General features: G+C 66.6%; 55 protein-coding genes and 1 tRNA gene (2 of these 56 only partly in view). 30 read left to right on the forward strand and 26 right to left on the reverse strand.

All coding sequences use genetic code 11. The annotated features are described in order from the left end of the window. From VGV41_RS13415 to VGV41_RS13430, 4 genes are all read left to right on the forward strand, one after another. Nucleotides 1-233 carry the 3' portion of an alpha/beta hydrolase gene (locus tag VGV41_RS13415; RefSeq protein WP_326864341.1) on the forward strand. The gene continues 448 nt to the left of window position 1, outside the view, so 233 of the gene's 681 nt are visible here — the last part of the coding sequence; its start codon lies off the left edge, out of view; the stop codon is at nt 231-233. A 162-nt stretch (nt 234-395) separates the two neighbouring features. Continuing rightward, on the forward strand, nt 396-953 hold the full coding sequence (locus VGV41_RS13420) for an HNH endonuclease (protein ID WP_326864342.1): 558 nt from the start codon (nt 396-398) through the stop codon (nt 951-953). 21 nt (nt 954-974) lie between these two features. Beyond that, a complete protein-coding gene (locus VGV41_RS13425) occupies nt 975-1,136 on the forward strand; it encodes a hypothetical protein (RefSeq protein ID WP_326864343.1) in 162 nt (53 codons plus the stop codon). A gap of 15 nt (nt 1,137-1,151) precedes the next feature. Beyond that, nucleotides 1,152-2,117 carry a quinone oxidoreductase family protein gene (locus VGV41_RS13430; protein WP_326864344.1) on the forward strand — a complete coding sequence of 322 codons (966 nt, stop codon included), beginning with the start codon at nt 1,152-1,154 and terminating at the stop codon, nt 2,115-2,117. A 30-nt stretch (nt 2,118-2,147) separates the two neighbouring features. On the opposite strand, the gene VGV41_RS13435 is transcribed toward VGV41_RS13430, so the two are convergent. The 5 genes from VGV41_RS13435 to VGV41_RS13455 all read right to left on the reverse strand — a co-directional run bounded on the left by VGV41_RS13435 (nt 2,148) and on the right by VGV41_RS13455 (nt 5,736). Beyond that, a complete protein-coding gene (locus VGV41_RS13435; RefSeq protein ID WP_326864345.1) occupies nt 2,148-2,693 on the reverse strand; it encodes a cytochrome b in 546 nt (181 codons plus the stop codon). Between the two features lie 239 nt (nt 2,694-2,932). Then, on the reverse strand, nt 2,933-3,493 hold the full coding sequence (locus VGV41_RS13440) for a disulfide bond formation protein B (protein WP_326864346.1): 561 nt from the start codon (nt 3,491-3,493) through the stop codon (nt 2,933-2,935). 93 nt (nt 3,494-3,586) lie between these two features. Further along, the gene (locus tag VGV41_RS13445; protein ID WP_326864347.1) at nt 3,587-4,753 is read right to left on the reverse strand and encodes a nucleotidyltransferase family protein; all 1,167 of its coding nucleotides are present in this window, start codon (nt 4,751-4,753) and stop codon (nt 3,587-3,589) included. A gap of 11 nt (nt 4,754-4,764) precedes the next feature. Further along, nucleotides 4,765-5,502, reverse strand: a complete 738-nt coding sequence (locus tag VGV41_RS13450) for a class I SAM-dependent methyltransferase (RefSeq protein ID WP_326864348.1) — start codon at nt 5,500-5,502, stop codon at nt 4,765-4,767. Nucleotides 5,503-5,649: 147 nt separating this feature from the next. Next, nucleotides 5,650-5,736: transfer RNA gene (locus VGV41_RS13455), tRNA-Leu, on the reverse strand. Nucleotides 5,737-5,922: 186 nt separating this feature from the next. On the opposite strand from VGV41_RS13455, the gene VGV41_RS13460 reads away from it, so the two are divergent. Further along, nucleotides 5,923-6,129, forward strand: a complete 207-nt coding sequence (locus VGV41_RS13460; RefSeq protein WP_326864349.1) for a DUF6494 family protein — start codon at nt 5,923-5,925, stop codon at nt 6,127-6,129. A gap of 107 nt (nt 6,130-6,236) precedes the next feature. Then, nucleotides 6,237-6,500, forward strand: coding sequence for a hypothetical protein (locus VGV41_RS13465; RefSeq protein ID WP_326864350.1), 264 nt, complete (start codon nt 6,237-6,239; stop codon nt 6,498-6,500). Between the two features lie 77 nt (nt 6,501-6,577). Here VGV41_RS13465 and VGV41_RS13470 read toward each other — a convergent pair whose 3' ends face one another. The 7 genes from VGV41_RS13470 to VGV41_RS13500 form a co-directional block, all read right to left on the reverse strand. After that, nucleotides 6,578-7,927: an NAD(P)H-dependent oxidoreductase gene (locus tag VGV41_RS13470; protein WP_326864351.1), complete on the reverse strand. Its 1,350-nt coding sequence runs from the start codon at nt 7,925-7,927 to the stop codon at nt 6,578-6,580. Nucleotides 7,928-8,009: 82 nt separating this feature from the next. Then, nucleotides 8,010-8,555, reverse strand: a complete 546-nt coding sequence (locus VGV41_RS13475) for a hypothetical protein (protein ID WP_326864352.1) — start codon at nt 8,553-8,555, stop codon at nt 8,010-8,012. A 106-nt stretch (nt 8,556-8,661) separates the two neighbouring features. Next, nucleotides 8,662-9,243: a YqaA family protein gene (locus VGV41_RS13480; RefSeq protein WP_326864756.1), complete on the reverse strand. Its 582-nt coding sequence runs from the start codon at nt 9,241-9,243 to the stop codon at nt 8,662-8,664. A 55-nt stretch (nt 9,244-9,298) separates the two neighbouring features. Beyond that, nucleotides 9,299-9,679, reverse strand: a complete 381-nt coding sequence (hisE, locus tag VGV41_RS13485) for a phosphoribosyl-ATP diphosphatase (RefSeq protein WP_326864353.1) — start codon at nt 9,677-9,679, stop codon at nt 9,299-9,301. Nucleotides 9,680-9,745: 66 nt separating this feature from the next. Then, the gene (locus VGV41_RS13490) at nt 9,746-10,045 is read right to left on the reverse strand and encodes a hypothetical protein (RefSeq protein WP_326864354.1); all 300 of its coding nucleotides are present in this window, start codon (nt 10,043-10,045) and stop codon (nt 9,746-9,748) included. 104 nt (nt 10,046-10,149) lie between these two features. Beyond that, entirely contained in the window at nt 10,150-11,073 is a 924-nt protein-coding gene (locus tag VGV41_RS13495; protein ID WP_326864355.1) for a LysR family transcriptional regulator, read from the reverse strand. A gap of 162 nt (nt 11,074-11,235) precedes the next feature. Further along, entirely contained in the window at nt 11,236-12,402 is a 1,167-nt protein-coding gene (locus tag VGV41_RS13500; protein ID WP_326864356.1) for an acetyl-CoA acetyltransferase, read from the reverse strand. 185 nt (nt 12,403-12,587) lie between these two features. Between VGV41_RS13500 and VGV41_RS13505 the strand changes: the two genes are divergently transcribed. From VGV41_RS13505 to VGV41_RS13535, 7 genes are all read left to right on the forward strand, one after another. Beyond that, complete coding sequence (locus tag VGV41_RS13505) at nt 12,588-13,868, forward strand: D-alanyl-D-alanine carboxypeptidase family protein (RefSeq protein ID WP_326864357.1); 1,281 nt, start codon at nt 12,588-12,590, stop codon at nt 13,866-13,868. Next, nucleotides 13,865-15,037, forward strand: coding sequence for a GTP-binding protein (locus tag VGV41_RS13510; protein WP_326864358.1), 1,173 nt, complete (start codon nt 13,865-13,867; stop codon nt 15,035-15,037). The genes VGV41_RS13505 and VGV41_RS13510 overlap by 4 nt, the downstream gene beginning before the upstream one ends. Before the next feature lie 94 nt (nt 15,038-15,131). Continuing rightward, nucleotides 15,132-16,826 carry a long-chain-fatty-acid--CoA ligase gene (locus VGV41_RS13515; protein ID WP_326864359.1) on the forward strand — a complete coding sequence of 565 codons (1,695 nt, stop codon included), beginning with the start codon at nt 15,132-15,134 and terminating at the stop codon, nt 16,824-16,826. Then, on the forward strand, nt 16,823-17,380 hold the full coding sequence (locus VGV41_RS13520) for a DUF924 family protein (RefSeq protein ID WP_326864360.1): 558 nt from the start codon (nt 16,823-16,825) through the stop codon (nt 17,378-17,380). The genes VGV41_RS13515 and VGV41_RS13520 overlap by 4 nt, the downstream gene beginning before the upstream one ends. Before the next feature lie 9 nt (nt 17,381-17,389). Next, complete coding sequence (locus VGV41_RS13525; protein ID WP_326864361.1) at nt 17,390-18,268, forward strand: dihydrodipicolinate synthase family protein; 879 nt, start codon at nt 17,390-17,392, stop codon at nt 18,266-18,268. An 803-nt stretch (nt 18,269-19,071) separates the two neighbouring features. After that, entirely contained in the window at nt 19,072-20,304 is a 1,233-nt protein-coding gene (locus VGV41_RS13530) for a hypothetical protein (RefSeq protein ID WP_326864362.1), read from the forward strand. Between the two features lie 290 nt (nt 20,305-20,594). Beyond that, nucleotides 20,595-22,043 carry a lipopolysaccharide biosynthesis protein gene (locus VGV41_RS13535; RefSeq protein ID WP_326864363.1) on the forward strand — a complete coding sequence of 483 codons (1,449 nt, stop codon included), beginning with the start codon at nt 20,595-20,597 and terminating at the stop codon, nt 22,041-22,043. A gap of 4 nt (nt 22,044-22,047) precedes the next feature. Here the strand turns inward: VGV41_RS13535 and VGV41_RS13540 are convergent, their stop codons facing one another. Together VGV41_RS13540 and VGV41_RS13545 are read right to left on the reverse strand one after the other, a co-directional pair. Continuing rightward, nucleotides 22,048-22,479 (reverse strand): PAS domain S-box protein, encoded by a 432-nt coding sequence (locus VGV41_RS13540; protein ID WP_326864364.1) that lies wholly within the window; start codon nt 22,477-22,479, stop codon nt 22,048-22,050. 4 nt (nt 22,480-22,483) lie between these two features. Further along, nucleotides 22,484-22,951: an Rrf2 family transcriptional regulator gene (locus VGV41_RS13545; RefSeq protein WP_326864365.1), complete on the reverse strand. Its 468-nt coding sequence runs from the start codon at nt 22,949-22,951 to the stop codon at nt 22,484-22,486. A gap of 105 nt (nt 22,952-23,056) precedes the next feature. Here VGV41_RS13545 and VGV41_RS13550 point away from each other — a divergent pair, with 105 nt between their 5' ends. Together VGV41_RS13550 and VGV41_RS13555 are read left to right on the forward strand one after the other, a co-directional pair. Further along, a complete protein-coding gene (locus VGV41_RS13550) occupies nt 23,057-23,233 on the forward strand; it encodes a hypothetical protein (protein ID WP_326864366.1) in 177 nt (58 codons plus the stop codon). A gap of 11 nt (nt 23,234-23,244) precedes the next feature. Beyond that, on the forward strand, nt 23,245-23,646 hold the full coding sequence (locus tag VGV41_RS13555; protein ID WP_326864367.1) for a group III truncated hemoglobin: 402 nt from the start codon (nt 23,245-23,247) through the stop codon (nt 23,644-23,646). Nucleotides 23,647-23,650: 4 nt separating this feature from the next. Here the strand turns inward: VGV41_RS13555 and VGV41_RS13560 are convergent, their stop codons facing one another. Beyond that, entirely contained in the window at nt 23,651-24,178 is a 528-nt protein-coding gene (locus VGV41_RS13560) for a CAP domain-containing protein (RefSeq protein ID WP_326864368.1), read from the reverse strand. 218 nt (nt 24,179-24,396) lie between these two features. Between VGV41_RS13560 and VGV41_RS13565 the strand changes: the two genes are divergently transcribed. Together VGV41_RS13565 and VGV41_RS13570 are read left to right on the forward strand one after the other, a co-directional pair. Further along, on the forward strand, nt 24,397-24,798 hold the full coding sequence (locus VGV41_RS13565; RefSeq protein WP_326864369.1) for a cupin domain-containing protein: 402 nt from the start codon (nt 24,397-24,399) through the stop codon (nt 24,796-24,798). 65 nt (nt 24,799-24,863) lie between these two features. Beyond that, nucleotides 24,864-25,856, forward strand: a complete 993-nt coding sequence (locus VGV41_RS13570; RefSeq protein WP_326864370.1) for a tripartite tricarboxylate transporter substrate binding protein — start codon at nt 24,864-24,866, stop codon at nt 25,854-25,856. A 52-nt stretch (nt 25,857-25,908) separates the two neighbouring features. Here VGV41_RS13570 and VGV41_RS13575 read toward each other — a convergent pair whose 3' ends face one another. Beyond that, nucleotides 25,909-28,242: a xanthine dehydrogenase family protein molybdopterin-binding subunit gene (locus VGV41_RS13575; protein WP_326864371.1), complete on the reverse strand. Its 2,334-nt coding sequence runs from the start codon at nt 28,240-28,242 to the stop codon at nt 25,909-25,911. A 152-nt stretch (nt 28,243-28,394) separates the two neighbouring features. Between VGV41_RS13575 and VGV41_RS13580 the strand changes: the two genes are divergently transcribed. Then, on the forward strand, nt 28,395-29,864 hold the full coding sequence (locus VGV41_RS13580) for a PAS-domain containing protein (protein WP_326864372.1): 1,470 nt from the start codon (nt 28,395-28,397) through the stop codon (nt 29,862-29,864). Here the strand turns inward: VGV41_RS13580 and VGV41_RS13585 are convergent. Then, nucleotides 29,861-30,862 carry an inorganic phosphate transporter gene (locus VGV41_RS13585; RefSeq protein WP_326864373.1) on the reverse strand — a complete coding sequence of 334 codons (1,002 nt, stop codon included), beginning with the start codon at nt 30,860-30,862 and terminating at the stop codon, nt 29,861-29,863. The two genes, VGV41_RS13580 and VGV41_RS13585, sit on opposite strands and share 4 nt — an antisense overlap. A 42-nt stretch (nt 30,863-30,904) precedes the next feature. Beyond that, nucleotides 30,905-31,549, reverse strand: coding sequence for a DUF47 domain-containing protein (locus tag VGV41_RS13590; protein WP_326864374.1), 645 nt, complete (start codon nt 31,547-31,549; stop codon nt 30,905-30,907). A gap of 240 nt (nt 31,550-31,789) precedes the next feature. Between VGV41_RS13590 and VGV41_RS13595 the strand changes: the two genes are divergently transcribed. After that, nucleotides 31,790-32,902, forward strand: coding sequence for an LLM class flavin-dependent oxidoreductase (locus VGV41_RS13595; RefSeq protein WP_326864375.1), 1,113 nt, complete (start codon nt 31,790-31,792; stop codon nt 32,900-32,902). Between the two features lie 98 nt (nt 32,903-33,000). On the opposite strand, the gene VGV41_RS13600 is transcribed toward VGV41_RS13595, so the two are convergent. The 4 genes from VGV41_RS13600 to VGV41_RS13615 all read right to left on the reverse strand — a co-directional run bounded on the left by VGV41_RS13600 (nt 33,001) and on the right by VGV41_RS13615 (nt 36,394). Further along, nucleotides 33,001-34,560: a bifunctional 3-(3-hydroxy-phenyl)propionate/3-hydroxycinnamic acid hydroxylase gene (locus VGV41_RS13600; RefSeq protein ID WP_414705112.1), complete on the reverse strand. Its 1,560-nt coding sequence runs from the start codon at nt 34,558-34,560 to the stop codon at nt 33,001-33,003. A 42-nt stretch (nt 34,561-34,602) separates the two neighbouring features. Next, nucleotides 34,603-35,616, reverse strand: a complete 1,014-nt coding sequence (locus VGV41_RS13605; protein WP_326864377.1) for a L,D-transpeptidase — start codon at nt 35,614-35,616, stop codon at nt 34,603-34,605. A 178-nt stretch (nt 35,617-35,794) separates the two neighbouring features. Further along, a complete protein-coding gene (locus tag VGV41_RS13610; RefSeq protein ID WP_326864378.1) occupies nt 35,795-35,944 on the reverse strand; it encodes a hypothetical protein in 150 nt (49 codons plus the stop codon). 72 nt (nt 35,945-36,016) lie between these two features. Then, nucleotides 36,017-36,394 (reverse strand): carboxymuconolactone decarboxylase family protein, encoded by a 378-nt coding sequence (locus VGV41_RS13615; RefSeq protein WP_326864379.1) that lies wholly within the window; start codon nt 36,392-36,394, stop codon nt 36,017-36,019. 77 nt (nt 36,395-36,471) lie between these two features. On the opposite strand from VGV41_RS13615, the gene VGV41_RS13620 reads away from it, so the two are divergent. The 8 genes from VGV41_RS13620 to VGV41_RS13655 all read left to right on the forward strand — a co-directional run bounded on the left by VGV41_RS13620 (nt 36,472) and on the right by VGV41_RS13655 (nt 48,745). After that, entirely contained in the window at nt 36,472-37,710 is a 1,239-nt protein-coding gene (locus VGV41_RS13620; RefSeq protein WP_326864380.1) for a flavin-dependent oxidoreductase, read from the forward strand. 246 nt (nt 37,711-37,956) lie between these two features. Next, a complete protein-coding gene (locus VGV41_RS13625) occupies nt 37,957-38,502 on the forward strand; it encodes an RNA polymerase sigma factor (RefSeq protein WP_326864381.1) in 546 nt (181 codons plus the stop codon). Nucleotide 38,503: 1 nt separating this feature from the next. Then, nucleotides 38,504-38,962, forward strand: a complete 459-nt coding sequence (locus VGV41_RS13630; RefSeq protein ID WP_326864382.1) for a hypothetical protein — start codon at nt 38,504-38,506, stop codon at nt 38,960-38,962. Then, the gene (locus tag VGV41_RS13635) at nt 38,959-39,441 is read left to right on the forward strand and encodes a periplasmic heavy metal sensor (RefSeq protein ID WP_326864383.1); all 483 of its coding nucleotides are present in this window, start codon (nt 38,959-38,961) and stop codon (nt 39,439-39,441) included. Before VGV41_RS13630 ends, VGV41_RS13635 begins: the two co-directional genes overlap by 4 nt. 109 nt (nt 39,442-39,550) lie before the next feature. Next, nucleotides 39,551-40,996 (forward strand): efflux transporter outer membrane subunit, encoded by a 1,446-nt coding sequence (locus VGV41_RS13640; RefSeq protein ID WP_326864384.1) that lies wholly within the window; start codon nt 39,551-39,553, stop codon nt 40,994-40,996. Then, the gene (locus tag VGV41_RS13645) at nt 40,966-42,240 is read left to right on the forward strand and encodes an efflux RND transporter periplasmic adaptor subunit (RefSeq protein ID WP_326864385.1); all 1,275 of its coding nucleotides are present in this window, start codon (nt 40,966-40,968) and stop codon (nt 42,238-42,240) included. Before VGV41_RS13640 ends, VGV41_RS13645 begins: the two co-directional genes overlap by 31 nt. Next, on the forward strand, nt 42,237-45,425 hold the full coding sequence (locus VGV41_RS13650; protein ID WP_326864386.1) for an efflux RND transporter permease subunit: 3,189 nt from the start codon (nt 42,237-42,239) through the stop codon (nt 45,423-45,425). The genes VGV41_RS13645 and VGV41_RS13650 overlap by 4 nt, the downstream gene beginning before the upstream one ends. Before the next feature lie 197 nt (nt 45,426-45,622). Further along, entirely contained in the window at nt 45,623-48,745 is a 3,123-nt protein-coding gene (locus VGV41_RS13655; RefSeq protein ID WP_326864387.1) for an efflux RND transporter permease subunit, read from the forward strand. On the opposite strand, the gene VGV41_RS13660 is transcribed toward VGV41_RS13655, so the two are convergent. Then, nucleotides 48,705-50,096: an MATE family efflux transporter gene (locus VGV41_RS13660; protein WP_326864388.1), complete on the reverse strand. Its 1,392-nt coding sequence runs from the start codon at nt 50,094-50,096 to the stop codon at nt 48,705-48,707. The genes VGV41_RS13655 and VGV41_RS13660 overlap by 41 nt on opposite strands. A gap of 132 nt (nt 50,097-50,228) precedes the next feature. On the opposite strand from VGV41_RS13660, the gene VGV41_RS13665 reads away from it, so the two are divergent. From VGV41_RS13665 to VGV41_RS13675, 3 genes are all read left to right on the forward strand, one after another. Next, nucleotides 50,229-50,666, forward strand: a complete 438-nt coding sequence (locus VGV41_RS13665) for a MarR family winged helix-turn-helix transcriptional regulator (protein WP_326864389.1) — start codon at nt 50,229-50,231, stop codon at nt 50,664-50,666. Between the two features lie 111 nt (nt 50,667-50,777). Beyond that, nucleotides 50,778-52,079 carry a Xaa-Pro peptidase family protein gene (locus tag VGV41_RS13670; RefSeq protein WP_326864390.1) on the forward strand — a complete coding sequence of 434 codons (1,302 nt, stop codon included), beginning with the start codon at nt 50,778-50,780 and terminating at the stop codon, nt 52,077-52,079. A gap of 147 nt (nt 52,080-52,226) precedes the next feature. After that, complete coding sequence (locus VGV41_RS13675) at nt 52,227-52,664, forward strand: DUF983 domain-containing protein (protein WP_326864391.1); 438 nt, start codon at nt 52,227-52,229, stop codon at nt 52,662-52,664. Here VGV41_RS13675 and VGV41_RS13680 read toward each other — a convergent pair. The 3 genes from VGV41_RS13680 to VGV41_RS13690 form a co-directional block, all read right to left on the reverse strand. Continuing rightward, entirely contained in the window at nt 52,661-54,331 is a 1,671-nt protein-coding gene (locus VGV41_RS13680) for a methyl-accepting chemotaxis protein (RefSeq protein ID WP_326864392.1), read from the reverse strand. The genes VGV41_RS13675 and VGV41_RS13680 overlap by 4 nt on opposite strands. Nucleotides 54,332-54,462: 131 nt before the next feature. After that, nucleotides 54,463-55,320: a slipin family protein gene (locus tag VGV41_RS13685; protein WP_326864393.1), complete on the reverse strand. Its 858-nt coding sequence runs from the start codon at nt 55,318-55,320 to the stop codon at nt 54,463-54,465. A 49-nt stretch (nt 55,321-55,369) separates the two neighbouring features. After that, nucleotides 55,370-55,621, reverse strand: the 3' portion of a protein-coding gene (locus tag VGV41_RS13690; RefSeq protein WP_326864394.1) for a glutathione S-transferase family protein. Its footprint extends 513 nt past the window's final position; only the last 252 of its 765 coding nucleotides appear in the window; its start codon lies off the right edge, out of view — the gene reads right to left on this strand; its stop codon occupies nt 55,370-55,372.

Here is a 55,621-nt window from a genome sequence, read left to right on the forward strand (position 1 = left end):
ACGCCTTCGCCGCCGAAATTCGCAGTCGTCCGCCCGTTCTGCTCGTGCACGGAGACCAGGATGAACTCATCCCGGTGCAGGCACTGATGCATGCGGCGCAGGGGCTGGCGGCGCTCGAAGTCGCGGTCGAATGGCATATCTCGCCGGGCGTCGGCCACGGTATCGACCAGGAAGGCCTGCGCCAGGGCGGCGAGTTTCTCGCGCGTCGCTTCAGCGGACGCGCGGCCGCATAAAGTGCCGATCTCGGGCAGGCCCGAGATCGGTGCGCGGCGATTGGCCGGCCGCTGAGGGCACTTGCGCTCGTCCCCACATCTACTTCACAATCCCGTCACGCTGCCCTATTAGTAGGGTGTTCGCTGCGTGGCGGCAGCCTTGAAGGAGGCCGGAGAGCTCGCTTGAACGTGCACGTTTCGCCCAGTGGTTTTCCATCCCTGGTGCTCAACGCAGACTTCAGACCGTTGAGCTATTACCCGCTTTCGCTCTGGTCCTGGCAGGACACGATCAAGGCGGTGTTTCTCGAACGCGTGAACATTGTCGCCAATTACGATCACGCGGTGCGCAGCCCCTCCTTCGAGATGAAGCTGCCGAGCGTCGTCTCGCTCAAGACCTTCGTCAAACCGTCGACCCACCCGGCCTTCACGCGGTTCAATGTCTTCCTGCGCGACCGCTTCTCGTGCATGTACTGCGGCACGCGCGATGATTTGACCTTCGATCACCTCATCCCGCGCTCGCGCGGTGGCCTGACGACCTGGGACAACGTCGTCGCCGCCTGCAGCCCGTGCAATTTGCGCAAGGGCAATCTGACGATGGACGAGGCCAAGATGTGGCCGTCGCACATGCCGTTCCAGCCGACGGTGCACCATTTGCACAGGAACGGGCGGCTGTTCCCGCCGAATTACCTGCACGACAGCTGGCTCGACTACCTGTACTGGGACACCGAGCTCGAGCCGTAAGCGTACGCCTCGAAATAAAAAATGTGGCGCATGCAACCAGCATCGCGCCGCGAGGGCTTCTCGTCCGCCCTTGTTCCTGATCTGCCGACGGTGGAAGAACAGGGCATTCCCGAGCAGCGGTCCTTCGTCAAGAAGGGCATCTTTGACGGCGCTGGCCACGCCGATAGATTGGCGCGCCCTTAAAGACAGGAGACGACAATGAAGGCGGCTGTGGCGACCGAGAACGGGCTCGAGATCCGGGATATCCCGCAGCCAAAGCCCAAGCCATTCGAGCTCCTGGTGAAGGTCAAGGCGGCCGGTCTCAACCGCGCCGATCTCGCCGCGGCGCGCGGCAAAGGCGGCCACGGCGCCGCAGGCGCGACCGTCGGCCTCGACTGGGCCGGGGAAGTCGTCGAAGCGGGTGCCGAAACCAAGGGCGGCTTCAAGCCGGGCGATCGCGTCATGTGCGCCGGCGCCGGCGGCTACGCCGAGTATGCCGTGTGCGACTGGGGCCGCGTCGTTCACATCCCCGATGACATGTCTTTCGAACACGCCGCGACCTTACCGGTCGCGCTGGGCACGATGCATGACGCTTTGGTGACCAATGGCCGGCTGAAAGCCGGTGAGAGCGTTCTTATCCAGGGCGCGAGTTCCGGCGTCGGCCTGATGGCGTTGCAGATCGCCAAACTGCTCGGCGCCAGGCTTGTCGTCGGGACATCGACCAACGCCGAACGTCGCGCGCGTCTGAAGGAGTTCGGCGCCGATTTGGCCGTCGATACGACGGAGCCCAATTGGCCGGACCTCGTGCTTAAGGCGACGGCTGGCCAGGGCGTAGACCTGATCGTCGACCAGGTCTCCGGCAGTCTCATGAACGGCAACATGCGGGCGGCGGCCATTCGCGGCCGCATTGTCAACGTCGGCAGACTCGGCGGCGGCAAGGCCGAGTTCGATTTCGATCTGCATGCACAACGTCGCATCACTTACATCGGCGTCACGCATCGCACGCGCTCGGTCGACGAGCTCCGCGAAGAAACACGCGCGATGTGGGCCGATCTCGCTGACGCGGTGAAGAGCAAGAAGCTGAGCCTGCCCGTCGAGAAGACCTATCCCCTCGACCAGGCGAAGGCGGCGCAGGAGCACATGCGCGCCAACCAGCACTTCGGCAAGATCCTGCTGGTGCCGTAACGCGCCGCCGCCCTCACGGGCAGGCTTTGCTCACACGCCCGGCAGCATCCGCTGCAGCACGCGATCGCGGCGAAAGAAATAATGGTAGAGCGCCGCCAGCACGTGGAGGCCGACCAGACCGAGCAGCGCGTAAGTCGCCAGCAGCGAGTGAAGATCGCCGGTCCAGTTCCAGCCCGGCGCACGTGTGGCGATGATCTTCGGCATCTCGAACAGGCCGAAGAACGACACCGGCATGCCGCGCCAGTCGGCGTTGATCCAGCCGAGGATCGGCAGCACGAACAGCAAGAGGTAGAGCAGCCAGTGGAGGATGCGCGCCGACGTCGCCTGCCACGGCGGGATGCCGTCCTCCGGCGGAGGCTCGCCATGCGAAGCGCGGTAGGCAAGCCGGATCACGGCGACGAACAGGATCAGCACGCCGAACGAGAAATGCAGGCCGATCAGCGTCGTCACCGGCGTATTTCGTTTGATATCCGGCATCGTCCAGGCGAAGACGAACTGCACGATCAGCAGCGCCAGGATCAGCCAGTGCAAGGTGCGCGCCGTCGCAGTGTAGCCGGCACCAACTCTTTCAGGCATGGGAATGTCTCCAGCGACATCTCAATCGGGGAACTATGGGGAACTATACAGCGGGCACTTGCGGCGCAACCGGGACATACCCATATTGGTTCCAGCGATGATGTCGAGCCTAACGAGCTCCAGCATTGCACCGGGCAGGGTTGAAGAGCCGTGCCGAACGGTAGACGACCACGGGATCAGCAGGCGACGCCGGATGAACGCGCGCCATTGGTCTTCGTGGTCGTTGTCGTTTTTGAGGATCACTCCGCCGGACGCGCTAGCGCGGCGCGGAAGCCGACCGCTCCGGCGATCGCCAGCGCGAGCGACACCAGCACATCATAGCCGGCCAGTGAGATGCCGAGGAAGCGCCACGCCGCCTCGTCACAACGGACGATGTGAATGTCCTGCAGGCTCCTGAGCAGGCTCGTGGTCGAACCGATGCTGTTCACCGGACCGCTGCAATCGATCGGCCCTGGCCAGAACTTCCACTCCACACCGGCATGGAACGCCGACAGCCCGGTATTCCACAGCATCACCAGCACGATCACGGCGAAGCCGAGCATCAGCACCTTGCGCGAGGCGCCGTAGAAGCCGCCGAGCGTCAGCAGCGCCGCGAGCGGCACAGCGATATAATAGGCCTTGCGCTGGTCGAGGCAGAGCGGGCACGGCGGATAGCGCAGCACGTACTCGAAGAAGAAAAAGCCGCAGATTGTCAGCAGCCCGATGAGCGCGACGAAGGCGGCGGCGCTGGCGACGCAGTTGGCTTTTGGATTGAAGGACATATTGCGAAAGGCGGGGTCTGGAACGGGAAGCGGCGGCATAAGAGATTTCGCAGAGGCCGTCCAGCCGAGGCGGGTCACGTTCGCGCGAGACGGCCAACAGGCCGCGCGATCGTCAATGGTGCTTAAGTACCATCAGCGCCGCCGCATTACCCAGGACGGCAGGCGGACCAGCGGATAGACGAAGCGCAGCGCCGGTGGCAGCGGCCAGCGGAGCACGTCCGCCGGCGCCGTAACGGCGATCCCGCATTGCGCAAGCAGGAAACGCGTGCCGCGGCCGAGCAGGAAGCGCCAGCGCAGTTCGGCAGCCTGCCGCGCCGCGTCGAGCACCGGCTCGACCGCCGGGTTGGCGCCAATCATGTTGCCGAGACTGATCGCAACCAGCCGCCGCACGCCGCGATCGCGCACCAGCACATCGTGCAGGACAGCCGGCAGCCTCAATCCCAAAATGCGCTCGCACAGGAGCAGGGCCTGTCCGGCGCAGCGACCCGCGCCGTGCGCTTGCGCGTGCGCATAGAGGGCGCCGAGCCCGGCATCGTCCATGGCCCCAAGCAGCGCATTGAGGTCGGCCAGCCACTTCAGGCGAAACCAGAAATGATCGGCGCCGTGCACGCAGAGATAGGCGAACAGATCGGCATCGTTGAGCGTGCGCACCGTACCGCCGGCGACGGGCACGGATTGACCGTCTGCGAACGCGTCGATGCCGGCCAGAAGGTGCGGGTTTTCGGACAGGCGCCAGTGCAGTTCGACTCGCGTGCCGCGCCGGGCGTCGAAAAGCTCCATCTGGTAACCGCGCGCGATGTAGGCATGCCGCTGGGCATCGGTAAGTTCGCGCGCCGGATCGACCAGAGCATAACCATCGTCTTCGAGGATTCGCAGCGCCGCGAAGGCGTGCGCCGGCGGCACCACGAGATCGATGTCGCGCCCGTGCTTGAAAGCGGTGCTGCCATAGGCGCGTTGTGCCAGCGACGCGCCCTTGAGGACGACGGCCGCAATGCCCGCCGCGTCGAAGTGGCGCTGCAGGCGCAGCGTCTCCGCTGCGAGGGCGAGGTTCTGCCGCGCAATCGCCCCACCCTTACGTTCGAGGATCGCCTGCACGTCTTCGGGGCAAGGCACGCCCGCCGCATGCAGCGCATGGTGCATGAGCCCGACGACGCGATGCCGCGCGGCGATGCGCAGGACAAGGCGCCAGTCGAGCGCGCCGGCTGCGCGCCGCTGCACATCGGCGGCGACCTCCGCCGTCGGCGGCCAGCGGCAGCAGGCTGCGACCAGAGCAAATTCGTCGGGAAAGGAAGCCTGCATGCGCCCGATCCTCACACGCGCTTGCGGAAGACCGCGTCCGGACACTCGATACCAGGCATCAGCCGGTTATCCGGTCCGAAGATCGGCGTTTTGCTGCCTCCGAACGGCACGGCGAGCAGCGTCTCGAATCGGGCGCCGATCGGCGTGTCGCGCAGGCGGAAATTGCTGTGGCGGAGCACGAGCAGGCCGCCCGGCTTGAGGCAGCGGTGAAAATCGGCGAAGGCGCGGGCGACGTCGTCGAAGCGCAGGAGATGATCGCAGCGTTCGACGCCCGGCTCGCCGAGGCTGCCGTGGCGCAGCACGGCCATGCAGAAGATCGCGTCGTAGTGCGTCGCCGGCTCGTCTGCGGTCGATGCGCCGAGCGCAAAGGACAGCCCGGCGTCGGGCGTCGCGGCCAACCGCGCTCGCGCCGCCTCGATATTACCCGGGTTGATGTCGATGCCCTTGATGCGCGCCCGCGAAAAGTAACGCCGCAACGAGAACACTTCCTCGCCCGTCGCGCAGCCGAACGAGAGAATGTTGGCCGGCCGGTCGGCCCCAAGCTCAGACTGAACATATTTGAAAATGCCGGGATAGCGATCCGCCTGCGTGTCGTTGAACGGCTGGAAGGCGTGGCGCTTCCGCCACCAGACCAGCCGCATCATGTGGCGATAGGGCGGATCGCGCAGCAGCCGCCATGCGAGACGCGCGGCGCGCAGCGGCCGCGGCGCCGGCGTGGTCGGACCTTCGCTGCGATCGGAGACGGTCATCGCGCGTCCCACGAGATGCGACGTTCACCGCCGGCGGCGGCATCATCGACACACGTATAAATTGCCATTCTGGTCGGAGGTATGACGGCTGGCAAGCGGCGGGACTGTCGGCGCCGTCGCGCGCAACTACAGAGCTGCGTTTGGGAATGGTGCCCCTGGCCGGACTCGAACCAGCACGATGTTGCCACCACCTGATTTTGAGTCAGGCGCGTCTACCAATTCCGCCACAGGGGCATCGTCGCGATGGCGCATGGCGGCGGTCGTGACGCTGTTGCGTCGGGACCCATGCGCGGCGCGGATCATAGCCACGGAACGCCCGGGGTCAACGGCAACCGGCACCCTGACGGGCCAATTCGCAGCGCTTTCGGGGGCGCCCGCGCCGGCCTATGATCCCCGCTACCCCCACACAAGGAGCCCGCGATGAACGAAGAAGCCCTGAACATGTCGCTGCGCAAATTCCTCAAGGTCGTGGGCGTGACCTCACAGCAGGAAATCGAGAAGGCGATCCGCGCCGCCGAGGCCGCCGGCAAGCTCAAGGGCAAGCCCACCCTGAAGGCACAGATGGTGCTGACCATCGCCGAGGCCGGGCTCACCCACAAGATCGACGGCACGATCGAGCTCGAATAGCGTTCCCCGCGTCCGATGCGGCAACTAACCGCGCCCCAACGGCTTGCGGCGGCGAAACGTTGTGGCGGCTCCGCCAGTTGTCTCCGATTACGACACAGGAGAGCAGCATGTTTCTGAAATCGACGATTTGCGCGGCCGCCGCCGCCGGCCTTCTCGCCATCGCGGCACCGGGCGCGGCCCAAGCCGCCATGCCGGTGAACGCCGGCATCAATACCGCAGGCAGCGGTGGCATGGTCGAGACCGTGCGCTGGCACCACCACCGCCGTTGGCAGCGTCATCATCGCCGTCAGGTCTGCTGGGTGAGCCGCCGCGTGCACTGGCGTCATGGCCACCGAGTGGTCACGCGGGTGCGGCACTGCGCCTGGCGCTGATCGCCGGCGACTATTTTTTGAAGGACGGGCGAGCGGCAGCGACGGCGCTGCCGCCCTTCGCATGTCCCGCGCGCCGATCAGACGTTCGGCCGGGCGAACGCCGCCTCCATCTCCCGCCGCACCTTCACCGCGACATCGTTCGCGTCGACCTCGACGTCGGCCCACGCCAGCGCGCCGCCTTCGGCGATATCGCGTTTGAGCCTGACATTGTGCGCGAGGCCGAGTGGCAACAGCCCGCGCGCAAGCGAGACTTCAGACGGCGTTTGCTTGCCCCAGACGCAGAAGCCGCCCTCGCCGTCGAGGATCTCGCCGGCCTTCAGTGCGCGCTTCGCCGTCGCCACCACGTCGGAGCGGAAGCCGGTGGGTGCGCCGGTCGGCTCACCGCGCAGCGCACACGACGCAACGGAGATGCCGAGCTCGAGCCCGATCATGTGGATCGGCCGGTACAGCGCGGCGTATTTGCCGCTTTTGTCCGGCAGCATGGCGTATTCCTTGAAGCACCGTCGCGCATACTCCGTCTCGCCCTCGATCACCACGTAGGTGCCGAGCGCAAGATGGTGCGGCACGTCGCGGCCGTCGCGATAGACGGACGAGGTCACTTCGGTGACGCCCTCTTTCTCCAGCGTGCCGCCCTCGGCTTTCGGCTTGCAGATGTCGGCGAGCTCGAAACGTGTCGCCGGCGGAAAATGCAATCCGTCCGACTGCGGCACCAGGCCGGTGGCGTTGCAGACCGCAGTCATCTCGATGCCGGATTTGGTGCCGTCGACGAAGGAATTGAACATCTTCGGATTGATCGACTTGCGGTCGCTGATGTTCAGGTACTTGTCGAGGATGTCCCAGACATTGTCGGGATTGGACCGGTGATAATGCGGCTCGTAGCGCGTGCCCTTCCCCGCGCAGATCACCTTGAACCCGGCAGCGCGCGCCCAGTCGACATGCTCGCAGATGAGCGCCGGCTGGTCGCCCCAGGCGAGCGAATAAACGACGCCGGCGGCTTTCGCCTTGCGCGCCAGCAACGGACCCGCGACCGCGTCGGCTTCGACGTTGACCATGACGATGTGCTTGCCGGTTTCGATCGCCTTCAGGCAGTGCGCGATGCCGGCGCCTGGAATGCCGGTCGCCTCGACGATCACCTCGATGCGCGGATCGGCAATCATCGCCATCGTGTCGTCGGTGATAAAAGTCGCGCGCTTGCCATACGCGTCGGCCAGCGAAGACGCGGCATATTGCGCGGCGGGCCAGCCGGCGGTGGCGAGCTGGCTCTTCGCGCGCGCCGTATCGAGATCGGCGACGGCGACGACATGCAGACCGCGGGTCAGGCGCGCCTGCGACAGGAACATGGTGCCGAACTTGCCGGCGCCGATCAGGCCGACGGTCACCGGCCGGCCCGCGGCCTCGCGTTCGAGAAGCTTGGCGGACAGGTTCACCGGCGTCGTCTCCCGCAATCCTTATCGGTGGAGACGGAAACATGGCGCGGGCGTCGGTACAAGCCGACGGCGCGCATTCGGGTCACTGGCAGAGCGCACTGGAGACGAAGGTTTCGGTCTTGCACTCGGCTCCGTTCGAGCGGCCGGCCAGATAAACCTTGGCCGGACAGGTCTCGGCCGTGGTCATGTCGACGCTCTTGCCGGTCTTGAAGCCCTTCGCCTTGCAGATGGCATTGGCGGCGGCGACGCAATCGGGCGCGCCGTTGGGCGCGATCTTGCAGACCTCGTGACCGCCGACGACGCTGGCCGGCGAGAGTTTGCTGGCGACGCCTTCGGCGGCGTCCTTGGCCGTGTCCGCCGTGCTGCGGGCCGCGATGCCGGCCTCATGTCCGAAATCCTGGACGCCCTTGCCGACGTGACCGAACATGGCCTTGGCGCCATCGACCTGCCGGTCGAGCCATTTGCCGGCCGACTCGAGGAACCCCGGCTCGTGCTGTTGGGCTTCCGATGGCTGCTGAGTTGCCGGCGGGCCGCCTTGCGCCATTGCCGTCAGCGGCAACAACGTCAGAAGGCCGGCGCAGACGAGCGCCGGCAGGCGATGATGTCGACAGGCAACTCGCAACCCCATGGCCGTCAGGCTGGCGTTTACGCCAGCGCCCCAAGCATCCACGGCATTCGCGCCGGCGGTTACCGGTTACGCACCACGGATGGCGAAATTGAGGAACCGCGATTCGTCAGATCAAGTATAGCGCCGCGACGATGCCGATGACGACCACCGCGGCCCCGAGCGTCACCCACAGACCGAGCCGCTTTTCGATGAAATGACGGGCCTGCTCGCCATAGCGATGCAACAGGAAAGCGAGCACGAAAAACCGGGTGCCGCGGGCGATAATCGAAAAAACGATGAACAGGCCGAGATTATAGTTGGCGAAGCCGGAGGTGATCGTGACGATCTTGTAGGGGATCGGGGTGAGCCCCTTGAGCAGGATGATCCAGGCGCCCCATTGCGCGTAGGCGGTGCGGAAGGCCTCGACCTTGTTGCCGTAGCCGTAGAGATGGATCAGCCACGCTCCGACGGAATCGTAAAGCAGGGCGCCGATGGCGTAGCCAAGGAGGCCGCCGCTGACCGAGGCGACGGTGCACCAGAGCGCCATCACGTAGGCCCGCTGCGGCCGCGCCAGCGACATCGGGATCAGCATCACGTCCGGCGGCACGGGGAAGAACGAGCTTTCGGCGAAGGCGATCGCCCCCAACATCCACATGGCGTGCGGCTTGTGCGCCGCGCCGATGCACCAGTCATACAGGCGACGCAGCAGGGAGCGCGGGGCGGCAGCCTCGAACGTCATTGGCGGCAGTCTCGGTGAGAGAAACTCAGGGGCGCTTGCGAGCGCGCCCGCTGTCGATCGCCACGACCTTACGCGGCGGGACTGGTTGTACCAGTCTTTTGGGCAGTTTTTCGGCGATGCCGAACATGAGTTCCCGCCGGCGCATTTCCGCCCAGACGTCGTCGGGGCGGACGCCCGCATGGGCCCACAGAACCACCAGATTGTAGAGGAGATCGGCGCTTTCCCGGACCACCGCTTCCGGCTGGCCGTGCAAGGCGTCGATGACCACTTCGACGGCCTCTTCGGCCAGCTTTTTGGCCATCTTGGCGCGGCCGGCCCGCATCAGCTTGGCCGTCCGCGACTTCGCGGGATCGGCACTTTGCGCGGCGATGACCGCATCGTACAGCCGGGCGACCGAATCATTCATGAGCGGCACAATATCCTATTTGTCGGTAATTCCGGTTAACGTGGCCGCCCGGCAGGGAAATTCCGCTCAGTACGGATAATACGGGCCATAGCCGTACGGCGGCGGCGGATAGCCGTAATTCCCGTAATAGCCATAGCCGCGGTGCCAATCGTCGCGCGCCGCGTCCGCCGCCGCGATACCGGCGATGGTGCCGGCCACCATTCCGAACATGCGCAGGGCGGCGCGGCTGTTGCCGGAGTGGCGATAATGGTGGTGGCGGTAGTGGTGGTGCGACCGGGCGCTGAGCGACAGCGTGCCGGCCGTCGCCGGCGACACCAGCGGCAGGGCCACGGCAAGCGCCGTCAGACCCACCAGGAATGCGCGCATGAGGTTTCTCCATCGTTCTGACGCAGGCCTGAGCAGCCTGCATCACGGGTTCGATGGGAGAACGCGGGTGTGGGGAACTTTGTTTCGCCCCTGCGGCGTCTTGGTCAGGCCGCGGAAATGGCCTTTCGACCGCCGCCGACGATCGAATAGAGACGCCCCTGCACCTCGTGCGGACCGTGGATCACCGTGGCAATCTCGTCGGCGAGTTGCTCGTAAATCTCGCGTGCGCCGCCTTCGCGGGTGCAGATGACGCTGTACAGCGGATCCGGCTTGGGCAGGGGAGTGTCTTCCCAAATCATCATGCCCACGGCATTGGCGCGGCGGCGCGTGAACACCATGTAGCCAAGCCCCGCCGCCACCGCATTGTTGAGGCTGTGCATACTGGGTCCGAGGAAGACCTGCTCGTGATCGAGACCGGCCGTTCGGAGCGTCCGCACCGCATGCTGATGATAGAGGCACTGGTCGCCGTAGGACACGAGCGGAACAGGGCGCGCGCCGTCGAGGCGACCGGAGCTTTGCCCCCGCACCCAGACCATCTCCTGCTCCTGACAATCACGTGCATCGTGCGGCCGCGTCGGCGACAGCGAAACGAGGAGATCGATCTCTTCCGAATGCAGTTGCCGCACCAGCGGCTCGTAGTAGTCGGAACGGACCACGAAGCGGACGTCGGGCCGGCGGGCGCGCAGCCGCGCCAGCGGGTCGACCAGGACGGAGGCGACAAAATCGCTGGGCGTGCCGATCCGAACGATCAACTCGGGATGCGCGGCGCCGTTGCCGAGTTCCACGATCTCGTCATTGAGCGAGAGCAGCCGGCGGGCGCGCGCGACGACGCGCTCGCCATGCGAGGTCAGCATCATGCTCTGGCCGCTGCGGTCGAAGAGATCGGCGCCGATCAACTGCTGCAGGCGCTTGATCTGGGCGCTGACGGCCGGCTGCGTCACGCCCAGCGAATTCGCCGCCTTGGTAAAGCTGTGCAGGTCAACGACAGCGACGAGCGTCCGCAGCAGATCCGTTGGAATATTCGGCATTAATCAATCGCCCCCAACAATTTGCATACAAATGACTTCGCGAGCATCATAACAGCAGGTTCTGATGTGATCAATTTTAAACATTGCGCAAATTCAAAATCTTAAATTGTGCATCCTGCGGACGTAATTGCATGTCCGCCGCCAGATAGCCCGCGAATGGGGCTATTTGATCCGCTCGAGAATGCTGACGTAGTTAGCCACCGACGTTCCACCCATATTGAAAATTCCCCCGAGGGTGGCGTTGCGCACTTGCAGTTCGCCCGCCTCTCCCATCAGCTGCATTGCGGTGAGGGCGTGCATCGATACGCCGGTCGCGCCAATGGGATGACCCTTGGCCTTCAGGCCGCCGGAGGGGTTGACCGGCAGCTTGCCGTCCTTCTGCGTCCAGCCTTCCTTGATCGCGACCGCGCCCTGGCCTTCTTTGGTCAGGCCCATGGCCTCGTATTCGATCAGTTCGGCGATAGTGAAGCAGTCGTGCGTCTCGACGAACGAAAGATTGCCGATCGTCAAGCCAGCCGTCGCCAGCGCCCGCTGCCAGGCGACGGCGCAGCCCTCGAATTTGAGAATGTCGCGCCTGGACATCGGCAGGAAATCCTGCACGTGCTCGGCCGCGCGGAAGGCTATCGCCTTCTTCAGACGCAGCGCCGTCTCGACATCGGCCAGCACGACCGCGGCGGCGCCGTCGGAGACGAGCGAGCAATCGGTGCGCTTGAGAGGACCGGCGACGAAGGGGTTCTTCTCGCTTTCCGTACGGCAGAAATCGAAGCCGAGGTCCTTGCGCATCTGGGCATAGGGATTGCCGACGCCGTTCTTGTGGTTCTTGGCGGCGATCATCGCCAGCGCATCCGACTGGTCGCCCCACTTCTGGAAATAGAGCCCGGCGATCTTGCCGAAGATGCCGGCGAAGCCACCCTCGATGTCGGCCTCCTCGCGCACATAGGACGCCTTCAGGAGATTGCGTCCGACCTCGGGGCCGGGCGTCGTTGTCATCTGTTCCACACCGACGGCGAGTACGATGCGCGCCGACCCGGCCTTGATCGCGGTCAATCCCTGATGCACCGCGGCCGATCCGGTGGCGCAGGCGTTCTCGACCCGGACCGCGCGCTTGAAACGCAGGTCGGGGGACGCCTGCAGCACGAGGGAGGCGGTAAAATCCTGCGGTGAGAAGCCGGCGTTGAAATGCCCGAGCACGATCTCGTCGACGTCGGCGGCGGCGATGCCGGCATCCGCAAGGGCGTCGGTTGCGACGCGCACGATGAGGCTTTCGACGGTTTCGTCAGCCAGCCTACCGAACCGGGTATGCGCCCATCCGACGATTGCCGCGGTCATACCTGCTGCTCCTTGCCGAACTTTGGCCGAATTAACGCGGGATGGTCGCCGCTCACTATATATGCAATCAGGGAATGACCCGCTTTGCCTCGCGTCCCAAGGTCATCTACCCTAGCACCATCGCCTGTGAAACTCACCCGTTTCGGATGCTTGCGGTCCGGGCCGCACCGCCAAGGATGAGCCCTTTGTTGTTCCGACGCTTCCGCTTACCGCTCCTCGCCTGCGCCGCGTTCGCGCTTGCTGCTTTCGTCGCGATACCCCGCGCGCACGCCGAGGCGAAACTGCTGATCGACGCGGCGAGCGGCAAGGTGCTCTACGCCGACAACGCCGCCTATCCCTGGTATCCGGCCTCGCTCACCAAACTGATGACCCTCTACACGACCTTGAGCGAGATCAAGGCCGGGCACGTCACGTTCAACACGCTGCTCACGGTGTCACCGGAAGCGGCCGCGCAGCAGCCGACCAAGATGGGCTTCAAGGTCGGCACCACCGTCACCATCGATAACGCCATCAAGATGCTGATGGTGAAGTCGGCGAACGACATGGCGGTCGCTATCGCGCAGGGCGTCGGCGGCTCGATCGAGCACTTTGCCGACCTGATGAACGCCAATGCAACAAAGCTCGGCATGACCGAGTCGCACTTCGTCAATCCGAACGGCCTGCCGGCGGAGAACCACTACACCTCGGCGCGCGATCTTGGCATCCTCGCGCGGGCGCTGATCACCGAATTCCCCCAGTACGACTACTATTGGCATATCCATTCGATCCGCTACGGCAATCGCGTCATCCACAATTACAACAAGCTGCTCGACCGCTATCCCGGCGCCGACGGCATGAAGACCGGATTCATCTGCGCCTCCGGCTACAATCTGGTGGCGACCGCGACGCGCAACGGTCACCGGCTGATCGCGATCATCCTCGGCTCATGGTCCGGTGCAGCGCGCACGCAGCAGGCCGCCGAATTGCTCGAGCGCGGCTTCAACAGCGCGCAGTTGTCCTGGCTGACGCCATCGCTCGGAACCGTCAACGAACTGGCGCCGATCGACGCGCAACCTGCGAACCTTCATGACGAGATGTGCGGCGGCCATCGCCGCAAGCCGCCGTCGGAAGACAATGACGAGGCCGACGAGGCGCCGGCGACCGGCGATGCCGCCAACGGCAATGGCCAGGCCTTCATGCTGTCGAACCTGAAGCCGTCGACCAAGTTCGTGCTCGGCCCGCCGGTCGATACCGAGCCGCCGGTCGTCGTCTTCACCGGCCCGGCCGATCATCCCGATGCCGCGCCGGTCGCGACCGCCGCCGCGAAGAAGAAGCATCGCGTCAAGCACGCCAAGACGGCGAAGGCGGAAACCCAGTCCGCCGAGAGCGCCAAGGCGCACGAGAAGCCGAAGGCGAAGCCCGCCCATCCCGGCAAGGTCGCGGCGAAGAAGAAGGCCAAGGCGAAGAGCGCCCCGACGCCGCAATGACCGCCGGGGACGACGCGCGCGCATCCCGGCGCACGCCGCCGGAGCCAATCCCGCTCACCGTGCTCACCGGCTTCCTCGGCGCCGGCAAGACGACCCTGCTCAACCGCCTGCTCAAGGACCCGGCGCTCGCCGACACCGCGGTCGTCATCAACGAATTCGGCGAAGTGTCGCTCGATCACCTGCTGGTCGACTATATCGGCGACAACATGGTGCTGCTGCAGTCGGGCTGCCTGTGCTGCACCATGCGCGGCGATCTCGTCGATGCGCTGGAGAAGCTGCTGCGCGATCTCGACAACGGCCGCGTCACGTTCAAGCGCGTGCTGCTGGAGACCACCGGGCTCGCCGATCCGGCGCCGGTGCTGCACACGATGATGTCGCACCCTTACCTCCTGCTGCGCTACCGGCTCAACGGCGTGGTCACGGTGGTCGACGCGGTCAACGGCCAGGCGACGCTCGACGCGCACGAGGAGGCGGTGAAGCAGGCCGCCGTCGCCGACCGCATCGTGCTGACGAAGACCGATATCGCCACCGCTGCCCAACGCGACGGCATTCTCGCCCGCCTGCACACCCTCAATCCCGCCGCGCCTGTGCTCGACGCCGCAAACGGTGAGGCCACGGCGGATCGCCTGCTCAATGCCGGCCTCTACGATCCGGAGCGCAAGATCCCGGACGTGAAGCGCTGGCTGGCAGCGGAAGCCTATGCCGATGCGCACGGCCACGCGCACCAGCATGGTCATGCGCATGAGCACGGCCACCATCACGACCACGATCACGCATCGCTCGACCGCAACCGGCACGACGACCGCATCCGCTCCTTCGTCATCGCCACCGATCAGCCCGTGCCCGCCGGCACGCTGGAGATGTTTCTCGAGCTGCTGCGCGCCTCGCACGGCAGCAAGCTGCTGCGGCTGAAAGGCATCGTGAAGCTCGCGGAGACGCCCGAGACGCCTGTGGTCGTGCACGGCGTGCAGCACGTCTTCCATCCGACGGCCCGGCTCGAACGCTGGCCGGACGAGGATCACCGCACCCGGCTGGTGTTCATCACCCGCGATTTGTCCGAACAGACCGTGCGCGAACTGTTCGACGCCTTCATGGGCCACGTGGCGCCCGACCGGCCCGACCGCGCCGCGCTTGCCGACAACCCGCTGGTGCCGTTCGGCGGCCGGTAGCCTTTTTCCCCGGCCTTGCATGAAGGCGTCATCCGACTCATGCTCCGTCGCTCAGGCGACGCCGATTCAAGGCGTGCCGCGATGGGGAACCGTGATGGATCGGATCTGGCTGCGGCACTATCCGCCGGGCGTTCCCGCCGACATCGATGCGTCCCGCTATACCTCACTGGTGGCGATGTTCGAGGAGAACTTCGCGCGTTTCGCGGCGCGCGAGGCCTGCGTTTGCATGGGCAGGGCGCTCACCTACGCCGCGATCGACGAGGCGGCGCGCGGCTTCGCCGCCTTCCTGCAGGCGCGCGGCATCAAACGCGGCGCGCGGGTCGCGCTGATGATGCCGAACGTGCTGCAGTATCCGGTCGCGATCGCCGGCGCGCTGCGCGCCGGCTGCACGGTGGTGAATGTCAATCCGCTGTACAAGCCGCGCGAGCTCGAATTCCAGCTCAAGGATTCGGGCGCCGAGGCGATCGTCGTGCTCGAGAACTTCGCCTCCGTGCTGCAGGAGGCGCTGCCGCAGACGCCGGTGAAGCATGTCGTCATCGCCAGCATGGGCGACATGCTCGGCACGATGAAAGGCGCGCTGGTCAACGGCGTGGTTCGGCACGTCAAGAAGATGGTGCCGCGCTATGACATCCCGGGCAGCATCCGCTTCAACGATGCGCTCGCCGCCGGCCGACGCGCCGGCTTCACGCGCGTCGAGGTCGGGCCCGACGACATCGCCTTCCTGCAATACACCGGCGGCACCACCGGCGTCGCCAAGGGCGCGGTCCTCCTGCACCGCAACCTCGTCGCCAACGTGCAGCAGATCGACGCGTGGCAGACGCCGCTGCTGGCCCTGCCGCCGCAGGTCGAGCGCATGGTGATCGTCACCGCGCTGCCGCTCTATCACATCTTCGCATTGACTGCGTGTTTCCTGTTCGCCGTCAGCAATGGCGGCTTGTGCATCCTCATTCCCAACCCGCGCGATATCGGCGGCCTGATCAAGGAGCTCGCGCGCTACAAGGTGAACTCGTTCCCGGCGGTGAACACGCTGTACAACGCGTTGCTGCATCATCCGGACTTCAAGACGCTCGACTGGAGCGAATTGAAATGCGCGGTCGCCGGCGGCATGGCCGTGCAGAAGACGGTCGCCGAAGCGTGGATGAAAGCCACCGGCAAGCCGATCATCGAAGGCTACGGGCTGTCGGAGACCTCGCCGGTGCTCACCGTCAATCGCGGCGACATTCACGAGTGGAGCGGCACCATCGGCTTGCCGCTGCCCTCGACCGAAATCTCGATCCGCGACGATCATGGCCACGAGGTGGCGCTCGGCGAAGAAGGCGAAATCTGCGCCCGCGGGCCGCAGGTGATGCCCGGCTACTGGCAGCGCCCGGACGAGACGGCGAAGGTGATGACCGCCGACGGCTTCTTCCGCACCGGCGACGTCGGCGTCATGGACGAGACCGGCCGCGTGCGCATCGTCGACCGCAAGAAGGACATGATCAGCGTGTCCGGCTTCAAGGTATTCCCCAACGAGGTCGAGGACGTCGCCATGAGCCAGGGCGGACTGATGGAATGCGCGGTCGTCGGCGTGCCCGACCCGCACTCGGGCGAGACGCCGAAACTGTTCGCGGTCAAGAAAGACCCGACCCTGACCAGCGCCGCGCTGCACGATTTCATGAAGGCGCGCCTCGCCAGCTACAAGGTGCCGCGCCATATCGAATTCCGCAGCGAGTTGCCGAAGACCAATGTCGGCAAGATCCTGCGCCGCGCGCTGCGCGACGAAACCGACACGCCGGCGGAGCCGACATGAGTGACGCGACCCCACGCGCGAGTGCGGCCGAGGTGATCCGTTTCTGGGCCGAGGCGGGGCCCGATCGCTGGTTCAAGAAGGACGACGCTTTCGACGCCGAAATTCGCCGCCGTTTCCTGGCCACGCACGAGAAAGCCGCGGCCGGTCAGCTCACCGATTGGGAAAAGAGCACCGAAGGCGCACTGGCGCTGCTGATCCTGCTCGATCAGTTTCCGCGCAACATGTTCCGCGGCTCGGCCCGCGCCTTCGCCACCGATCCCCAGGCGCGCGCGGTCACCGCGGCGGCGCTGCTGCGCGGCTTCGACGGGCAGGTGCCGGCGAACTTGCGCACGTTCTTCTATCTGCCGTTCGAGCATTCCGAGGACATGGCCGACCAGGACCGCGGCATCGCGCTCTATACAGCCGCCGGCGACGCGGACGGCCTGAAATGGGCGAAGATTCATCACGACATCATCCGCCGCTTCGGCCGTTTCCCGCATCGCAATGCCGTGCTCGGGCGCGCGACGACGGCCGAGGAGCAGGCCTTCCTCGACGAGGGTGGGTTCTCCGGATAAAAGGGCGGCATGACCGCCCGCACCGACTTCCACGGCGTCTTCCCGTATCTCGTTTCCCCGATCGACGCGGGCGGACGCATCAAGACCGACGTGCTCGGAAAGCTCGCGTCCGACCTGATCGAGGCCGGCGTGCACGGCCTGACGCCGCTCGGCTCGACCGGCGAGTTCGCCTATCTCAATGCCACGCAGCGCGAGACCGTGGTGCGCGCCACCATCGAGGCCGCGGCGAAACGCGTGCCGGTGATCGCCGGCGTCGCCTCGACCGCGACCGCCGATGCGGTGCGGCAGGCGCAGAACTACCAGAAGCTCGGCGCCGACGGCATTCTCGCCATCTGCGAGGCTTACTTCCCGCTCAAGGATGCGCAGATCGAACACTATTTCCACGCGATCGCCGACGCGGTCGACATCCCGGTCGTGCTCTACACCAATCCCAATTTCCAGCGCAGCGATCTCACGCTCGACGTGATCGCACGGCTCGCCGAGCATCCGCGCGTCCGCTACATCAAGGACGCTTCGAGCAATACCGGCCGCCTGCTGTCGATCATGCATCGCGCGCCGTCGATGAAAGTATTTTCGGCGTCGGCGCATATCCCGGCGGCGGTGATGCTGATCGGTGGCGTCGGCTGGATGGCGGGACCCGCCTGCGTCGTGCCGAAGCAGAGCGTGAAGCTCTACGAGCTGTGTCGCGCCGGGAATTGGCCCGAGGCGATGGTGCTGCAGCGCGACTTGTGGCGGATCAACGAGGCCTTCGCCCGCTTCAATCTGGCCGCCTGCATCAAGGCCGGCCTGCAGGTCCAGGGCTATGCCGTCGGCGACCCGGTTCCACCGCAGGCGGCGCTCACCGCCGCCGAGCGCGAAACGGTGGCGCGCATCCTCGCCGGGCTCTGACAGACGCGCGCGGCGGGCTTGCCCGCTTCGCGCCAGACATGACTCATCGCCCGTATTCTTTGGTCGGCCCCGGGTGAGCCGCAGTGCGCAGTCCATGTCCGCCGCTCCCGAGAAGTACCGAGGGCGCGCGGGACGCTCTTGGGCCCTGAGGACCCACGGACCTCGACGCCTCGCAGCATCGAGGCATGCTGAAGTCCGTTAAACCGCAAGTCCGCCAAGTCCCAAGGCGTCCCGCGCGCGGTGTTTGAAGGCTTGCTCCGCATGGTCCCCGGTGGTGGTCCGTTCGTCGGTTCGGCTCATCACCCATCGACTCTCCACCGTTGGGGGTCTGGCTGTCCGCCGTCGGCGCCCGACGGGCCTTCGGCGGATATGCCATCGGGGACCCCAGCGACGCGAGGCTCTCGCGCCAGGATCCGTGCGGCTTGGGCCGCCGGGTGGGTTGATTGCGCCGCATCTCCGACGCCCCATTCCCCGGCCACCGCATCCCGCCCCGCGTCTGGAGACGCTTGATCAGACGCCCCTCGGTAACGGGGCGGGATGGCAGGCATATAAGTCTATTAACATAGGAATGTCAACAGTCCTATATCACGAATTGTTTCAAACAATGGCAAGCCCCGTCCGTCGTTGCAAATTGCCGGGACGCACAAGGCGCCGGGTCCGCTTGTGACCCAAGCCGGACTTCGGCCAATCTCCGGGATGGACCGCTATAGTTGGACAGCCTCCAAGGACAGCGAGCGGCCTTATAAATCATGCTACACAATCATGCATTTGGCGGGACATGGACGAGACGAGCGGAGGACGATTTGTCTCACAAAAAGGACCGTGAAATTCTCGTCGCAGCTATCGAACGCGCAGACGACGCTTTCAAGAAAATCCATCCGACGCCGTCGCTCTTGAGCTCGACCCCGAAGGGCATTCTCGACGACCTGGCCTTGGCCATTGACCGCTGCGAAGTCTATCAAGCTGTAGCAGGCCACATCCTGTTCAACGGCTCCTCCGCGCCGATCATAACGTCGTCGCTCTTGGCGCCGAGAGTTTTTGACAAGCGAAATCATTGGGACGGGACGAAGTGGGTTGAGGATTTACCGTTTGCAGCCGACTGGCTCATCCAACTCCTGACCACGCAAAAGGCGGAAGCGCACCTTCGGGTCGCGATCTGGGGCTTCTCCGTCAAAGAAGAGGTCAAGATATCGGATGAGATGCGCGTGCTACCGTTTAACGCGCTGCCGGACACGTTCAATAGGAGCCGGATTCTGGACCGAGCCAAAGATCACTCGGGACGAGACCTGTGGCTATCTCCGACGCATTACGGCGTCCCGGGAGCCGCGTTCGAACTGGCGATCCCCGACGTGTCGTTCATAGGCGAATACGGCTATTGCTTCGGACAGGTCTACGACCGGCAGATGATCGCTAAGGAATTTTGGAGCTTCATCCAGGCAGCGACTACCGGCCACCCATTGGCGCTGTGCACCTGGGTCGATTACGAGAACCGCGAGCTTGAGTTCTCGGAGTGGGAAAAGTGGCCGGAGTGGATACTTCCCGAGATCATGCCACGCATCCACGCGGCGGTGCCAGTCGACGCCCAGAGGATCAAGCAAGACTGGGAAGCATACAGCAAGCTTCCTAGCGACACGCGGTCGGGCCTCGCGCGCTCCATTGACCGGTTCGTGCTCAGCAAGTGCCGCCATCAATTTGTAGACCGGGTGCTCGATCTTGCACTCGCGTTCGAAATCGCCGTAGGCGGCGGCAGGGGCGATAATGCTCCCGCGAGCTGGAAGGTCGCGGTTCGGTCCAGTCAAATAATCGGCGGCGCTCTCGGGGTTCGGCAGGCGCTTCGCGGGAAGCTAAATCATATGTACACCCTCAGGAGCAGGGCTACGCATGGCGGCAGCATGGATTCGAAAGACCGCGCCGATCTCGAAGCAACTGTAAACGAATGCTCACAAATCTACGTCGCGCTGATCCAAAGTTTTCTGGCTTTGGGCGCAAAGCCGGACTGGCAGAAATTCGAGCTTGAGCCACGGACGGCCTACTGACGGTCCCCTCTGCTTGCATTTCGGCGCAGCGTATTTCGCGTACCGCGGCAGCGCTTTGCCGGACCGACACGGCGGCCCGGCCGAGCCCTTAGCGACAGTGCGCCAGTCCAGCTTCTGGCCCTTCGCTGACCTCACCTGACCTCATCGCAATAGGCCTTCGCCTCAATGCACCGGGCGCTTCCGGGCTTGCACGCGACGCAGGCGGGCTCCTCAGGATGACAGGAGAGGTGCCCGCCCCTCGACCCGACGGGACAAGCCAATCTTAACGATTCCTTGCTAGGGCCTTGCGGATGGCCCTGCCGTCGTCCGCACACCGGCTGTCGCCGGCGCCGGAAGAGACCGCCCAATCCGGCAGCGACCGTGCGCCCGGCACCCCGCGCGCGCGCCTGTTCGCGCGCGTCAAAGGCATCCTCACCGACCGCAGCGAAAACCGGCTGGCGCAACTCGTCGCCGGCAAGGTGTTCCTCGTCCGCGCCTTCTCGGCCCTGCTTGCGCTCGGCACACAGGTGCTGCTCGCGCGCTGGATGGGCAGCCGCCAGTACGGCCTCTTCATCTATGTCTGGACCTGGGTGCTGATGATCGGCGCCCTCTCCGACGTCGGCCTGTCGTCGGCGGCGCGCCGCTTCATTCCGGAATACACCGAGCTGAAATCGCCGGAGTTGTTGCGCGGCTTCCTCTCCGGCTCGCGCAAGCTGGCCTTCGCCATCGCCACCGCCATCGGCGCGCTCGGCGCCATCGTCATCTCGCTCATTCAGCCGCATCTCGACCCTTCCGAGGTCGTGCCGCTGTATCTCGCCTGCGCCACCATTCCCGTCTATGGCCTGGTGCAGACGCAGGCCGGCATCGCGCAGAGCTACGACTGGCCGAACCTGGCGCTGATGCCGTTCTATATCTGGCGGCAGCTCGGCATGGTCGCACTGATGGGCGCCGCCTGGTATTTCGGCGCGCCGACGAGCGCCGTCACCGCCATGCTCGCCGCCGTCGCCACCACCTGGCTCGTCACGCTGGCGCAGTCGCAGGTGCTCGACCGGCGCCTCAAGGTGAAGGTCGAGGACGGCCTCAAGCGTCACGACGTCAAGACCTGGCTTGCGACATCGCTGCCGATCTTCGTCGTCGAGAGCTTCTATCTGCTGCTCACTTATGTCGACATCCTCGCGCTCGAGCACCTGCGCTCGCCCGACGAAGTCGCGGTCTACTATGCCGGTGCGCGGCTGCTGGCGATGGTCGCGTTCGTCTATTTCGCCATTGCCGGCGCGACCACGCACAAGTTCACCAAGTATCACGTCGCCGGTGATGCGGAGAAACTGAAGTCGTTTTTCGCGGAGACGGCGCGCTGGACATTCTGGCCGTCGCTCGCCGCCTGCGCCGTCATCCTCGCCTTCGGCAAGCCGTTGCTGTCGCTGTTCGGCAGCAATTTCGAGAGCGGCTATGGGGTGATGTTCATCCTCGCCATCGGCATGCTGGCGCGCGCCGCGGTCGGCCCGGCGGAACGGCTCCTGAACATGCTCGGCGACCGCAAGCAGTGCGCCGGCGTCTACGCCCTCGCCTTCGCGGTCAATCTGGTCCTGTGCTTCCTGCTGATCCCGCACATCGGCATCGAAGGCGCCGCCGCGGCGACCTCGGCGGCGCTGGTGATCGAATCCGCGCTGCTCTATCGCATGGCCAAGAAGCGGCTCGGTCACCACCTCTTCCTGATGCAGAGCGGCAAGAAGCCGGAACAACTGCACTCCGGCGGCTGAAAAACTATCCGCCCTGCGATGACGCCGCGCGCGCCTGCTTGCGCAGCGCCCTCAATTCCTCGAAGCGCGCCGTCACGTCGCGCATGACGGCGGCGACGCCGCTGATCCGGCCGGCCGTATCGTGCAACGGGCTGATGGTGAATTCGACCGATATCTGCGTGCCGTCCTTGCGCAGCGCCGGCACCGACAACGTGTCGCCGCCGCTGTAGCGGCTCGTGCCGGTCTCCATCGTGTGCCGCCATCCGTCCCAGTGCCGCGCGCGCAGCCGCTCCGGAATGATCAGATCGAGCGACCGCCCGACCGCCTCGTCGGCGACAAAGCCGAAGATGCGCGCGGCGCCCGCGTTCCAGAAACGGATGACACCATCGCGGTCGCAGCCGACGATGGCGTCGGCTTCTCCATCGAGCAGCGCCCGTGCGATGTCGGAGGCTTGCATCGGCTTACGCCCTTGCATGCGCCGGGCGACGCGGCGGTGGTCCGAGATCGAGCAGATCGCGCAGCGCATGCCGCGGCTTCACCAGGTCGCCGAGCGAGTATTCGTCGAGGACGTCCATAAAGGCCGCGGTGGCGCGGCCGAGCGCGCGCCTGAGCAGGCACGACGGGCGGATGGCGCAGGCGGCGTCGACCGGGCTCATGCACGGCACCAGCGCCATGTCCTGCTCCGTGTGCCGCACCACGTCGCCGAGATTGATGTCGGCGGCCGGCCGCGCCAGCCGCAAGCCGCCGGAGCGGCCGCGCACGGTCTCGAGATAACCGGCGATGCCGAGCTGATGCGCCACCTTCATCAGGTGATTGCGCGAAATGTCATAGCGCTCCGCCACCTCGGCGATGGTGGCGAGCCCGTCCTCCTTGAGGGCGACATACATCAGCAGGCGCAGCGCATAATCGGTGTAGACGGTGAGGCGCATGGCCGCAGGCTCCGCTCGAGAGGATGAATAAGATGTATTCTGGATATTGCTTTTTGGCAACCGGCCTATAAGATATACATCGTATCCATCTTTATGGAGGACCGCATGAACGGGTCCATCTCCGTCGGAACCGCGCTTGCCCGCGCGTTCCTGTTCCCCGGCGATCTCGCCTGCACGGCGATGGGGCTCGACAGCGACGACAAGCGCGAACTGGTGCGCATGCTGGTCAACTCGCTGGTGTGGATCGTGCTCGGCATGCTGGCGGTGGTGGTGCTGACGTGACCGGCGCGCCGATGACGACTGCCGCGCTGCCGACCGAAGAGCAGATCGGCCGGCTGGTCGATGCCTTCTACATGAAGGTGCGCGCGGACGCCGCGCTCGGCCCGGTATTCGACCGCGCGGTCGCCGACTGGGGGCCGCATCTGGAGACGATGCGCAAGTTCTGGTCGTCGGTGATGCTGACGAGCGGCCGCTACAAGGGCAACCCGGTCGCCGTGCACACCCGCGTCGAGGGCATCGAGATCGGCCTGTTCGACCGCTGGCTGGCGCTGTTCGACGAGACCTGCCGCGAGATGTTCGATGAACAGATCACCGCCGCCTTCAACGAGAAGGCCGCGCGCATCGCCGAGAGCCTGAAGCTGGCGCTGTTCTACCGGCCCGACCGGCCCTGGCCGCCGCGCATCGTGGCGGGCTAGCGGCTTAGCTCCCGCGCTTGTCGTCCGGCTGCGCCAGGATCAGCGCCCAGTAAACCTTGTATTTCGAGCGCGGCGTATAGACCGCGGCGATGCCGATGCGCGTCGCGCCGCCGAGCAGCATGTTGGCGCGGTGCGGCGGCGAATCGCGCCAGCCGGAGAACGCCTCCGCCAAAGTGTGATAGCCGGCGCCGATATTCTCCGCCGCCACCTTGGCGTCGTAGCCCGCCTGCCTGATGCGCACGACGAACGGCTTGCCGAGGCTGTGGTCGAGCCTGTCGCGCCGGGCCATCAGGTCGGCCTGCGCCTGCGCCAGCCGCATCAGCTCCGGATCGAGCGTGACCGCCGGCAGGCCGTTGTTGCTGCGATAGCCGCTGATCATCGAGGCCGCCGCCGCGGCGTCGAGCTCGGCGCCGGGCTGCGCCAGGTTCCGGTAGAAGCTCGGCTCCGCCTTGGGCACATAATTGTCGGACAGCGCACAGGCGCCGAGCGCAAGAAACGCGAGCACCGGCGTCAGCAGGCGGACAAGGCGCATGTCAGGGAACCCCATGAATCGAAGTGCGGCGCACATCGCCGCAGGACCATGGCCGAACGGTGGTGAACGGACCGGAAATGGCCGCCGCCGGGGTTGATTGCCGGCCCTTTCCACCACCCGCCATCCGGTACGAAAGCCGGCGCGGGAGGGATAGCGCCCACGCCGGCGCTCAATTACCATCCGCGCCCAAGAAAAAGACGCCTGAGGGAGAAACCTGCATGACCAGCGCACCGGCGGCGCGCACGCCCGGCGCCACCCGCGCCGCGCCCGGCGAATACGTGTTCGACTTCGGCACCGTGTCCAAGATCATGGGCGGCCCGGCCTATTCGACCGCGCACGGCCCCTGCGTCGAAGGCGACCGCATGATCGTCGCGCTGATGCGCATGCCGGCGGGCACCGGCGCGGAGCCGCATTCGCATCCCAACGAGCAGTGGATCTACATCCTCGAGGGCACCTTCAAGGCGGTGATCGGCGGCAAGGACGTCGAGGCCGGCCCCGGCGCCTGCGTCTACATCCCGGCCAACACGATCCATTCCGGCGGCGCCACGGCGGCATCCGACGTCGTCTTCTTCACGGTGAAGGACGCATCGCATAGCCTGCACGGCATCAAGGCCGGCTGATTTTTGAAACAACGGGGGCGCAGACCTCCGGACACCAAACCATAAACATCCGCGGAGGAAACAAGATGAAGCGTCTGTTCAGCCTGCTCGTGTCCGCTCTGTTCGTCGCCGTGGCGGCGCCGGCGGCCATGGCGCAGGATAATTACCCGAGCCGCACGATCCGCATCGTCGTGCCCTATGCGCCCGGCGGCGCCACGGACATCGTCGCGCGCATCGTCGCCGACGAGATGCAGAAGCTCGCGCATCAGCCGGTGATCGTGCTCAACAAGCCGGGCGCCTTCGGCATGATCGCTATCGACGAGATGGTGAAGTCGACACCCGACGGCTACACGCTGATGGTCGGCAACGTCTCGACCAACGCCATCACGCCGGTGATCTACAAGGACAAGTTGAGCTTCGACTACAGCAAGAAAGTTGCCGCCGTCACCAATCTCATCGGCATCCCGGCCTTCCTGCTGGTCACCACCGCCAACGACTTCCCGGTGAAGAGCCTGAAGGAGCTGATCGACTACTCCAAGAAGAACCCGGGCAAGGTGCGCTACGGCACGGTTGGCGTCGGCTCCTATCCGCACTACGACATGGCCTATTTCGACAAGAAAGCGGGCGGCCTCGACATGGTCGCGCTGCCGAACAAGAACGGCGCTTCCGGCGTGATCCAGGATCTGCTGCGCGGCGACACCCAGGCGGCGTTCCTCAACGTCGCCAGCTCGGCGGGCCAGGTGCGCGCCGGCAAGCTTCGGCCGATCGCCATGGTCAACGACAAGCGGCTGAAGGATTATCCGGACGTCCCGACGATGGCCGAGCTCGGCTACAAGGGTGTCGGCACCGTCGCCTGGAACGGCATGTTCGCTCCGGCCGACACGCCGCAGCCGGTGCTGCAGAAGGTCCACGATCTGGCGGTCAAGGCGCTCAACTCGCCGGAGGTGCAGGCGAAGCTGCTCAAGCAGAACTTCGAGATCACGCCAAACAAGTCGCTCGCCGATGCCAAGGTCTGGCTCGCCGGCGAGATCGCACACTGGAAGACCATCACCGAAGCGGTGAAGATCGAGACCCACTGACCGGATATCGCGGCGCCCTCTCCCCGCCGGGGAGAGGGCGTTTTTTTTACGTCTATCTCTGCTGCAGCGCCTTCCAGATGCGTTCCGGCGTCGCCGGCATGTCGAGCGCGGCGCCGGCCGGCAGCGCATCGACGAGCGCATTGATCAGCGCCGGCGGTGCGGCCGTCGTGCCAGCCTCGCCGGTGCCCTTCACGCCGAGCGGATTGGTGCGGCAGGCGACGGCGAAATGCTCGACCGTCATCGGCGGCACGGTGTCGGCGCGCGGCATCGCGTAGTCCATGAACGAGCCGGACACGAGCTGGCCGCTGGCATCGTCGTAGATCGTCGATTCACCCATCGCCTGGCCGAGCCCCTGCGCCACGCCGCCGTGCACCTGCCCTTCGACGATGATGTCGTCGAGCACGGTGCCGGAATCGCCGACCGCCGTGTAGTTGACGATCTCGAACGCGCCGGAGTCCGGATCGATCTCGACCTCGGCGATGTGGCAGCCATTGGGGAACGTCGGCGGCAGCTTGGCGCCGCCCTTGGTGTCGAGGCTTTCCGGAATGACGCCCTGCTTCGCCAGCTCGGCGGCGCGCTCGGCCACCTCGAACAGCGACAGCTCGCGATTGTTCACGCTGAACTTGCCGCCGGCATAGGCGACGTCGCCTTCCGCCGCTTGCAGCAGCATGGCGGCGACGCGCTTGCCCTTGGCGATGACCGCGTCGACGGTGTTGGCGATGGCGCCGCCGACCATCGTCGCCGAACGCGAGGCGACCGCGCCGAAGCCGGGCACGTCGCGCGCCGAATCGCCTGACGTGACATCGACCGCGCTCGCCGCGATGCCGAGACGATGCGCGGCGACCGCGCCGAACACCGTGCGATGCGCCTGCCCGCTGGCGCCGGCGCCGATGCTGACGCTGACCTTGCCGCCGCCGGGAAACGTGATGCGCGCCGCTTCCTCGGGAAACGCGCCGGCGATCTCGAGATAGCAGCCGATGCCGATGCCGCGCAGCTTGCCGCGCTTCTTCGCCGCCTTCTTGCGCTCGCGGAAGCCGGCATAGTCGGCGAGCGTCACCGCGCGATCGAACATCGCCGGGAAGTCGCCGCTGTCGTAAGTGCTGCCGAAGGGCGTGACGTAAGGGATCTTCGCCGCCGCGATGAGGTTGCGCCGGCGCAATTCCGCCGCGTCGATGCCGGTCAGGTCGGCGGCGGCATCGATGACGCGCTCGAGCATGTAGCTCGCCTCGGGACGGCCGGCGCCGCGATAGGGGCCGGTCGGCACGGTGTTGGTGAAGACGCAGCGCGAATTCACCTGCGCCAGCGGGATGTCGTAGACAGTCGGCAGGCAACCGGAGACGTGGGTCGTGAAGACAAAATGCGCGACGCCGGTGAAATAGGCGCCGAGATTGCCGATGCCGTTGACGCGCAGCGCCAGGAAGCGGCCGCGGCTGTTGAGCGCCAACTCGACGGTCCAGAACGAGTCGCGGCCCTGATTGTCGGAGACGAACGCTTCCGACCGCGTCGACACCCAGTGCACGGTCTTGCCGAGCGCGCGCGCCGCATGCAACAGCGCCGCGTATTCGGGATAGGTCGACGCCTTCATGCCGAAGCCGCCGCCGACGTCGTCGGTGAGCACCCGCAGTTCGTCCGGCTTGATGCCCATCACCTCCGCCATGCCCATGCGGATGCCGGCGACGCCCTGCGAACCGCAGCGGAGCACGTATTGCTTGGCCTCGCCGTCATAGCTGGCGGTGGCGGTGCGCGGCTCGAGCGACGCGGCGACGAGCCGCTGGTTGACGAGCTCGACGCGGGCGACATGCGCCGCCTCGGTGAAAGCCTTCTCCAGCGCCGCGTTCTTCTTGCCATCGGGGTCGGCCGGCGCGGTCCAGTCGAAGCCGATATTGCCCGGCGCCTCGTCCCACAATTGCGGCGCGCCCGCCGCAGCCGCCGCGCGCACGTCGGTGACCGGGGTCAGCGGCTCGTAGTCGACCGCGACCTTCTCGGCCGCGTCCTGCGCCAGCGCAGCCGTCGTCGCGATGACGAGCGCCACCGGATCGCCGACATGCAGCACGCGCGTCTCGGCAAGCACCGGCCGGTGCGGCGAATACGGCAGCTTGCCGCCGCGGCCGGGAATCGGATGGCCGTGCGACACGGAGTGATAGTGGTTGGCGGCAAGATCGGCCGCGGTGAACACGGCGACGACGTCGCGCGAGGCCTTCGCCGCCGTGGTGTCGACGCGCAGGATGCGGGCGAAGGCATGCGGCGAGCGCACGAAGGCGGCGCCGAGGGCGCCGGCCGGTTTGCCGTCGTCGCCGAAGCGGCCGCTGCCGCGCAGCAGCGCGTCGTCCTCGATCCGCCCTTTCCACGTGGCAAAATCGGCTTTGTGGGCAATCGGCGCGTTCATGCGGTCACTCCCGGAGAAAAAGGCGGTCGGCAGGCTGCCCATGCTCTCCCCTGGACGGCCGGCGCTTAAGGATTGCTTAACCCTCGGCACAGGGCAATTAACTGCAAAACAACCCGTTGTGGAATACCGTCCCGATGAAGCCGGACGCCCCCATGACGCAAGAGCCTTCCACGCTGGCGAACGCGCGCAACGTCGGTCGAATCGCGCTGCTGTTCGCCGCGTGCACGGTGGCCAGCTTTCTCTTTTTCGAAAACGTCCTGTCACCGGCTTCGTTTGTGGGCGAGCCACCCTCGATGCCGCTCTCTCTCTTCAGCGCCGTCGCCCTCGGCTGCATTGTCGCGACCGTGCTGGTGCTGGTGCACGCCCGCCAGCTCCGGGTTCAGAACGCCCGCATCCGCATCGCTCTCGACAATATGTCGCAGGGCCTCTGCATGTTCGACCGCAACGAGCGGCTGGTTGTCTGCAACACGCGTTATCGCGAGATGTACAACCTGCCTGAGGATCGGGTGCGGATCGGAACGAGTCTCGCCGGGCTGCTCGAATATCGCATCACGCTCGGCACCTTCGCCGGCGACGTCACCGCTTATCGCGCCGAGTTGATCGCGTCGCTGGCCGAAGGCCGCACCACCAGCCGCGAGGTGACCTCCAGCGAAGGACGCGTCATCTGCGTGGTGAACCGGCCGATGCGCGGCGGCGGCTGGGTCGCCACCCACGAGGACATCACCGAGCGGCGCGAGGCCGAGCGCGAGCGGCTCGGCATGCAGCAGCAGCAGACGCGGCGCGCGGCGGTCGAACAGGCGATCCTGTCCTTCCGCAAGCGCGTCGAGGAACATCTGCGCACGGTCACCGAAGGCGCCATGGCGATGCGCAAGACCGCCGGCACGCTGCTGACCAATTCCAACCATACCGCGAAAGGCGCCGAAGGCGCGGTCGACGCATCGAACGAAGCATCGACCAACGTCGAGACCGCCGCCTACGCCGCCGACGAGCTCAACAGCTCCATCGGCGAGATCGGCCGTCAGCTGACCACGACGGCGACGATCGTGCGCGACGCCGTCACCGAGGCGCGCGACACCAACGAACGTATCGCCGCACTGGCGCAAGCGGCGCAGAAGATCGGCGACGTGATCAAGCTGATCCGCGCCATTGCCGGGCAAACCAATCTGCTGGCGCTCAACGCCACCATCGAGGCGGCGCGCGCGGGCGAAGCAGGCAAGGGCTTCGCCGTGGTCGCCGCCGAGGTGAAGTCGCTGGCGGTGCAGACCGCGCAAGCGACCGAAGATATCTCGGCGCTGATCAAGTCGGTGCAGGCGGCGACCGGCGGCGCGGTCGACGCCATTGGACGTATCGCATCACGCATGCAGGAGATCGACTCCTGCGCCACCGCGGTCTCGACCTCGGTCGAGCAACAAAGCGCCGCGACGCAGGAGATTTCGCAGAACGTGACCAGCGCCGCCGACGGCGCCAAGCTGGTGGTCTCGGTGCTCGCCGACGTCGCCGGCGCGGCCGGCGAGACCCGCCGCTCGGCGGAAGACGTGCTCACCGCGTCCGAGGCTGTGGAAGCCGCCGCCGCCGAACTGCAGCACGAGGTCGAGGGCTTCCTCGCCCGCGTCGCGGCCTAAAGCAAGCCGACGATCCAGTAGAACAGCGCCGCGATCACCGCCGTCGCGGGAATCGTGATGATCCAGGCGACGACGATGTTGTTGGCGACGCTCCAGCGCACCGCCGACACCTTGCGCGCGGCGCCGACGCCGATGATCGCACCGGTGATCGTGTGTGTGGTCGACACCGGAATGCCGAGCCACGTCGCGCCGAACAAAGTGAGCGAACCGCCGGCTTCGGCGCAGAACCCCTGCATCGGCGTCAACCGCGTGATCTTCGAGCCCATCGTGCGCACGATGCGCCAGCCGCCGATCAGCGTGCCCAGCGCCATGGCGATCTGACAGGCGATCACCACCCAGAACGGCACGTAGAAATGCGCGCCAAGACGCCCCTGCGAGAACAGCAGCACGGCGATGATGCCCATCGTCTTCTGCGCGTCGTTGCCGCCATGGCCGAGCGAATAGAGCGAGGCGGAGATGAACTGTAGCCGCTGAAAGCTGCGGTCGACCGCGAACGGCGTCCAGCGCAGCAACAGCCAGGACAACAGCAGCACCAGCATAAGCGCGAGGAAGAAGCCGATCAGCGGCGAGCCGACGATCGCCGCCGTCGTGGGAATGAGACCGTGCCAGACGATGGCCGAGACGCCGGCCTTGGCGACGCCGGCGCCGACGAGGCCACCGACCAGCGCGTGCGAGGAACTCGACGGGATGCCGAGTCCCCAGGTGATCAGGTTCCAGATGATGGCGCCCATCAGCGCGCCGAACACGACGCGCGCGTCGATCGCCGCAGCGTCGATGATGCCGGTGCCGAGCGTGTTGGCGACGTGCAGGCCGAAGAACAGGAAGGCGATGAAATTGAAGAACGCCGCCCAGGCGACCGCGTATTGCGGCCGCAGCACGCGAGTCGAGACGATGGTGGCGATCGAGTTGGCGGCGTCGTGCAGACCGTTGAGGAAATCGAAGGCGAGCGCGACGGCGATGAGGCCGATCAGCACCGGTAGCGACAGCGCGACGTTCATGCGCGGGCGCTCCCGCTCATCGTACCAGGGCGGGGAGAACGCTCACACATGCTCGATGACGATGCCGTGCATGACGTTGGCGACGTCGTCGAACCGGTCGACGACCTTCTCGAGATGATCGTAGACCTCGTTGCCGACGATGAAGCCCATGGCGTTGCCTTGCGCGGTGGCCTGGTAGAGCGCCCTGAGGCCGACGTCGTGCAATTCGTCGGCGCGGCCTTCGAGCGCGGAGATCTGCGCGGTGAGGTCACTGATGCGCACCGCCTCCGACGAGATCGCATGCAGCAGCGGCACCGCCTGCTTCAGCAGTTCCGCCGATTTGACGATGAGGTCGCCCATGTCCTTCATCTGCGGCGTGAACCGGTCGTAATCGAACAGGATCACCGCCTTGGCCGCCTTCTGCATCTGGTCGATGGAATTATCCATCGCGGTGATGAGGTCGCGGATGCTGCCGCGGTCGAACGGGGTGATGAAGGTGCGGCGCACGGCGATGAGCACCTCGCGGGTGACGTCGTCGGCCTCGCTCTCCCGCTTCATGACCGCCGCGCTATTGGCGGCGATCGCGTCGCCGCCCTCCATCATCGCGCGCAGCGCCTTGGCCCCTTCCAGCACCGCCTCGGAATGACGGGCGAACAGCTCGAAGAAGCGCTCCTCCTTCGGCATCAAGGCGTGAAACCAGCGCATCATTGGGAAAACTCCGGCTCAACCCCGAATCGGCGGATGCAGGATAGGCGCTCGGCCGGCCGGAACGAAGCCGGCCGGTTGACCGCCGCCGCCCGGTGAATAACGTCCGCGGCAAGCGGACACCGCGGCCCGGCCGGTGCGGTTTTTCGCTGCGTCAAAAACATCGGCCGGACGCGAGACTTGCTGCATGGCCGGGCCGGCTCGGCTAGCGTGCGGCCGAAGAACGGGTTTTCGGAGAATTCCATGCGGTTGGGCTACTTCACGATGCCGGTGCACCCGATGCACCGGAACTGGTCGGAGACGCTGCGCGAGGACCGCGAGGCGATCATCCTCTGCGACCAGCTGGGCTTCCATGATGCCTTCGTCGGCGAGCACCTGACCGACGCCTGCGAGAACATCACCAACAGCATGCTGTTCCAGGCGACGCTGATCCACGCCACCAGGCAGATCAAGCTGGCGACCGGCACCACCAATCTCGCGCAGATGCATCCGGTGCTGATCGCCGTGAATGCCGCCATGTTCGATCATCTGTCGCAGGGCCGCTTCATCATGGGCGTGTCGCCCGGCGCGCTTACGTCCGACTCGGAGGCGATCGGCATCCTCGACGAGGACCGCAACAAGATCTTCGCCGAGGCGATCGACGTCATTCTCGCCGTGTGGGAGCGCGATCCGCCCTACGACATCGATTTCCCGGGCAATCGCTTCAAGGTCGGCTTCGCCCGCACTGCGGCGCTCGAACTCGGCGTCGGCATCCTGGCCAAGCCCTTCCAGAAGCCGCGGCCGGAGATCGTCGGCACCGTCGTGGCGCCGTTCTCGCCCGGCGTGGTGCTCATGGGCCGGCGCGATTTCCATCCCCTGTCGGCGAACTTCCTGCTGGCGAAGCACCTGCGCTCGCACTGGCAAAACTACGCCAAGGGCAAGGCCGAGGCCGGACAGACGGCCGACATCGCCGACTGGCGCGTGGCGCGCACCATCTTCGTCGCCGACGACGACAAGGTGGCGCGCCGCTATGGCCGCGAGGATCAAAACAGTCCGTACCATTTTTATTTCAGCCAGATGCTCGCCAAGATGAAGCGCGGCAACCGGCTCTACGTGTTCAAGAGCCACAAGGAGCAGCCGGACGAGGAGATCACGCTCGACTTCGTCATGAACAATTGCGTGACCTACGGCAGCGTCGACAAGGTGGTCGACGAGATTCTGAAGATGCGCGAGGAGACCGGCGATTTCGGCGAGCTCGTCTATGCCGGCATGGACTGGGTCGACCCGGCGCTGGCCAGGCGCTCCATGCAGTTGATGGCGGAAGAGGTGATGCCGCGCGTCAACGCCGCCATCGGCAAGTCCGCCGCGGCGGAGTGAGTGCTTGCCCGTTCGTCCCCGCGACAGCGGGGACCCAGCTGCGAGTCAGCGCTGGATTCCCGCTTTCGCGGGAATGAACGGTGCGAGGCCTTGAGGCTCTAGAACGTTCCCGCGAGCAGCGCCCGCACCTGCTCGGCGCCTCTGTCCAATTCCGCCACCGGAATACACGCCGCCACATAGCGGTCCGGCCGCAGCAGGATGACGTGGTCGGCAAACGGCGCCAGCCGTGCACTGGGCGCGAGTTCCTGCACGCCGCCCTCGCCCATCACCACCACGCGCGCGCCGAGATCGGACCACGGCTTTTCCGCGAGCCTCTGAACGATCTCTCCCGCGCGCGGCGAGCGCACCACCAGCGCAAAACCGGGACCGAGCACGTCGTCGAGCCGGCGCTCGCCGGTTTCGCCGCGCACGCGCGGCTGCGGAAACATACGCCCGACCAAAGTGGCGCGGGCCGAGCGGCCGTCCGGCAGAATGAAGCCGTGCGCGAAACGCGGCGGCGGCTTGAACTTCATCTGCGCGATGTAGTCGCGTGCTTTCGGAAACAGCGACAGCACGCAGAAGGCGGCGACCAGCGCGAAGGCCGCGACCGCGTTCGGCGGCGCCAGCGCACGACCCATGTTGAGCGCGAACTGGATCATCGACCCGGCGTGAGCGCGCCGCTCCGGCTCGTAGCTGTCGAGCAGGCCCGCCCCGAACTGGCCGCGCGTGACCGTCGCCAATTTCCAGGCGAGATTGAAGGCGTCGCGCAGCCCGCTGTTCATGCCCTGCCCGGCGAACGGCGGCATCAGATGCGCGGCGTCGCCGGCGAGCAGCACGCGCCCCTCGCGCCAGCGATCGGCCAGCCGCGTGTGGAAGGTGTAGACGACCGTGCGGACGATCCGGCTCTCCGGCGCCGCCTCGTGCTCGCGCAGCAGGCGGTCGATGACGTCCGGCGCCAACATATCCTCGTCGCGCTCGTGATCGTGCAGCAGGAATTCGTAGCGGCGCGTCAGATGCGGCCCCGGCAGCGCGATGCACGGCCGCTTTGGATTGGAGAACACCTTGGTGTGCGGCGAGGAGACCTTCGAGTTCTCGAGATCGACGATCAGCCAGCGCTCGCGGAAGGTCGAGCCGCTCATGCCGATGCCGAGCGCGCGGCGGATGCCGCTGGAGGCGCCGTCGCAGGCGACCAGCCAGTCGCAGCGCACGTCGCTCTCGCCGGCGTCGTGCTTGACGCGCAGCGACACGCCGTCGCGGTCTTGCGTGAACGACATAAGCTCATGGCGGAAGGCGGCCGCGACCTGCGGGAAGCGCGCGAGGCCGTCCTGCAATTGCCGTTCGAGGACCGGCTGGCGGAAGGCGTTGCGGCGTGGGAAGCCGTAGGGCTGCTCGGTCGGCTGCACCTTGGCGAACAGCCGGCCGCTGGCGGAGTAATAATACGAACCGTAGCCGGCGACGGTCTCGCTCATCACCGTTTCGACGAGGCCGGCGGCCTGCATGGTGCGCAGCGACTCGTCGTCGATCGACACGGCGCGCGGCTCGTGCACGGTGGACGCGTTGCGCTCGAGCACGAGACAGTCGACGCCGTAGACGCCGAGCAGATTGGCGAGCGTCAGGCCGGTCGGGCCGGCACCGGCAATGACGATGGGGTAATGAGGACGGAGCAAGGTCGAGGCCACCCGGATCGGATGGCCTCGGTTAGCATTTAGTTGCGCGCGTGACTACCGTGCCGCCGGCAGAACCGAGCCGGTCACCGCGGCGCCGTGCACCTGCGCCGGGGCGGGCCCGCCATGGGCCGGGCCGGTGCTCGCCACCGTCTCCGGCGGCTTCGCCGGCAGCACGACCACGCGGGTGCCGACCTGGACGCGGCTGAACAGGTCCTCGATGTCCTCGTTCAAGAGGCGGATGCAGCCCGAGGACACGGTCTGGCCGATGGTCGACGGCTGGTTGGTGCCGTGGATGCGGTAGAGGGTGTGGCCGAGATACAGCGCGCGCGCGCCGAGCGGATTGCCCGGACCGCCGGCCATCATGCGCGGCAGATAAGGCTGGCGCTCGATCATCTCAGCCGGGGGAAACCAGTCCGGCCATTCCTTCATGCGCGAGACACGCTCGGTGCCCGCCCAGGTGAAGCCCTCGCGGCCGACGCCGATGCCGTAGCGCAGCGCCTTGCCGTGGCCGAGCACGAGATAAAGATAGGTGTGCGGCGTATCGACGATGATCGTGCCGGCCGGCTGCTGCGTCTGGTATTCGACGAGTTGCTTCTTGAGGTTCGCCGGCAATTCCTTGGGCGCGCCGGTCTCCGGCTGGTCCTCCGGCGGCAGTGTCATCACGCTCGTGCCGGGGACGGCATCGCCCGAGGCGGCCGGAGCGGCCGCCGTATTGACCTGGACCGGCGGGGCGGCGGACGGGCCGCCGATCGAGCCGGGGGGCCGGATCGCAGCCGGCTCGGAGCTGAACTGATGGCCATAGGCTGCAGGCTGGCCGTCGGGCGCCGGCAGACCGGGAGGCGGCAGGGCGTCAGCCTGGGCATCGCCCGAATAGCTGTCGCCTTGCGGCGCCATATACGGGCGCGGCAGCGCCTGATTGCCGATGCGATTTTGAGTTCCGAAAGTCGGCGGCGGTAGCTGTTCCTGCGTCACAGCCGGGGAGCCGTAAGTCTGCGCGCCGACCGGACCGGCGAACAGGAGCGCCGCAGCCGGGAGAACCAGCAGAAAACCGCCGAAAGTCCGGATCATTCGTCACCCTTGGGGAAAAGCGCGGCCCCCGCCGCCAATCGCCGGCCTCACTTGCCCCGGGATGAAGGCACATTCAAGACCAATACCGCGATTCGCCGCACCTGTGATGCATGAAGGGCACGCGGTCAAGAAACGGTGAACGTTCGCAGAATGTTAGCAGTTCGGCACGGCGCGGCCTTCAATGCACCGCCGGACGACCCGCGGACATGTCGACGCGCTTGAGCAGCAGAAGCACCAACGGCAGCATCAGCGCCGCGAACAGCGCCGACACCCAGAACACGTCGATAGAGGCGAGCAGCACCGACTGGCTCTGCAGTGTCTGCGCCATCCAGCCGAAGGCGAGATCGCGGGCGTGCAGCGCGTTGGCGCCCTGCGTCTCGCAACAGCGGGCGGAAACTGTTCAAGTTTTGGCCTCGGCGAGCACGCGCTTGGCCACCCGGTGCGCCTCGACGGCGGCGGGGAAACCGCAATAGCCGCCGATCTGGCGCAGAACCGCCCCCAGTTCCTTTTGCGTCAGGCCGTTGCGCAGCGCGCCGCGCACGTGCAGTTCGAATTCGTGCATGCGCCCGAGACAGGCGAGCATGCCGAGATTGAGCAGGCTGCGATCGCGCGGCGCGAGATCCTCGTCGCTCCAGATCGCGCCCCAGGCGACCTCGTTCAACATATCCTGAAATTTGCGATCGAAATCGGTGGTGTTGGCGACGGCGGCATCGACGTAGTCGTCGCCGAGCACACGCCGGCGCATCGCCATGCCCTTGTCGTAGAGAGCCTTGTCCATGGGTATCCTCCTTGCCCGGCGGCATGTTGACAGAGACCGGCCGATTGCGTCCATTCCCGCCCGAAAAGGAGCCAGGCATGAAGGTAGCGATCGTCGGCGGCGGGATTTGCGGATTGTCGCTCGCCCTGCACTTGAAGCAGCGCGGCATCGAGGCGCGCGTCTACGAGCGCACGCCGGAAATCAGGGAGCTCGGCGTCGGCATCACGCTGCTACCGCATGCTATGCGCGAGTTCAGCGCCCTCGGCCTCGGCGACACGCTGCTTAAGGCGGGCATCGAGAACCGCGAGAGCGCCTTCTTCAACCGTTTCGGCCAGCTCATCTACAAGGAGCCGCGCGGCAAATTCGCCGGCTACCAGTATCCGGAAGTCGGCATCCACCGCGGCCGCCTGCACATGATCCTGTACCAAGCCGTGCGCGAGCGGCTCGGCGTCGATGCCGTCGTCACCGACTGCGAATGCGCCGGCGTCGAGCAGGACGATGCGGGCGTCACCGTGCGCTTCCGCCAGACCAGCAGCGGCGCCGCGCGCGAGAGCGTGCGCGCCGACGTGGTGGTGGCGTGCGACGGCTTCCATTCGGTGGTGCGCAAGCAGTATTGCGCCGACGACAGGGTCGCCTTCACCGGCATCAATACCTGGCGCGGCGTCACGCGGCGCAAGCCGATTTTCGACGGCCGCACCTATATGCGCGTCGGCTCGATCAATACCGGCAAGATCGTCATCTATCCGATCGTCGACGACGTGGACGGCGCGGGCAACCAGCTCATCAACTGGATGGCCGAGATCAAGCAGAACACCACCGCGCAGAACGACTGGAACAAGCCCGGCCAGCTCGCCGATCTGCTGCCGATTTACCAGGACTGGCGCTTCGACTGGCTTGACGTGGCGCAACTCATCACGGATGCCGACCAGATCCTCGAATATCCGATGGTCGACAAGGATCCGATCGCGACCTGGACCTTCGGCCGCGTCACTCTGGCCGGCGACGCCGCGCATCCGATGTACCCGCGCGGTTCCAACGGTTCGGCACAGGCGGTGATCGACGCACGAACGCTCGCCGATCTCCTGACGGAGCACGACGACCCCCGCGCCGCGATGAAGGCTTACGAAGCGGCCCGGGTGGCGCCGGCCGCGAAGGTGGTGCGCACCAACCGCGAGCAGCCGCCCGATTTCATCAACATCAAGGTCGAGGAACTGGTCGGCGACCGGCCGTTCGAGAACCTCGACACTTTCATCAGCCAGGACGAGTTGCGGGCGCTGTCCGAGAACTACAAGCGCGTGGCCGGTTTCGCCCTGGCCGACGTCGGTGCGCGGGTTTAACGGCGCCGACAAGCCGCGGCTGGCCTGAGGGGGCTGCAGGGCTGCCCCCCGGCAGGTGAAGAACGGGGGTGACCCGACCGGGCGGGTCGCCAAACTGCGCCATTTCAGCTACTTATCCAAAATTGAGCCGGATTTTGCCGCCGGCCCAGCCCGCCGCTCGGGGCAGGGTCTGGGCTCTTCGACCGTTCAATCCATTGATAAGGGCTGAAATGGACGGGTTCCCTCGATGCCGGTTGCCGGGACGCGATGGACGAGAGTGACGAAGCGCTCATGGCCCGCATCGCGCGCGGCGACGAGCGGGCGTTTCGCATGCTCGCCCGCCGGCACCTGCCGGCCATGGCCGGGCTTGCCCGCCGCATTCTCGGCAATGCCGCAGAGGCCGAGGACGTGGCGCAGGAAGCCATGCTGCGGGTGTGGACCCACGCCCCGCGCTGGCAGCCGCTGGCGGCCTTCCGCACCTGGCTCACGCGCGTCGTGGTCAATCTGTGCCTCGACCGCAAACGGCGGACCCAGTGGGTCGATCTCGAGGCGGCCGGCGAGCTCGTCGATCCGGCGCCCGGCGCGACCGAGCGCGCCGAAGGCGACGAGCGCGAGCGCATGCTCGCCGCGGCGATCGAGACACTGCCGGAACGCCAGCGCAGCGCCATCGTCCTCACTTACAGCGAGGGCATGAGCAATGCGCAGGTGGCGGAAGTGCTCGACACCTCCGTCTCGGCGGTCGAGACCTTGCTGGTGCGAGGCAAGCAGAATTTGCGCCGGGCGCTTGCCGGCGTAATCGATGAGGATGAATGAGATGACCAGAGACGAGTTGCAGACCCTGCTCGACAGCCACGGCGCCGATCCGGCGCAGTGGCCGGCAGCCTTGCGCGTCGCGGCGCTCGGTCTGATCGCAAGCGATGCGCAAGCGCGAGACGATCACGAGGCCGCGCGCGCACTCGATGCCGCGCTGACGCGCTTGGCGCGGCCGACGGCGGAAGACGAGACCTCGGCAGCGCGCGTGCTGACGCGGCTGGCCGGGACGCTGCCGCGGCAGGACCGGATGTGGTGGCATTGGCCGGCGGTGCTTCTCGACTGGCAGTTCGCGCCGGCCTGGCCGCGGCTCGCCGCGCTCGCCTGCTGCGCGATGATCGGCTTCGGCATCGGCATCGCCGGACTCGACCGTTCGTTCGACCGGGCGGGCGCGACGGCCGCCAACACCGACATCACATCGGCCGTGTTCGAGCCGGAAGCCATCAGCGGAGCGCGGCCATGAGCGTTGCCCGGTTCGCTCCCGCCGCCGTCGGGCACGGTTCGTCGCGCTGGCTGCTGCTCGGCTCGCTCGCGCTGAACTTGTTCTTCGTCGGCATCGCGGTCGCGATGGCCGTGCGCGCGCCCACGCCGCCGACCTGGGCCCGCAACGTGTTCGTACGTGTCGAACGCATCGCCGCGACGCTGCCGGCGCCCGACGCCGACCTCCTGCGCGGCGAGATCAACGCGCACAAGGCGGCGCTGCAGGCGGCGCAGAGCCAGTACTTCGCCGCGCGCGAGCAAATCCACGACGTGCTGCGCAGCGACGCCTTCAAGGTCGAGGACATGCGCGCCGCGATGGTGAAGACGCGTGCCGCGCGACAGAGTTTCGATCAGATATTGCAAGGCATTTTCGCCGACGCCGCGGCAAGAATGTCGCATGCCGGACGTCTCGCGCTCGCCGACTGGCCGCCGAACCGAAAATCCGCAAGCAAGACCCAGTAGTTCAGGCTAGGCTGCAGCCCGTCGTCCAGGCGTTTCGAGAGTTTCCGGTATGCGTTGCAGAGCGTTGAGGACATGGGCGGCGGAAAAGACCGCGCGCCCGGTACGGATCATGCTGCAAGCCGCCTTCCTGGTGCTGCCGCTTGGCGGCTGCTGGATTACCGGCAAGCCGCCCGAGCCGGGCCTCGACATTCCTGCCGCCTATAGCGCCGGGCCGAAGAAGCCCGCCATCGCCGACGCGGCGACGCCGACGCTCGACTGGTGGCACAGCTTCCGTTCGCGCGAACTCACCGACATCCTCGATAATGCCAGCGTCGCCAATCTCGACATCGCCGCCGCCGTCGCGCGCATCGTGCAGGCCGACGCGCAGTCGCGCATTACCGGCGCGGCGCTGCTGCCGCAGGTCGATCTGAACGGCAGCGCCACACGCTCGCGCTCGTCGCAATCGACCAGCGGCGGCAGCGGCACCTCTTTCGGCGCGTCGGAGCACGACCTGCTCAGCACGTCGCTGACCGCCAGCTACGAGATCGACTTCTGGGGCAAGAACCGCTTCGCGCTGCGCGCGCAGGAAGAGACCGCGATCGCCAGCCGCTATGACCGTGACGTGGTGGCATTGAGCACGCTGGTGACCGCCGCCAATTCCTATTTCCAGGTGCTGGCGGCGCAGGACCGGCTGCGCGTGGCGGAGCAGAACCTCGTCAGCGCCAAGCGCGTCGCCAACCTGATCGCGCAGCGCCTTGCGGCGGGCACCGCCTCGGCCCTCGAGACCGCGCAACAGCAAAGCGTGGTCGACACCATCAACGCCTCCATTCCGCCGCTGCGGCAGACGGTGGAGCAGTACAGGAACGCACTCGCCGTGCTGATGGCGCGCTCGCCGGAGAGCGTGCACGTCCGTGGCGGCTCGCTGAACACCATCGCCATTCCGCGCGTGACGCCGGGCCTGCCGTCCGAACTGCTGGCGCGGCGACCGGATATCCGCGAGGCCGAGGCGCAGCTCGCCGCCGCCAATGCCAACGTCTCCAACGCGCGGGCGCAGTTCCTGCCCTCGATCACGTTGACCGGCGAAGGTGGCTATCAGAGCGCCATCCTGAAGACGCTGCTCCGTCCGGAGTCGGCTTTCTACACGCTCACCGCCGGACTGACGCAGCCGATCTTCGAGGGCGGCCGCCTGCTCGGCAATCTCGACCAGCAAACGGGCCGGCAGGATGAATTGCTGCAGGATTACCGCAAATCGGTGATTTCCGGCTTCTCCGACGTCGAGACCGCGCTGACCAATATTCGGCAGACGGCGCTCAGGGAACGGCTGCAGCGGGCGGTAGTTGCAAGTTCGCGCCAGGCTTTCGATATCTCCGAGCAGCGGCTGCGCGAGGGCACCATCGATCTGGTCACCGTCCTGCAGACGCAACAGACGCTCTATTCGGCGCAGGACACCCTGGTTCTGGCGCGGCTCGCCCATATCCAGGCCATCGTCAGCCTGTATCAGGCGCTCGGTGGCGGCTGGAGTCCCAAGCCCTTGGATTATCACGCATGCACGGTGAACTGCCCAAGCAGAAGCTGAAGACCAAGCCGGCAAGCGGGCTGCGCCGCGGGCTGACCATTCTGGTCGTGCTCGTCGCGGTCGGCGCGGCGCTCGGCTACGTCTTCTTCGGCATGCAGGCGCCGCAGCAGAAGCCCGGTGGGCGGGCCGCGCGTTTCGCCGCTTCCGGCCCAGTGCCGGTGCTGGTGGCCGCCGCCGCGAGCGCCGACGTGCCCGTCTATCTCAACGCCGTCGGCACGACCAAGGCCTACAACACGGTGACCCTCCATTCGCAGGTGGACGGCAAACTGATCGCCGTCAACTTCAACGAGGGGCAGGACGTCAAGAAGGGCGACATCCTCGCGCAGATCGATCCGACCACATTCAAGGCGACGCTCGATCAGGCGGTCGCCAAGAAGGCGCAGGACGCCGCATTGCTCGCCAATACCAAGGTCGACCTCGTCCGTTACGAGCAGCTCGCCGCGACCAACGCGATCAACCGCCAGCAGGCGGACACGCAGCGGGCGCTGGTGGCGCAATACACCGCGCAGGTACAGTCCGATCAGGCGGCGGTCGAAAGCGCGCAGGCGACGTTGGGCTATACCGACATCCGTGCGCCGATCGACGGCCGCACCGGCATCCGCCAGGTGGACGTCGGCAACATCATCCACGCGTCCGACTCGAGCGGCATCGTCGTCATCACGCAGATCAAGCCGATCTCGGTGACATTCAGCATCCCGCAGCAGGACATCCAGACGGTCAACGACGCCTTCGCCAAGGGCCCGCTCGACGCCGATGCGCTGCGCTCCGACAGCAACAAGGTGATCGAGAGCGGCAAGCTCGCCGTCATCGACAACCAGGTCGACTCGACCACCGGCACGGTGAAGCTGAAGGCGGACTTCCCCAACGAGAACGTGCAGCTCTGGCCGGGGCAGTTCGTCAACGTGCGCCTGCTGGTCAACACGCTCAAGGGCGTGACGGTCATTCCGACCGGCGCGGTGCAGCGCGGGCCGGACGGCACCTTCGTCTACGTCGTCGGCGCCGACGACAAGGCGACGATGCGGCCGATTACGGTGCAGAAGCAGGACGAGAGCCAGACGGTCGTCGCCAGCGGCCTCAAGCCGGATGAGAAGGTGGTGACCACCGGCTTCGCGCGGCTCACCGACGGCGCCACGGTGACGGTCGGCAGCGACAATCCGGCGCCGGCGGCTGCTGGCGCGCAGCAGGGCAACGGCCAGCGGCGGCAGCGGGGCGGCAACGGTTCGAGGCCAGCCGCGCAGCAATGAGCGTCTCCTCGCCATTCATTCACCGGCCGATCGCCACCTCTTTGCTCGGCGTCGCGGTGATGCTGGGCGGTCTGCTCGGCTACTGGTGGCTGCCGGTGTCGGCGCTGCCGCAGGTCGACTTCCCCACCATCCAGGTGACGACGCAGCTTCCCGGCGCCAATCCCGACACCATCGTGGCGCTGGTGACGGCGCCGCTGGAGCGGCAGTTCGGGCAAATCCCGTCGCTGCAGACGATGACCTCGTCGTCGTCCTTCGGCATCAGCCAGGTGACGTTGCAGTTCGATCTCACCCGCGACATCGACGCGGCGGCGCAGGACGTGCAGTCGGCGATCAACGCCGCCGCCTCGACGCTGCCGCGCAACCTGCCCTATCCGCCGCTCTACTCGAAAGTGAACCCGGCCGACGCGCCGGTCATCACCCTGGCGCTGACCTCGAAGACCATCGACCAGCGCACCTTGAGCGACCTCGCCGACACGGTGATGGCGCCGCGCCTCTCCGAGGTGAGCGGCGTCGGCCACGTCTCGGTGCAGGGCGGCATCAAGCCGGCGATCCGTATCCAGGCCGACCTGTCGCGACTCGCCGCCTACGGCATCGCGCTCGAGGATCTGCGCACGGCCATCGTCAGCGCCAACGTCGCCGGCGCCAAGGGGTCGCTCGACGGCACACAGCAGGCCTACAGCATCGCCGCCAACGACCAGATCTCCAGCGCCGATGCCTACAAGAACGTCGTTGTCGCCTTCCGCAACGGCGCGCCGGTGCTGATCTCCGACGTCGCCGACGTCACCGACGGGCTGGAGAACACCAAGGTCGGCGCCTGGTATCACGGCCAGCCGGCCATCGTCATCGACGTGCAGCGCCAGCCCGGCGCCAACGTCATCGATACCGTGCAGCGCATCGGCAACGAGCTGCCGCGCCTGCGCAGCGCGATCCCGGCGGGCGCCACGCTCACGGTGGTCAACGACCGCACCAACACCATCCGCGCGTCGATTCACGACGTGCAGTTCACGCTCGTGCTCAGCGTCGGCCTCGTCGTGCTGGTCGTGCTGATCTTCCTGCGCACGATCAGCGCCACCATCATCGCCGGCGTCGCGCTGCCGCTGTCGCTGATCGCCACCTTCGGCGTCATGTGGTTCTGCGGCTTCTCGCTCGACAACCTGTCGCTGATGGCGCTGACCATCGGCACCGGCTTCGTGGTCGACGACGCCATCGTGATGATCGAGAACATCGTGCGCCACATGGAGGACGGCGAAGCGCCGCTGCAGGCGGCGCTGCGCGGCGCGCGCGAGATCGGCTTCACCGTGATCTCGCTGACTCTGTCGCTCGTCGCGGTGTTCATCCCGCTGCTGTTCATGACCGGCCTCGTCGGCCGCATGTTCCGCGAGTTCGCGCTGACTTTGACCATCGCCGTCGTCGCCTCGGCGATCGTGTCACTGACGTTGACGCCGATGATGTGCGGCCGCCTGCTCCGCCGCGGCCGCGGCAGCGAGGCCGAGCGCGCCACGCGCGGCTTCGGCCGGCTGATGGAGCGCGTTGTCGCCTCCTATCATCGCACGCTGCTGTGGGTGTTGCGGCACCAGCCGGAGACCCTGATCGTCACCTTCGCCACGCTGGCGCTGACGATCATCATCTATGCCTTCATGCCGAAGGGCTTCCTGCCGCTGCAGGACACCGGCCTGATCACCGCCGTCACCGAGGCGGGCACCGACGTGTCATTCGCTGAGATGTCGCGGCAGCAGGCGCAGGTCGAAGCGGCGATCCGCAACGATCCCGACGTCACCGGCGTCGTCTCCGTGATCGGCGTCAGCCCGCTCAACGCCACCCCGAACGCCGGCCGGCTGCAGATCTCGCTGAAGCCGCGGGACGACCGCGCGTCGAGCGTGACGCAGGTCATCGGCCGCCTGCGCCGCGACGTGTCGCACATCCCCGGCATGACGGTTTATTTCCAGGCGACGCAGGACATCCAGATCTCGACCCGCGTCAGCCGCGCCCAGTACCAGTACACGCTGGTGTCGACCGACCGGAACGACGTGGTGAAGTGGGGTGATCTGCTGGCGCAGCAGTTGCGGGGCGAACCGGCGTTCCGCGAGGTCGCCTCCGAGGCGCAGGAGGGCGGCCCGCGCATCGACGTGCGGGTCGACCGCGAGCAGGCCGGCCGCCTCGGCGTCTCGATGCAGAGCATCACCGACACGCTCTACGACGCGTTCGGCCAGCGCCAGGTGTCGACCATCTACGGCCAGGCCAACCAGTACCGGGTGATCCTCGAGGCGCAGCCGCGCTACCAGCAAGACCCGTCGGCGCTGTCGAAGATCTACGTCACCGGCGCGCAGACCTCCAACGGCACCGCCGCCACCGTCAGCAACACCGCCACCGGCACGACGAATACGAACACCACCGCCGCGCCGAACGCGGTGACGAACTCCAACCAGGTGCCGCTCGCGGCCTTTGCGCGCTTCGTGCAGACGACGGCGCCGCTGGCCATCGCGCACCAGGAGCAGTTCCCGTCGGTGACGATCAGCTTCGATCTGGCGCCGGGCTACGCGCTGTCGGATGCGGTGTCGGCGATCACCGCAGCGCAGAAGACGATCGGCATGCCCTCCTCGGTGAGCGGCAGCTATTCCGGCGACGCTTCCGAATTCGCCCGCTCGCTCGCCGGCGAGCCGTGGCTGATCCTGGCCGCCGCCATCACCATCTACATCGTGCTCGGCGTGCTCTACGAGAGCTTCATCCACCCGCTGACGATCCTGTCGACGCTGCCCTCGGCCGGCGTCGGCGCGCTGCTCGCGCTGCTGCTGTTCGGCTACGACCTGTCGGTGATCGCGCTGATCGGCATCGTGCTGCTGATGGGCATCGTGAAGAAGAACGCCATTCTGATGATCGACTTCGCGCTGGAGGCGGAGCGGCATCAAGGGCTGTCGCCGGAGGAGTCGATCGTTCAGGCGGCGCTGTTGCGCTTCCGCCCGATCATGATGACGACTCTTGCCGCGCTGTTCGGCGCGCTGCCGCTGGCGCTCGAGAGCGGCACCGGCTCGGAGCTGCGCAATCCGCTCGGCATCACCATCGTCGGCGGCCTGCTGCTGAGCCAGTTGCTGACGCTTTACACGACGCCGGTCATCTATCTCTACATGGAGCGCCTGCGCGCGCGGCTCTCCCGACGCGGCGCGCCGCGGGCACAACCGGCGGAGTGAGGGATGCGCCTTTCGGCACAGCCTCTTCTTTACCTCTCCCATAGGGAGAGGTCGCCCGTCGTAGCGCAGCGAAGACGGGCGGGTGAGGGGTTACAGCATCTGAGAGTCGTGATCCCCCTCACCCCAACCCTCTCCCCAACGGGGAGAGGGGGCCGGCTGTGCCGCCCGCATACCCCTGCCCTTCACCGGGGGCGGCCATGAATTTTTCGTGGCCCTTCATCCGCCGGCCGATCGGCACCACGCTGATGGCGATCGGCCTGTTCATGGTCGGCGCGGTCGCCTACGCGTTCCTGCCGGTCGCCAGCCTGCCGAGCGTCGACCTGCCGACCATCGCCGTGATGGCGAACCGGCCCGGCGCCGATCCGAACATCATGGCGGCGACGGTAGCCGCTCCGCTCGAGCGCCGTCTCGGCGAGATCGCCGGCGTCACCGAGCTCACTTCTGTCTCGTCGCTCGGCTCCAGCCGCCTCATCGTCCAGTTCGACCTTTCCCGGAGCGTGGATGGCGCCGCGCGCGACGTGCAGGCCGCGCTCAACGCGGCGCTGTCCGATCTGCCCGGCGACATGCCGACGCTGCCAACCTTCCGCAAGTTCAATCCGGCGGCGGCGCCGATCCTGATCCTGGCGCTGACGTCGAAGACCATGCAGGGCAGCGCCATTTACGACGCGGCCGACAGCGTCATCGCGCAACGGCTCTCGCAGGTGCAGGGCGTCGCCGACGTCACCGTCGCCGGCTCCGAGCAGCCGGCGCTGCGCGTGCGCGTCGATCCGACGCGGCTCGCCAGCATCGGCGTGTCGCTCGAGGACGTGCGCAACGCCATCTCGAACGCGAACGCTATGGGCCCGCTCGGCTCGTTCGATGGCAAAGCGCGCACGACCAGCATCGGCATCAACGACCAGCTCACGACCGCGCCGGATTACGACGCGCTGGTGGTGAAGACGGTCAACGGCAACGTCATCCGCCTGCCCGACATCGCCTCGATCAAGCCCGGCGTGCGCAACAGCCTCTCCGCCGGCTGGTACAACCGCAGCCCGTCGGTGCTTTTGATCATCACCAAGCAGGGCGACGCCAACGTCATCGACACCGTCGACCGCATCTACGCCCTGTTGCCGGAGTTGCGGCAATGGGTGCCGGCCGGCCTCGACATCTCCGTGCTTACCGACCGCACGCAGACGATCCGCGCCAGCGTGCGCGACATGCAGCTGACTTTGGCGGCGACCATCGTGCTGGTGATGATGGTCGTGTACCTGTTCTTGCGACGCACGCCGCCCACCATCGCCGCCGGCATCACCGTGCCGCTGTCGCTCGCCGGCACCTGCGGCGCGATGTGGCTCGCCGGTTTCTCCATCGACAACCTGTCGCTGATGGCGCTCGTCGTCTCGGTCGGCTTCGTCGTCGACGACGCCATCGTGATGATCGAGAACGTGTTCCGCAACATCGAGGCGGGCATGTCGCCGATCCGTGCGACGCTGAAGGGTGCCAAGCAGATCGGCTTCACCGTCGTGTCGATCTCGGTGTCGTTGATCGCGGCCTTCATCCCGCTTTTGTTCATGGGCGGCATCGTCGGCCGCTTCTTCCGCGAGTTCTCGGTGACGCTCGCCTTCGCCATTGCCGTGTCGACCGTGGTGTCGCTGTCGGTGACGCCGATGATCTGCGCCTATTTCGTGCGGCAGGGTCCGAGTCCGGACGCGACCTGGCTCGATCGGCTTGTCGAGCGGGCGCTCTCATGGCTGACGCGCTTCTATGACCGCACGTTGAGCTTCACCATCCAGCATCGCGCCGCGGCGCTGATCGTCTTCGTCGCCACCATCGCGCTGACCGCCGGCCTCTTCATCAAGGTGCCGAAAGGCTATTTCCCGCAGGACGACACCGGCCTCATCTTCGGCGGCACCTCGGCCTCGACCGACATCTCCTTCGAAGCGATGGAGAAGCTGCAGCAGCAGGCGACCGACATCGTGCTGTCCGATCCCGCGGTGGCCAGCGTCGGCTCCTCGGTCGGCGCCTCCGGCTTCAACGCCTCGGTCAACCACGGCCGCCTGTTCATCAGCCTCAAGCCGCTCGCCGAACGCCACAACGTGCCGACGCAGCAGGTGATCAACCGGATGCGCAACAAGCTCAACCATATCCCCGGCATCCGCGTGTTCATGGTGGCGGCGCAGGACATCCGCGCCGGCGGCCGGCAGAGCGACTCGCAGTATCAATTCACGCTGTGGAGCTCCGATATCGACCAGCTGCAGGCGTGGGTGCCGAAAGTGCTGGCGCGGGTGAAACAGATTCCCGGCATCGTCGACGTCACCACCGACCGCGAACAGGGCGGGCTGCAGGCCATGGTCGACATCGACCGGCAGGCGGCCGCGCGCCTGGGCGTAAAGATCCAGGACATCGACAATGCACTCAACGACGCGTTCTCGCAGCGGCAGATCTCGACCATCTACGGCACGCGCAACCAATACCGCGTCATCCTCGAGGTCGACCGCCACTACCAGCGCGACCCCAACGACCTGAGCAACATCTACCTGCCCGGCAAAGGCGGTGCCTCGGTGCCGCTGTCGGCGGTGGCCAAGGTCGAGCGCACCATCGCGCCGCTCGTGGTCAACCACCAGGGTCAGTTTCCCTCGACGACGATCACCTACAATCTCGCGCCGGGCACCACGATCCAGGAAGGCACTGCCGCGATCACGCAGGCGGTCGCCGACATGCATATCCCGGACGTCATCCACACCGATTTTGCCGGCGACGTGCAGCAGTTCAAGCAGTCGGCGGGTGCGCAGCCGCTGTTGCTGCTGACGGCGCTCATCGCCGTCTACATCGTGCTCGGCGTGCTCTATGAGAGCCTGGCGCACCCGCTGACGATCATCTCGACGCTGCCCTCGGCCGGGCTCGGCGCGCTGCTCGCGCTCGAAGTCTCCGGCACCGAGCTGACCGTGATCGCCTTCATCGGCATCATCCTGCTGATCGGCATCGTGAAGAAGAACGGCATCATGATGGTCGACTTCGCGCTCGACGGCGAACGGCGGCGCGGGCTGTCGCCGGAGCGCGCCATCCACGAAGCCTGCCTGGAACGCTTCCGGCCGATCCTGATGACGACAATGGCGGCGATGCTCGGCGCCTTGCCGCTGGTGATCGCGTCGGGTCCGGGCTCCGAGCTGCGCCGTCCGCTCGGCATCACCATCATCGGCGGCCTGCTCGTCTCGCAAGTGCTGACGCTCTACACGACCCCGGTGATCTATCTGCTGCTCGACCGCCTGCACCGCCGGCTCGGCGGCGCGCGGCCCACCTTCATCCGCCGCCCACCGCCGGCGCCGCAACCGGCCGAATGAGCGGACGGGCGCGTCCGAACAGCGCGCCGGATGCGGCGGCCACGATGTTCATGAGACCGAAGGCGAGCAGCGCCAGCCCGAGCACGACAAACAGCCCGACGACACCGTGGGTCAGGTGCACTGCGACCACGCCGCCGCCGGCGGAGATGAGCACGCGCATGACAGCGGCGATCATTGGCCAGCGCAACTTTCCGGCGCCCTGCGCAGCGAAGTAGAGCGCAAGTCCCGCGCCGAAGAAGCCGTAGAACGGCCCGACGAGGCGCAGATAGTCGGCGCCGACGTCGATCATCTGCGTCTCGCCGCCGAACAAGGTCAGCCAGGCGGTCGGGAACGAAGCCGCCGTCAGGCCGATCAACTCCGTCAATCCGCCGGCGATCGTGGCGCCGATCCAGGCGACGCGCATTGCGCGATCGCGGCGGCCGGCGCCGATCGCCGTGCCGACCATGGCGCCCACCGGCTGACCCAATCCGAACACCAGCGGGACCAGCAGGTATTCCAGTCGTACGCCGGTGCCGTAACCGGCGACGGCGGCGGGCCCGACGACGCCGGCAAGGCCGGTCGCGACTACAGCAGTAACATTGGTCGAGAGGCTGATCACCGACGAGGCGATGCCGACGCGGAGAATCTCCTTCATCGGCTGCCAGCGCGGTCGCGCCGGCACGAGTGAGGGCTTCAACACGCCGCGGCCGGACCAGAGATAGAACGCAAACACACCGCCGCCAATGACGTAGTAGATCGCGACGGCGACGGCGCCGCCGGCGATGCCAAGTGCGGGGAACGGGCCGATGCCAAAGATCAGAAGTGGCGACACCGGAATGAGAACGAGAGCGCCGACGCTGATGACTGCCGCCGGCAGGAAGGTATTGCCGGTGGCGCGGATCATCGCCGCCATGGAATTGAACAGCCACAATGGGATCGCCGCACCGAAGATGATGTTCGAATAGACGATTGCGTCGCGCAACGAGACGCCGCGGCCGCCCATCAGCGCGTAGAGACCGGGTCCCCACAACCACGCGGCCGCCATCGTCACGGCGCTGAACAGCACGGTGATGCCGATGGCATGCCAGACGAGCGAATTGGTTTGCGCCTTGTCGCCGGCGCCGAGGGCGCGCGCGATCGCCGAGAGGATGCCGCCGCCCATCGCCCCGGCGGAGACCATCACCAGGAGCATGTAGGTGGGGAAGACGAGCGCCATGGCGGCCAGAGCGTCGACGCCCAGCTTGGCGACGAAATACGTCTCGATCAGCCCGATCATGGCCTGCACCACCATGACGACGACATTGGGGATGGCGAGGCGAAGGAGCGTTGTGCCGATCGGCGCTTCCAGCAGGCGGCGGGTGCGGGGATCCATGGCGGCTGCATCCTTTCCGCCGACCTTGACCGGCGCGGGAGATAGGCGCATATGCACCTTTATGACACCTTGGTTAGGCCTCTTGGTGAGGATGAACAAGGTGCATATGCACCCATTTTGGGAATGCGAGCCATGCGCAGGACGCCGCCGCCCGTCGAAGACCCGATCTGCAACTGCCTCGCCATCCGGCAGGCGGCTCGGCAGGTGACGCAGCTTTACGACCGGCATCTGGCGGCTGTGGATTTGCGCGGCAACCAGTATTCAATCCTGTCGAAGCTCGGCCGCCTCGGGCCCATGTCGGTGAACGCGCTGGCGGCAAGCATGGCCATGGACCGCACGACGTTGGGCCGCGCCATTCAGCCGCTCCAGCGCGACAGGCTGATCGCCGTCGCCGCCGACGAACGCGACAAGCGGGCGCGCGTGATCAGGCTCTCGCCTGCCGGCGAGGCGCGCCTGAAGGACGCCGCCCACCATTGGCGCAATGCGCAGAAGGAGTTCGAGACGGCCTTCGGCGTCGAGGAATCAGCCAAGCTACGGGCGACGCTGGCGCGGGTGGTCGCGGCGATGTAGCGGCGCGCCTCCGACATGACGAGGGGTACGCCGGGGTGTATAAGCGGCCCGAACGCGCCCGCGGGCGCCAAGACCGATGAGCCCGTCGTCAGACGGCAGGAGGACCCCAACATGGACGAGAGAACGCGCGATCCGCTGCAAATCCGCGCCGAGGATATCAACCCGCGCTACAACTGGGGCCGCGCTCTGCCCTCGCTCGGCATCATGGGCGTCGATTTCGAGGAACGCGTCGACTACCGCCGCATGCACCGCTATCGCCTGGGCCGCATCAAGCAGGCGCTCGAAGCGTCCGAGTGCGGCGCGATGCTCGTCTTCGACGTCAACAACATCCGCTACATCACCTCGACCAAGATCGGCGAGTGGGAGCGCGACAAGATTTCGCGCTGGGCCCTGCTGACGCGCAATGGCGATCCGATCCTGTGGGACTTCGGCTCGGCCGCCGTCCACCACAGGCTCTATTCGCCGTGGCTGAAGCCCGAGAACTGCAAGGCAGGCGTGCTCGGCCTGCGCGGCACCATCCAGCCGTCGTTCGGCCTTATGGAAAAGCACGCCAAGGAAATCTTCTCGCTGCTCAAGGAAGCCGGCGTCGAGAAGATGCCGGTCGGTGTCGATATCGTCGAGCCGGCCATGATGTTTGAGTTGCAGAAGGCGGGCGTCACGATCGCGGACGGCCAGCAGATCATGCTGGAAGCGCGTGAGATCAAGTCGGCGGACGAGATTGCGCTCTTGAACCGCGCCGCCGCGATGGTCGACGGCGCGTATGATCTCGTCAACGAGAAGCTGCGGCCGGGCGTGCGCGAGAACGACATCGTCGCCATGGTCAACGAGTTCCTCTATCGCCACGGCTCCGACGACGTCGAAGCGGTCAACGCCATCTCCGGCGAGCGCTGCAATCCGCATCCGCATAACTTCACCGACCGCATGATCCGCCCGGGCGACCAGGCCTTCTTCGATATCCTGCAGTCGTTCATGGGCTACCGCACCTGCTACTACCGCACCTTCAACGTCGGCCGCGCCACGCCGGCGCAGCATGACGCCTACAAGAAGGCGCGCGAGTGGATCGACAGCGCCATCGAGCGCATCAAGCCTGGCGTCACGACGGCGCATATCTGCGAGGTGTTCCCGAAGGCGGACGAATTTGGCTTCCCGGACGAGATCTCGGCCTTCGGCCTGCAGTTCGCACACGGCCTCGGCCTTGCGCTGCACGAACGGCCGATCATCTCGCGCGTGATCTCGATGGACCATCCGACCGAGATCAAGGAAGGCATGGTCTTCGCCATCGAGACCTATTGCCCGGCGACCGACGGTGTCTCCGCCGCGCGCATCGAGGAAGAGGTCGTGGTCACCGACAAAGGCTGCCGCCTGATCTCGCTGTTCCCGGCGGAGGAACTGCCGATCGCCAACCGGTATTGAACCGGGCCAGCGGCCGCATCGAGCTGGGAAGGGGCCCTAGCGGCCCCTTTCTCTTAGTGCGTGCGCGCAGGGCAGTCCTGCGCTTCTGCCGCTGGCTCTGGCCCGGCACCGCTTCTATGTCCGTGTTCTGCCTTTCGGGACCCCACGATGAGCCAGACCGCCGTCATCACCGCTAACCAGGCCGCCAAAGCGAGCGAGCCGCTCATGCGCGGCTTGCGTGGGCTTTGTCCCGCCTGCGGCCGCGGTCGTATGTTCCGCAAATTCCTCAAGGTGGCTGACGCCTGCCCGGATTGCGGAGAGGAACTGCACCATCACCGGGCCGACGATTTTCCCGCCTATCTCGACATTGTCATCGTCGGCCACGTCCTGGTGCCGATCCTGCTGGCGGTGGAAACCGAATACGCGCCGCCGCTGTGGCTGAGCATGACGATGTGGCCGGCGATCGCGCTTATCGCCACCCTCGCGCTGCTGCAGCCGATCAAGGGCGGCGTCGTGGCCATGCAGTGGTTCATCGGCATGCACGGCTTCGAGCAGTCGAAAGGCCGCCGCGCGCCGGCGCCAGTCCCCGTCCCGACCGCCGGCTAGGCGGCGCGCACGCTGGCGATGAAGTCCTGCGCCTCGTCCTGCAGGGCGCTTGCTTCCCGGTTGAGATCGGCCGCCGCCTGCAGGATCTGCTGCGTGCCCGCCCGCGTGCGGCTGGCGAAATCGCTGACCCCGCCGATCGTCTCCGACACGTCGCGCGCGCGCACCGCGGCGCCCTCGACGCTCTCGGCGATGCGCCGCGTCGCCAGATTCTGCAACTTGACGGATTCGGTGATGGCGCGCGCCACCTCGTCCACCTGCGCGATGACGCTCGACATCGACCCGGTCGCGTTGCGCACGTCGCCGATGATGCCGCTCACCGAGCCGGTGTGATTCTGGATGTTGGCCAGCGCCTGCGTGGTGCGGGTCGCCAGCGTCTTCACCTCCTGCGCCACGATGGCGAAGCCGCGGCCGGCCTCGCCCGCCCGCGCCGCTTCGATGGTGGCGTTCAAGGCGAGGAGGTTGGTCTGCCCGGCGATGGCGTTGATCATGCCGGCGACTTTCTCGATCTCGCTGACCGCGGGCGTGAGCCCCCCGGCGCTGGCGACCGCCGCGTCGGCGCGGCGCGTCGCCTCGTCGACGACGCCGCCGGCATTGACGAGCTGTGCGTCGATGTCGTGCATCGCCATCGACAGTTCGTCGATCGCCTGCGACACCGTGCTTGCGACTTGCGTCGTCTCGACGGCAGCCGAGACCGCCGCCTGTGCGTAGCGGCCGGATTCGTCGGCCAGCCCGCTCATCGACCGCGCCGAATGGTCGAGCGCGGCCGCCGACTCGGCCAGTGCGCCGGTGACGCCGAGGATCTTCGCCTCGAAATTGGCGGCGAGCCGCTCGAGCACCGCGCGCTTGTCCGCCGCCGCCTGATCGCGGGCGCGCGCGCGCATCTGCTGGGCCTCGCGAAGGGCGACAGCATTGTCGCGGAAGACCAGCACGGCGCGCGCCATGGTGCCGACCTCGTCGCCGCGCCGCAAGCCGTCGATCGGCGCGTCAAGATGGCCCTCCACGATCTCGCGCATGACGCCCGCAAGCCGCTCGAGCGGTCGCGTCACGACGCGGTGCGCCAGCAGCAGCGCGGACGCCACGGTGGCCAGCGTGCCGCCGATCAGGACCCACAGCATCATCCTGAAGATGTCCTGCTTGCGCTTGGCGGCATCCTCCATCGTGACCTGCATCTGGCCGCCCATGATGTTGATCAGATGGTTCATCTGGAACATGGCGTCGTCGAGCGCCGGCTCCAGTCGCAACTCGAACAGCGCCTGCACGCCGTCGCGATGGCCGCTGGCGACGCGGGCGGAGATTTCCGAGGAGATGCCATTGAGCAGATCGACCTTGCCCAGAATGCGGGCAATGTCGTCGCGGCGGTCGGGGAAGTAGGTGAGAACACCGTTGAGCCAGAGCCGGGCCGTGGCGTAGCTGTTGGAGCGATCGGAGATCGCCTGCTGCACCAGATCGGGATCGGTCATGCCGGCGAGCTTGTAGGTGTCCAGCCCCAGCGTCGTGACCGCGATCTTGGCCTCGGAGAGAGCCAGACGCGCCGGCGCGATATCGCGGGCCGCGACGGCATCGACGCGATCGACCTCGTTCAGGTTACGCCACGAGAAGAAATTCGCGAACGACGAGAGCACCCCGAGCGCGCCGATCAGCACCATCGCCTTGGTTGCAATCGACAATCGAAATCGCAGCGGACGCAACATTGCAAGACCTGTCTTCTCGAAACACGTCCTGCTTAGGCGCGAAAAGTTCCCGGGCGATTAATGCGCGAGTCACCACCTTGTCACAATTGTCATAATCGGCTTGCGGCTCATTTCGACGGCGGCTGCGCCACCGTCCGGCTCTGTTCGCCGAAGGCGGCAGGCAGGGCGACGCTCATCGAATCGACCATCGAAGTCGGCATCAGGATGGTGGCGCCGCGCTCCTTGGTGGTCTCGTAGATGATGTTCATCGCCCGCAAATGTAGTGCGGCGGCGTTGCTGCCATAGGTTTCCGCCGCCTCGACGAACTTGGCGGCGATGGCGGCCTCGGCGGAGCCCAGGATGACGCGCGCCTGCTTCTCGCGCTCGGCCTGCGCCTGACGCGACATCGCGTCCTGCAGGGCGACCGGAATGGCTACGTCCCTGATCTCGACCGCGTTGACCGAAATGCCCCAGTTTTCGGTCTTGCGCGCAATCTCGGTGCGCAAGGTCTCGTCGGCCTGCTTGCGCTCCGACAACAACTCCGAAAGCATCGAGGAGCCGATGGTCTCGCGCAGCGAGGTCTGCGCCACGCGATCGAGCGCCTCGCGGTAGTTGGTGATGTTGAGCGCGGCGCTTTGCGCGTCGTGCACGTGCCAGAACACGATGGCGTCGACGTTCACCGGCACGGTGTCGCGCGTCAGTGCCTGCTCGGCGTTGAAGCCTGTGGTCTGGATGCGCTCGTCGATGACCGCCGCGATGCTGTCGATCACCGGGATGATCATGAACAGGCCCGGCCCCTTGACGCTCGAAAGCCGACCGGCGCGCAGGATGACGAAGCGCTCCCAGTTGTTCGCCATCTTCAGCGCGAAGAAGACCAAGGCGGCGGCAATCGCGAAAACGACGCCGGGCACGAGCAGGCCCGACATGATCAGGCCGGCCGCCACCGCAGCGAGCACGACGGTGATAAGAAGGGTGATGGGATTCATCGGCGAACTCCCTGTTGCTGGCCGGGCACCGGCCGGCTGCGCGGGCAGCTTACGCCGATTTCGCGATTGTCGCCTTCAGATGCGGGAAGCGTTCCGACAGCAGCGAGCCGTGGTAGTAGGTTGGCGCGAAGGCCTTGTGGGCGCGGATATTATCGAACCAGGTGGCGACGCGCGGCAGGTCACGCCAGTCGGCCATATTGAGGTCATGCATGCGCACCAGCGCCGGCATGACGGTGACGTCGGCGAGGCTGATGTCCTTGCCGAGCAGCCACGGACCGCCGCTCTTGCCGATCTCGGTGTC

This window comes from Pseudolabrys sp. (genome assembly GCF_035943735.1).
Classification (GTDB): Bacteria; Pseudomonadota; Alphaproteobacteria; order Rhizobiales; family Xanthobacteraceae; genus Pseudolabrys.

What these genes read in the sequence shown, in the direction of transcription:
- VGV41_RS13625 (WP_326864381.1), top strand. Translation starts at nt 37,957, where the DNA reads ATGGACGAGAGTGACGAAGCGCTCATGGCCCGCATCGCGCGCGGCGAC.
- VGV41_RS13555 (WP_326864367.1), top strand. Translation starts at nt 23,245, where the DNA reads ATGACGACTGCCGCGCTGCCGACCGAAGAGCAGATCGGCCGGCTGGTC.
- VGV41_RS13500 (WP_326864356.1), bottom strand. Translation starts at nt 12,402, where the DNA reads ATGACCGCGGCAATCGTCGGATGGGCGCATACCCGGTTCGGTAGGCTG.
- VGV41_RS13630 (WP_326864382.1), top strand. Translation starts at nt 38,504, where the DNA reads ATGACCAGAGACGAGTTGCAGACCCTGCTCGACAGCCACGGCGCCGAT.
- VGV41_RS13450 (WP_326864348.1), bottom strand. Translation starts at nt 5,502, where the DNA reads ATGACCGTCTCCGATCGCAGCGAAGGTCCGACCACGCCGGCGCCGCGG.
- VGV41_RS13550 (WP_326864366.1), top strand. Translation starts at nt 23,057, where the DNA reads ATGAACGGGTCCATCTCCGTCGGAACCGCGCTTGCCCGCGCGTTCCTG.
- hisE (WP_326864353.1), bottom strand. Translation starts at nt 9,679, where the DNA reads ATGAATGATTCGGTCGCCCGGCTGTACGATGCGGTCATCGCCGCGCAA.
- VGV41_RS13675 (WP_326864391.1), top strand. Translation starts at nt 52,227, where the DNA reads ATGAGCCAGACCGCCGTCATCACCGCTAACCAGGCCGCCAAAGCGAGC.
- VGV41_RS13515 (WP_326864359.1), top strand. Translation starts at nt 15,132, where the DNA reads ATGGATCGGATCTGGCTGCGGCACTATCCGCCGGGCGTTCCCGCCGAC.
- VGV41_RS13610 (WP_326864378.1), bottom strand. Translation starts at nt 35,944, where the DNA reads ATGGCGCAGACACTGCAGAGCCAGTCGGTGCTGCTCGCCTCTATCGAC.
- VGV41_RS13560 (WP_326864368.1), bottom strand. Translation starts at nt 24,178, where the DNA reads ATGCGCCTTGTCCGCCTGCTGACGCCGGTGCTCGCGTTTCTTGCGCTC.
- VGV41_RS13590 (WP_326864374.1), bottom strand. Translation starts at nt 31,549, where the DNA reads ATGATGCGCTGGTTTCACGCCTTGATGCCGAAGGAGGAGCGCTTCTTC.
- VGV41_RS13520 (WP_326864360.1), top strand. Translation starts at nt 16,823, where the DNA reads ATGAGTGACGCGACCCCACGCGCGAGTGCGGCCGAGGTGATCCGTTTC.
- VGV41_RS13445 (WP_326864347.1), bottom strand. Translation starts at nt 4,753, where the DNA reads ATGCAGGCTTCCTTTCCCGACGAATTTGCTCTGGTCGCAGCCTGCTGC.
- VGV41_RS13475 (WP_326864352.1), bottom strand. Translation starts at nt 8,555, where the DNA reads ATGGGGTTGCGAGTTGCCTGTCGACATCATCGCCTGCCGGCGCTCGTC.
- VGV41_RS13580 (WP_326864372.1), top strand. Translation starts at nt 28,395, where the DNA reads ATGACGCAAGAGCCTTCCACGCTGGCGAACGCGCGCAACGTCGGTCGA.
- VGV41_RS13650 (WP_326864386.1), top strand. Translation starts at nt 42,237, where the DNA reads ATGAGCGTCTCCTCGCCATTCATTCACCGGCCGATCGCCACCTCTTTG.
- VGV41_RS13540 (WP_326864364.1), bottom strand. Translation starts at nt 22,479, where the DNA reads ATGCAAGCCTCCGACATCGCACGGGCGCTGCTCGATGGAGAAGCCGAC.
- VGV41_RS13425 (WP_326864343.1), top strand. Translation starts at nt 975, where the DNA reads ATGTGGCGCATGCAACCAGCATCGCGCCGCGAGGGCTTCTCGTCCGCC.
- VGV41_RS13585 (WP_326864373.1), bottom strand. Translation starts at nt 30,862, where the DNA reads ATGAACGTCGCGCTGTCGCTACCGGTGCTGATCGGCCTCATCGCCGTC.
- VGV41_RS13665 (WP_326864389.1), top strand. Translation starts at nt 50,229, where the DNA reads ATGCGCAGGACGCCGCCGCCCGTCGAAGACCCGATCTGCAACTGCCTC.
- VGV41_RS13440 (WP_326864346.1), bottom strand. Translation starts at nt 3,493, where the DNA reads ATGCCGCCGCTTCCCGTTCCAGACCCCGCCTTTCGCAATATGTCCTTC.
- VGV41_RS13510 (WP_326864358.1), top strand. Translation starts at nt 13,865, where the DNA reads ATGACCGCCGGGGACGACGCGCGCGCATCCCGGCGCACGCCGCCGGAG.
- VGV41_RS13660 (WP_326864388.1), bottom strand. Translation starts at nt 50,096, where the DNA reads ATGGATCCCCGCACCCGCCGCCTGCTGGAAGCGCCGATCGGCACAACG.
- VGV41_RS13685 (WP_326864393.1), bottom strand. Translation starts at nt 55,320, where the DNA reads ATGAATCCCATCACCCTTCTTATCACCGTCGTGCTCGCTGCGGTGGCG.
- VGV41_RS13575 (WP_326864371.1), bottom strand. Translation starts at nt 28,242, where the DNA reads ATGAACGCGCCGATTGCCCACAAAGCCGATTTTGCCACGTGGAAAGGG.
- VGV41_RS13570 (WP_326864370.1), top strand. Translation starts at nt 24,864, where the DNA reads ATGAAGCGTCTGTTCAGCCTGCTCGTGTCCGCTCTGTTCGTCGCCGTG.
- VGV41_RS13545 (WP_326864365.1), bottom strand. Translation starts at nt 22,951, where the DNA reads ATGCGCCTCACCGTCTACACCGATTATGCGCTGCGCCTGCTGATGTAT.
- VGV41_RS13640 (WP_326864384.1), top strand. Translation starts at nt 39,551, where the DNA reads ATGCTGCAAGCCGCCTTCCTGGTGCTGCCGCTTGGCGGCTGCTGGATT.
- VGV41_RS13495 (WP_326864355.1), bottom strand. Translation starts at nt 11,073, where the DNA reads ATGCCGAATATTCCAACGGATCTGCTGCGGACGCTCGTCGCTGTCGTT.
- VGV41_RS13465 (WP_326864350.1), top strand. Translation starts at nt 6,237, where the DNA reads ATGTTTCTGAAATCGACGATTTGCGCGGCCGCCGCCGCCGGCCTTCTC.
- VGV41_RS13670 (WP_326864390.1), top strand. Translation starts at nt 50,778, where the DNA reads ATGGACGAGAGAACGCGCGATCCGCTGCAAATCCGCGCCGAGGATATC.
- VGV41_RS13605 (WP_326864377.1), bottom strand. Translation starts at nt 35,616, where the DNA reads ATGATCCGGACTTTCGGCGGTTTTCTGCTGGTTCTCCCGGCTGCGGCG.
- VGV41_RS13525 (WP_326864361.1), top strand. Translation starts at nt 17,390, where the DNA reads ATGACCGCCCGCACCGACTTCCACGGCGTCTTCCCGTATCTCGTTTCC.
- VGV41_RS13615 (WP_326864379.1), bottom strand. Translation starts at nt 36,394, where the DNA reads ATGGACAAGGCTCTCTACGACAAGGGCATGGCGATGCGCCGGCGTGTG.
- VGV41_RS13460 (WP_326864349.1), top strand. Translation starts at nt 5,923, where the DNA reads ATGAACGAAGAAGCCCTGAACATGTCGCTGCGCAAATTCCTCAAGGTC.
- VGV41_RS13645 (WP_326864385.1), top strand. Translation starts at nt 40,966, where the DNA reads ATGCACGGTGAACTGCCCAAGCAGAAGCTGAAGACCAAGCCGGCAAGC.
- VGV41_RS13490 (WP_326864354.1), bottom strand. Translation starts at nt 10,045, where the DNA reads ATGCGCGCATTCCTGGTGGGTCTGACGGCGCTTGCCGTGGCCCTGCCG.
- VGV41_RS13535 (WP_326864363.1), top strand. Translation starts at nt 20,595, where the DNA reads ATGGCCCTGCCGTCGTCCGCACACCGGCTGTCGCCGGCGCCGGAAGAG.
- VGV41_RS13565 (WP_326864369.1), top strand. Translation starts at nt 24,397, where the DNA reads ATGACCAGCGCACCGGCGGCGCGCACGCCCGGCGCCACCCGCGCCGCG.
- VGV41_RS13595 (WP_326864375.1), top strand. Translation starts at nt 31,790, where the DNA reads ATGCGGTTGGGCTACTTCACGATGCCGGTGCACCCGATGCACCGGAAC.
- VGV41_RS13620 (WP_326864380.1), top strand. Translation starts at nt 36,472, where the DNA reads ATGAAGGTAGCGATCGTCGGCGGCGGGATTTGCGGATTGTCGCTCGCC.
- VGV41_RS13635 (WP_326864383.1), top strand. Translation starts at nt 38,959, where the DNA reads ATGAGCGTTGCCCGGTTCGCTCCCGCCGCCGTCGGGCACGGTTCGTCG.
- VGV41_RS13430 (WP_326864344.1), top strand. Translation starts at nt 1,152, where the DNA reads ATGAAGGCGGCTGTGGCGACCGAGAACGGGCTCGAGATCCGGGATATC.
- VGV41_RS13655 (WP_326864387.1), top strand. Translation starts at nt 45,623, where the DNA reads ATGAATTTTTCGTGGCCCTTCATCCGCCGGCCGATCGGCACCACGCTG.
- VGV41_RS13435 (WP_326864345.1), bottom strand. Translation starts at nt 2,693, where the DNA reads ATGCCTGAAAGAGTTGGTGCCGGCTACACTGCGACGGCGCGCACCTTG.